Source organism: Caballeronia sp. LZ043 (assembly GCF_031451075.1).
In the GTDB taxonomy this organism is placed as follows: Bacteria; Pseudomonadota; Gammaproteobacteria; order Burkholderiales; family Burkholderiaceae; genus Caballeronia.
Genome location: NZ_JARUXT010000001.1, coordinates 1,800,878 through 1,857,456 on the forward strand (window position 1 = coordinate 1,800,878; position 56,579 = coordinate 1,857,456).

At 64.3% G+C, this 56,579-nt stretch carries 53 protein-coding genes and 5 tRNA genes (2 of these 58 running past the window's edge); 19 read left to right on the forward strand and 39 right to left on the reverse strand.

Going from position 1 to position 56,579, the window contains the following annotated elements; translation table 11 throughout:
- The 4 genes from QCE64_RS08095 to QCE64_RS08110 all read left to right on the forward strand — a co-directional run.
- A protein-coding gene (locus QCE64_RS08095) for a DUF1571 domain-containing protein (RefSeq protein WP_310003371.1) crosses the window boundary here: on the forward strand, positions 1–188 show its 3' portion. The gene continues 724 nt to the left of window position 1, outside the view; 188 of the gene's 912 nt are visible here — the last part of the coding sequence; the start codon falls outside the window, past its left edge; its stop codon occupies positions 186–188.
- A 208-nt stretch (positions 189–396) separates the two neighbouring features.
- On the forward strand, positions 397–639 hold the full coding sequence (locus QCE64_RS08100) for a hypothetical protein (RefSeq protein WP_309916724.1): 243 nt from the start codon (positions 397–399) through the stop codon (positions 637–639).
- 90 nt (positions 640–729) lie between these two features.
- The gene (surE, locus tag QCE64_RS08105) at positions 730–1,518 is read left to right on the forward strand and encodes a 5'/3'-nucleotidase SurE (protein ID WP_309916727.1); all 789 of its coding nucleotides are present in this window, start codon (positions 730–732) and stop codon (positions 1,516–1,518) included.
- A 178-nt stretch (positions 1,519–1,696) separates the two neighbouring features.
- Positions 1,697–2,116, forward strand: a complete 420-nt coding sequence (locus tag QCE64_RS08110) for a DUF2147 domain-containing protein (protein ID WP_309919746.1) — start codon at positions 1,697–1,699, stop codon at positions 2,114–2,116.
- A gap of 18 nt (positions 2,117–2,134) precedes the next feature.
- Here QCE64_RS08110 and QCE64_RS08115 read toward each other — a convergent pair whose 3' ends face one another.
- The 5 genes from QCE64_RS08115 to QCE64_RS08135 form a co-directional block, all read right to left on the reverse strand.
- Positions 2,135–2,524 (reverse strand): transposase, encoded by a 390-nt coding sequence (locus QCE64_RS08115; protein ID WP_309916730.1) that lies wholly within the window; start codon positions 2,522–2,524, stop codon positions 2,135–2,137.
- Between the two features lie 141 nt (positions 2,525–2,665).
- A complete protein-coding gene (gene zapE / locus QCE64_RS08120; protein ID WP_309916733.1) occupies positions 2,666–3,763 on the reverse strand; it encodes a cell division protein ZapE in 1,098 nt (365 codons plus the stop codon).
- 104 nt (positions 3,764–3,867) lie between these two features.
- Positions 3,868–5,298 carry a dihydrolipoyl dehydrogenase gene (gene lpdA / locus QCE64_RS08125; RefSeq protein WP_310003373.1) on the reverse strand — a complete coding sequence of 477 codons (1,431 nt, stop codon included), beginning with the start codon at positions 5,296–5,298 and terminating at the stop codon, positions 3,868–3,870.
- Between the two features lie 90 nt (positions 5,299–5,388).
- Positions 5,389–6,690 (reverse strand): 2-oxoglutarate dehydrogenase complex dihydrolipoyllysine-residue succinyltransferase, encoded by a 1,302-nt coding sequence (gene odhB, locus QCE64_RS08130; RefSeq protein WP_309916739.1) that lies wholly within the window; start codon positions 6,688–6,690, stop codon positions 5,389–5,391.
- A gap of 84 nt (positions 6,691–6,774) precedes the next feature.
- Entirely contained in the window at positions 6,775–9,639 is a 2,865-nt protein-coding gene (locus QCE64_RS08135) for a 2-oxoglutarate dehydrogenase E1 component (RefSeq protein ID WP_309916743.1), read from the reverse strand.
- A 428-nt stretch (positions 9,640–10,067) separates the two neighbouring features.
- Between QCE64_RS08135 and QCE64_RS08140 the strand changes: the two genes are divergently transcribed.
- On the forward strand, positions 10,068–10,592 hold the full coding sequence (locus QCE64_RS08140; protein WP_310003375.1) for a hypothetical protein: 525 nt from the start codon (positions 10,068–10,070) through the stop codon (positions 10,590–10,592).
- A gap of 134 nt (positions 10,593–10,726) precedes the next feature.
- Here the strand turns inward: QCE64_RS08140 and typA are convergent, their stop codons facing one another.
- Positions 10,727–12,553: a translational GTPase TypA gene (typA, locus tag QCE64_RS08145; RefSeq protein ID WP_309808573.1), complete on the reverse strand. Its 1,827-nt coding sequence runs from the start codon at positions 12,551–12,553 to the stop codon at positions 10,727–10,729.
- 359 nt (positions 12,554–12,912) lie between these two features.
- On the opposite strand from typA, the gene QCE64_RS08150 reads away from it, so the two are divergent.
- From QCE64_RS08150 to QCE64_RS08165, 4 genes are all read left to right on the forward strand, one after another.
- A complete protein-coding gene (locus QCE64_RS08150) occupies positions 12,913–13,428 on the forward strand; it encodes a MarR family transcriptional regulator (RefSeq protein WP_309808575.1) in 516 nt (171 codons plus the stop codon).
- A 75-nt stretch (positions 13,429–13,503) separates the two neighbouring features.
- A complete protein-coding gene (locus QCE64_RS08155; protein ID WP_309916748.1) occupies positions 13,504–15,033 on the forward strand; it encodes an efflux transporter outer membrane subunit in 1,530 nt (509 codons plus the stop codon).
- A 54-nt stretch (positions 15,034–15,087) separates the two neighbouring features.
- Complete coding sequence (locus tag QCE64_RS08160; protein WP_309916751.1) at positions 15,088–16,350, forward strand: EmrA/EmrK family multidrug efflux transporter periplasmic adaptor subunit; 1,263 nt, start codon at positions 15,088–15,090, stop codon at positions 16,348–16,350.
- Positions 16,351–16,363: 13 nt separating this feature from the next.
- A complete protein-coding gene (locus QCE64_RS08165) occupies positions 16,364–17,923 on the forward strand; it encodes a DHA2 family efflux MFS transporter permease subunit (protein ID WP_309916754.1) in 1,560 nt (519 codons plus the stop codon).
- A gap of 65 nt (positions 17,924–17,988) precedes the next feature.
- Here QCE64_RS08165 and truB read toward each other — a convergent pair whose 3' ends face one another.
- From truB to QCE64_RS08210, 9 genes are all read right to left on the reverse strand, one after another.
- Complete coding sequence (gene truB / locus QCE64_RS08170) at positions 17,989–18,927, reverse strand: tRNA pseudouridine(55) synthase TruB (protein ID WP_309916757.1); 939 nt, start codon at positions 18,925–18,927, stop codon at positions 17,989–17,991.
- Between the two features lie 3 nt (positions 18,928–18,930).
- Complete coding sequence (rbfA, locus tag QCE64_RS08175; protein ID WP_310003377.1) at positions 18,931–19,317, reverse strand: 30S ribosome-binding factor RbfA; 387 nt, start codon at positions 19,315–19,317, stop codon at positions 18,931–18,933.
- 95 nt (positions 19,318–19,412) lie between these two features.
- Positions 19,413–22,412: a translation initiation factor IF-2 gene (infB, locus tag QCE64_RS08180; RefSeq protein ID WP_310003380.1), complete on the reverse strand. Its 3,000-nt coding sequence runs from the start codon at positions 22,410–22,412 to the stop codon at positions 19,413–19,415.
- A gap of 93 nt (positions 22,413–22,505) precedes the next feature.
- Entirely contained in the window at positions 22,506–23,981 is a 1,476-nt protein-coding gene (nusA, locus tag QCE64_RS08185) for a transcription termination factor NusA (protein WP_310003383.1), read from the reverse strand.
- The gene (rimP, locus tag QCE64_RS08190; RefSeq protein ID WP_309808592.1) at positions 23,978–24,436 is read right to left on the reverse strand and encodes a ribosome maturation factor RimP; all 459 of its coding nucleotides are present in this window, start codon (positions 24,434–24,436) and stop codon (positions 23,978–23,980) included. The genes nusA and rimP overlap by 4 nt, the downstream gene beginning before the upstream one ends.
- 358 nt (positions 24,437–24,794) lie before the next feature.
- The gene (gene rluB, locus QCE64_RS08195) at positions 24,795–26,702 is read right to left on the reverse strand and encodes a 23S rRNA pseudouridine(2605) synthase RluB (RefSeq protein WP_310003385.1); all 1,908 of its coding nucleotides are present in this window, start codon (positions 26,700–26,702) and stop codon (positions 24,795–24,797) included.
- 131 nt (positions 26,703–26,833) lie between these two features.
- The gene (gene scpB / locus QCE64_RS08200; RefSeq protein ID WP_310003387.1) at positions 26,834–27,802 is read right to left on the reverse strand and encodes an SMC-Scp complex subunit ScpB; all 969 of its coding nucleotides are present in this window, start codon (positions 27,800–27,802) and stop codon (positions 26,834–26,836) included.
- Positions 27,803–28,137: 335 nt separating this feature from the next.
- Positions 28,138–29,373 (reverse strand): pyridoxal phosphate-dependent aminotransferase, encoded by a 1,236-nt coding sequence (locus tag QCE64_RS08205; protein ID WP_309930285.1) that lies wholly within the window; start codon positions 29,371–29,373, stop codon positions 28,138–28,140.
- Positions 29,374–29,458: 85 nt separating this feature from the next.
- Positions 29,459–30,361 (reverse strand): LysR substrate-binding domain-containing protein, encoded by a 903-nt coding sequence (locus QCE64_RS08210; protein WP_309919749.1) that lies wholly within the window; start codon positions 30,359–30,361, stop codon positions 29,459–29,461.
- A gap of 428 nt (positions 30,362–30,789) precedes the next feature.
- Between QCE64_RS08210 and QCE64_RS08215 the strand changes: the two genes are divergently transcribed.
- Positions 30,790–31,191, forward strand: coding sequence for a transposase (locus QCE64_RS08215; protein ID WP_309808600.1), 402 nt, complete (start codon positions 30,790–30,792; stop codon positions 31,189–31,191).
- 248 nt (positions 31,192–31,439) lie between these two features.
- Complete coding sequence (locus tag QCE64_RS08220) at positions 31,440–31,697, forward strand: hypothetical protein (RefSeq protein WP_309916774.1); 258 nt, start codon at positions 31,440–31,442, stop codon at positions 31,695–31,697.
- A 299-nt stretch (positions 31,698–31,996) separates the two neighbouring features.
- Here QCE64_RS08220 and QCE64_RS08225 read toward each other — a convergent pair whose 3' ends face one another.
- On the reverse strand, positions 31,997–32,308 hold the full coding sequence (locus QCE64_RS08225; RefSeq protein WP_309916776.1) for a hypothetical protein: 312 nt from the start codon (positions 32,306–32,308) through the stop codon (positions 31,997–31,999).
- Between the two features lie 337 nt (positions 32,309–32,645).
- On the opposite strand from QCE64_RS08225, the gene QCE64_RS08230 reads away from it, so the two are divergent.
- A complete protein-coding gene (locus QCE64_RS08230) occupies positions 32,646–33,299 on the forward strand; it encodes a YdcF family protein (RefSeq protein ID WP_310003390.1) in 654 nt (217 codons plus the stop codon).
- 317 nt (positions 33,300–33,616) lie between these two features.
- Positions 33,617–33,862: a hypothetical protein gene (locus QCE64_RS08235; RefSeq protein ID WP_309916781.1), complete on the forward strand. Its 246-nt coding sequence runs from the start codon at positions 33,617–33,619 to the stop codon at positions 33,860–33,862.
- A 110-nt stretch (positions 33,863–33,972) separates the two neighbouring features.
- On the opposite strand, the gene QCE64_RS08240 is transcribed toward QCE64_RS08235, so the two are convergent.
- Positions 33,973–34,392 carry a gamma-glutamylcyclotransferase family protein gene (locus tag QCE64_RS08240; protein ID WP_310003392.1) on the reverse strand — a complete coding sequence of 140 codons (420 nt, stop codon included), beginning with the start codon at positions 34,390–34,392 and terminating at the stop codon, positions 33,973–33,975.
- Positions 34,393–34,553: 161 nt separating this feature from the next.
- Between QCE64_RS08240 and QCE64_RS08245 the strand changes: the two genes are divergently transcribed.
- On the forward strand, positions 34,554–35,405 hold the full coding sequence (locus QCE64_RS08245; protein WP_309916787.1) for a helix-turn-helix transcriptional regulator: 852 nt from the start codon (positions 34,554–34,556) through the stop codon (positions 35,403–35,405).
- Between the two features lie 7 nt (positions 35,406–35,412).
- On the opposite strand, the gene QCE64_RS08250 is transcribed toward QCE64_RS08245, so the two are convergent.
- The 7 genes from QCE64_RS08250 to gltX all read right to left on the reverse strand — a co-directional run bounded on the left by QCE64_RS08250 (position 35,413) and on the right by gltX (position 38,388).
- Positions 35,413–35,877 (reverse strand): GNAT family N-acetyltransferase, encoded by a 465-nt coding sequence (locus QCE64_RS08250; protein WP_309808616.1) that lies wholly within the window; start codon positions 35,875–35,877, stop codon positions 35,413–35,415.
- 175 nt (positions 35,878–36,052) lie between these two features.
- Positions 36,053–36,129: transfer RNA gene (locus tag QCE64_RS08255), tRNA-Asp, on the reverse strand.
- A gap of 77 nt (positions 36,130–36,206) precedes the next feature.
- Positions 36,207–36,282, reverse strand: a tRNA-Glu gene (locus tag QCE64_RS08260).
- A gap of 83 nt (positions 36,283–36,365) precedes the next feature.
- Positions 36,366–36,442, reverse strand: a tRNA-Asp gene (locus tag QCE64_RS08265).
- Between the two features lie 69 nt (positions 36,443–36,511).
- Positions 36,512–36,587, reverse strand: a tRNA-Glu gene (locus QCE64_RS08270).
- A 164-nt stretch (positions 36,588–36,751) separates the two neighbouring features.
- Positions 36,752–36,827, reverse strand: a tRNA-Ala gene (locus QCE64_RS08275).
- A gap of 151 nt (positions 36,828–36,978) precedes the next feature.
- A complete protein-coding gene (gene gltX, locus QCE64_RS08280; RefSeq protein WP_310003394.1) occupies positions 36,979–38,388 on the reverse strand; it encodes a glutamate--tRNA ligase in 1,410 nt (469 codons plus the stop codon).
- A 311-nt stretch (positions 38,389–38,699) separates the two neighbouring features.
- Here gltX and QCE64_RS08285 point away from each other — a divergent pair, with 311 nt between their 5' ends.
- Entirely contained in the window at positions 38,700–39,632 is a 933-nt protein-coding gene (locus tag QCE64_RS08285; protein WP_309916793.1) for a patatin-like phospholipase family protein, read from the forward strand.
- A 93-nt stretch (positions 39,633–39,725) separates the two neighbouring features.
- Here QCE64_RS08285 and iscX read toward each other — a convergent pair whose 3' ends face one another.
- The 10 genes from iscX to QCE64_RS08335 all read right to left on the reverse strand — a co-directional run bounded on the left by iscX (position 39,726) and on the right by QCE64_RS08335 (position 47,494).
- Complete coding sequence (gene iscX / locus QCE64_RS08290) at positions 39,726–39,923, reverse strand: Fe-S cluster assembly protein IscX (protein ID WP_309808622.1); 198 nt, start codon at positions 39,921–39,923, stop codon at positions 39,726–39,728.
- Positions 39,924–39,937: 14 nt separating this feature from the next.
- A complete protein-coding gene (gene fdx / locus QCE64_RS08295) occupies positions 39,938–40,279 on the reverse strand; it encodes an ISC system 2Fe-2S type ferredoxin (protein WP_061138726.1) in 342 nt (113 codons plus the stop codon).
- 27 nt (positions 40,280–40,306) lie between these two features.
- The gene (hscA, locus tag QCE64_RS08300) at positions 40,307–42,172 is read right to left on the reverse strand and encodes a Fe-S protein assembly chaperone HscA (protein ID WP_309916795.1); all 1,866 of its coding nucleotides are present in this window, start codon (positions 42,170–42,172) and stop codon (positions 40,307–40,309) included.
- 36 nt (positions 42,173–42,208) lie between these two features.
- Positions 42,209–42,739 carry a Fe-S protein assembly co-chaperone HscB gene (gene hscB, locus QCE64_RS08305; RefSeq protein WP_310003397.1) on the reverse strand — a complete coding sequence of 177 codons (531 nt, stop codon included), beginning with the start codon at positions 42,737–42,739 and terminating at the stop codon, positions 42,209–42,211.
- Between the two features lie 83 nt (positions 42,740–42,822).
- A complete protein-coding gene (gene iscA / locus QCE64_RS08310) occupies positions 42,823–43,146 on the reverse strand; it encodes an iron-sulfur cluster assembly protein IscA (RefSeq protein ID WP_309808632.1) in 324 nt (107 codons plus the stop codon).
- Between the two features lie 81 nt (positions 43,147–43,227).
- Positions 43,228–43,656: a Fe-S cluster assembly scaffold IscU gene (gene iscU / locus QCE64_RS08315; RefSeq protein ID WP_309901630.1), complete on the reverse strand. Its 429-nt coding sequence runs from the start codon at positions 43,654–43,656 to the stop codon at positions 43,228–43,230.
- 45 nt (positions 43,657–43,701) lie between these two features.
- A complete protein-coding gene (locus tag QCE64_RS08320) occupies positions 43,702–44,925 on the reverse strand; it encodes an IscS subfamily cysteine desulfurase (protein ID WP_309916802.1) in 1,224 nt (407 codons plus the stop codon).
- 88 nt (positions 44,926–45,013) lie between these two features.
- A complete protein-coding gene (iscR, locus tag QCE64_RS08325; RefSeq protein WP_309916804.1) occupies positions 45,014–45,541 on the reverse strand; it encodes a Fe-S cluster assembly transcriptional regulator IscR in 528 nt (175 codons plus the stop codon).
- A 129-nt stretch (positions 45,542–45,670) separates the two neighbouring features.
- The gene (locus tag QCE64_RS08330; RefSeq protein ID WP_309930294.1) at positions 45,671–46,153 is read right to left on the reverse strand and encodes a low molecular weight protein-tyrosine-phosphatase; all 483 of its coding nucleotides are present in this window, start codon (positions 46,151–46,153) and stop codon (positions 45,671–45,673) included.
- A gap of 120 nt (positions 46,154–46,273) precedes the next feature.
- On the reverse strand, positions 46,274–47,494 hold the full coding sequence (locus QCE64_RS08335) for a patatin-like phospholipase family protein (protein WP_309916809.1): 1,221 nt from the start codon (positions 47,492–47,494) through the stop codon (positions 46,274–46,276).
- 325 nt (positions 47,495–47,819) lie between these two features.
- On the opposite strand from QCE64_RS08335, the gene QCE64_RS08340 reads away from it, so the two are divergent.
- Entirely contained in the window at positions 47,820–48,665 is an 846-nt protein-coding gene (locus QCE64_RS08340) for a 23S rRNA (adenine(2030)-N(6))-methyltransferase RlmJ (RefSeq protein ID WP_310003399.1), read from the forward strand.
- A 20-nt stretch (positions 48,666–48,685) separates the two neighbouring features.
- Here QCE64_RS08340 and QCE64_RS08345 read toward each other — a convergent pair whose 3' ends face one another.
- Positions 48,686–49,069, reverse strand: coding sequence for a hypothetical protein (locus QCE64_RS08345; RefSeq protein ID WP_310003401.1), 384 nt, complete (start codon positions 49,067–49,069; stop codon positions 48,686–48,688).
- 110 nt (positions 49,070–49,179) lie between these two features.
- Between QCE64_RS08345 and QCE64_RS08350 the strand changes: the two genes are divergently transcribed.
- The gene (locus tag QCE64_RS08350; RefSeq protein ID WP_310003403.1) at positions 49,180–49,578 is read left to right on the forward strand and encodes a DUF305 domain-containing protein; all 399 of its coding nucleotides are present in this window, start codon (positions 49,180–49,182) and stop codon (positions 49,576–49,578) included.
- A 101-nt stretch (positions 49,579–49,679) separates the two neighbouring features.
- On the opposite strand, the gene QCE64_RS08355 is transcribed toward QCE64_RS08350, so the two are convergent.
- Positions 49,680–49,826 carry a DUF3563 family protein gene (locus tag QCE64_RS08355; protein WP_309808650.1) on the reverse strand — a complete coding sequence of 49 codons (147 nt, stop codon included), beginning with the start codon at positions 49,824–49,826 and terminating at the stop codon, positions 49,680–49,682.
- A 230-nt stretch (positions 49,827–50,056) separates the two neighbouring features.
- Positions 50,057–50,443, reverse strand: a complete 387-nt coding sequence (gene cueR, locus QCE64_RS08360) for a Cu(I)-responsive transcriptional regulator (protein WP_309916818.1) — start codon at positions 50,441–50,443, stop codon at positions 50,057–50,059.
- Between the two features lie 98 nt (positions 50,444–50,541).
- Here cueR and QCE64_RS08365 point away from each other — a divergent pair, with 98 nt between their 5' ends.
- The gene (locus QCE64_RS08365) at positions 50,542–50,748 is read left to right on the forward strand and encodes a heavy-metal-associated domain-containing protein (RefSeq protein WP_310003405.1); all 207 of its coding nucleotides are present in this window, start codon (positions 50,542–50,544) and stop codon (positions 50,746–50,748) included.
- Entirely contained in the window at positions 50,745–51,683 is a 939-nt protein-coding gene (locus tag QCE64_RS08370) for an SDR family oxidoreductase (RefSeq protein WP_310003407.1), read from the forward strand. Before QCE64_RS08365 ends, QCE64_RS08370 begins: the two co-directional genes overlap by 4 nt.
- Here the strand turns inward: QCE64_RS08370 and QCE64_RS08375 are convergent.
- Together QCE64_RS08375 and QCE64_RS08380 are read right to left on the reverse strand one after the other, a co-directional pair.
- Positions 51,677–55,081 (reverse strand): error-prone DNA polymerase, encoded by a 3,405-nt coding sequence (locus tag QCE64_RS08375; RefSeq protein WP_310004190.1) that lies wholly within the window; start codon positions 55,079–55,081, stop codon positions 51,677–51,679. The genes QCE64_RS08370 and QCE64_RS08375 overlap by 7 nt on opposite strands.
- A 106-nt stretch (positions 55,082–55,187) precedes the next feature.
- Positions 55,188–56,579 carry the 3' portion of a DNA polymerase Y family protein gene (locus QCE64_RS08380; RefSeq protein ID WP_310003409.1) on the reverse strand. The gene runs 183 nt beyond the window's last position, so 1,392 of the gene's 1,575 nt are visible here — the last part of the coding sequence; the start codon falls outside the window, past its right edge — the gene reads right to left on this strand; its stop codon occupies positions 55,188–55,190.

Consider the following 56,579-nt stretch of genomic DNA (forward strand, 5'->3'; position numbering starts at 1 on the left):
CCGGTCAGCCGGCGTTCTATGCGAAAAAGGAAGTGCTCGGCCTCGATCTCGAGCGCCCGTTCTTCCGCTCGCTCGAATCCTTCGACAACGACGGCGAAATTTTTGAAAGCGTGGTGTTCGAGCGCGTCGAGCCCATGACGTTCGACGACCTCACGTTCGACCCGAAAAACCCCGACTATCGCTTCTGAGCGCGACGCTTGCGAGGCGGCGCAATGTTCGCGCGAGACGTGACATTCACTGTAACAACTGCGGCGGTCATGGAGCGCGATTTTTAAGTCTCGCCTAAGTGTCGGCCGATAACCTGCGCGCATTCCATCGACATCAAAGCACGCGCTACACCCCGGTATCGCCAGGGCCAAGGCGCCGCACATCGTCATGCACACTTGAGGAAATACAATGAACTTCGTCCGTCCGGCTTCGGCTCCCGTGCGAGCCATCAAGCGGCTCCTCAGCCATCACGAAATCGCCACGCTGCTCCTGCTGCTGCACGCGCCCATCGATGTCATGGCGGCCACGCCCGATGTCGCCTCGCTGCAGGAATACGGCTATGTCGAGATCGTGTCGCCGGACGCGAGCGGTCCCAAGGTGCGCCTGACCGAAAACGGCAACGCTGTCCTGCGCGGCCTGGGCGTCAAGTAAGCCCGTTGTATCAGGGACGCGAAGGCCCCGTCATGCGAACTCTGCAATAATCGGTCGATCTCTTTCACCATCGACCAGGAGTGATTCGCGATGTCCGCCTCTTCGCCCATCTTGCAACGCGTGCTCATCACCAACGACGACGGCATCGACGCCCCCGGACTGGCCGTCCTCGAGGCCGTGGCGTCCGAACTCGGGCACGAGGTCTGGGTGGTCGCGCCGGAGCACGACCAGAGCGGCACCTCGCATTCCATCAGCCTGCATTCGCCGCTGCGCGTGTCGCGCCGGAGCGAGCGGCGCTTCGGCGTGCAGGGCACGCCCGGCGACTGTGTCGTAATGGCCGCGCGCCACCTCATGAAGGACGCGCCGCCCACGCTCGTGCTGTCCGGCATCAATCGCGGCGCGAACCTCGGTGTGGAGACGATGTTCTCGGGCACCGTGGGCGCCGCGATGACGGGCTTGCTGCTCGGCTTGCCTTCCATTGCGCTCAGCCAGACCTTTCGCGATCGCGACAACGTCCGCTGGGACACGGCGCGCATGCTCGCGCCCGGCGTGATCCGGCAGTTGCTGGCGATCTCGCACGACGCGCCCACCTGCCTGAACGTCAACTTCCCCGACTGCGATGCCTCCGCCGCCGGACCGCTCACGGTCACGCGCCAGGGCGTGGGTCTGGTCGAGGGCATCGACGTGGTCGCCGAGGTGGATCCGCGTGGCATCGACTATCACTGGCTGCGCTTCCAGCGCGGCCCGCGTCCGAATTCGCCCGACAGCGAGACCGCGGTAGTGGGTTCCGGGCGTGTCGCGGTGACGCCGCTGCACTTCGATCGCACTGACGAGCGCACCTTCGCCACGCTTCAGGCGGGACTGGCGTGCAAGGGCTAAGGCGCACCCGCGCGAGGGCGACTAGAAGCTTCCCTCTCGAATCCACGAGTCGCTTTCCCGTATGCTGAGCCGGTCCGGCGGCGGCATGCGCGTGCCCGGCCGGCCACAATCAAAATCAGAACAAGGAGGCAACATGAGCCGTTTCATCAGTCCGCGCGGCGTGCGTCCCCTGCTCGGCATGCTGTGCGCGATGCTGGCCGCCAGCGCGTTTGCGCAGAACGCCACGCCGGTCGGCACCTGGCAAACCATCGACGATCAAAGCGGCAAGCCGAAGGCGATCATCCAGATTGTCGACGAAGGCAACGGCCAGCTGTCCGGCAAGGTAGTGCGCGGCATCGGCGAATTCGATCAACCGGACAAGCGCTGCACCGCCTGCACCGACGAGCGCCGCGATCAACTGATCAAGGGCATGACGATCATCACGGGCATGCGTCAGGACGGCGACACGTGGGACGGCGGCCATATCCTCGATCCCGAGAACGGCAAGCTGTACAAGTGCAAGATGAAGCTCGACGACAACGGCCAGAAACTGGTGGTGCGCGGGTTCATCGGCGTGTCGCTGCTGGGTCGTTCACAGACCTGGCTGCGGCAGCAGTAAAGCCGACGGGCGGCGGGCTCAAGCCGCCTGCCGTTCCGCCACTTCGGCCTGCACCTCTTCGAGCACACACGAAGCCGTGTGTTCGAATTCCGCGGGCACGCGCATGCGCGACATCATCAGCGTGTACAGCGACTCACCCGATGGCCCGAACAACTGCGTCATCACGCGCAACAGCACACCTGATTCATACCAGGCCTTGAAACGCCGATGACACGTCTGATACGACGGGTACTTGCGCGGCAACGTGGACCACGACGCGCCGCTGTACATCACCCACAACACGCCATTGAGCACCGCGCGCGTATTGGCGAGCGGCCGGCCACGCAACTCCGAGCGCGGCCGTAGTTCGGGGAGCAGCGGCGCCACCATCTGCCATTCATCGTCGGACATATCGCGGTAGGGCTTCACGTTCATCTCTCCAATCGCTGACTGATAACCGGGATCGACAATACCGAGTCCCTGCCAGCCCGCACATCAGAGTGATCCGAATCTTGAAAATGCCCTCTAGCCTTACGCCGTTTGGACGGTCGTCCTTCGCCTGTTCTCTTATTAATTGAATGTAATATCCGCGACCCGGCGTGGCGCTTCGAGGTATTCCTTCGACTGCATTTCGACGATCCGCGAAACAGTGCGCGTGAATTCGTTCGCCATCGGCCCTTCGACGTAAAGCTCCTCCGCAGGCACCGCGGCGGACATCAGCAGCTTGACCTTGTGGTCATAGAACACGTCGATGAGCCAGGTGAAGCGGCGCGCTTCCGAGGCCATGCGCGGACTCATTTGCGGAACGTCGGACAGGATCACCGCGTGGAACCGGTTCGCCAGTTCGAGGTAGTCGTTCTGCGAGCGCGGACCGCCGCACAGCGTCGCGAAGTCGAACCAGACGACACCATCCGCGCGACGCAGCGCCTTGATCTCGCGCTTCTCGATGTGCAGGATCGGACTTTCGTCGGGCACCGCCGCGAGCTTCGCGAAGTCGGCGCGCAGCGCCTCGCTCGCCGCCGCGCCGAGCGGCGTGTGATACGCCTTCACCTGCGACAGCGTGCGCTTGCGGTAGTCGGTGCCGGCATCGACGTTGAGCACGTCGAGATGCTCCTTGAGCAACTCGATGGCCGGCAGCAGGCGGTCGCGATGCAGCCCTTCCGGGTACAGCGTGTCCGGCTCGTAGTTGGACGTCATCACGAACTGCACGCCCGCCTTGAAGAGGCGGTCCAGCAGGCGATAAAGGATCATCGCGTCGGCGATGTCGGACACGTGGAACTCGTCGAAGCAGATCAGCCGATAGCGCTTCGCAATGCGTTTCGCGACTTCGTCGAGCGGATCGGCCTGGCCTTTCAGCTCTTCCAGCTGGCGATGCACCTCGCGCATGAACTCGTGAAAATGCAGGCGCGTCTTGCGCTGCACCGGCACGACCGCATAGAAGCTGTCCATCAGGAAGCTCTTGCCGCGCCCGACGCCACCCCACAGATACGCGCCGCGCGGCAACTCCGGGCGCACCAGGAACTTCTTCAGCGCGTTCGAGCGGCGCGCCTTGTAGGCGACCCATTCGTCATAGCAGCGTTGCAGGCGCGCGACCGCCGCGAGCTGGGCCTCGTCCGATTGATAACCCCGCGTGCGCAGTTCGTTTTCGTAGTATTCGGTGACGTTCATGATGCCGCGTCTGTGCGTCGATGACGTTGAAAATGACGAAGGCGAGCGGTTTGATCCGCTCGCCTTCGTTGCGATGCCTTGCGTATTGCCCGAAGCCGAGCTGCTTACATGTTCAGCGCGCGCTTGTCGACGGCGAGCGCCGCTTCACGCATCACTTCCGACAGCGACGGATGCGGATGGCAGATCCGGCCGATGTCTTCCGAGGCTGCCTTGAACTCCATCGCCACGACCGCTTCCGCGATCAGGTCCGACGCGTCCGCCGCAATCACGTGCACGCCGAGGATCTCGTCGGTCTTCGCGTCCGCGATCATCTTGACGAAGCCTTCCGCACGGCCAATACCCAGCGCGCGGCCGTTGGCCATCATCGGGAACTGGCCGGTCTTGATCTCGCGGCCTTCGGCCTTGAGCTGCTGTTCCGTCTTGCCGACCCACGCAATTTCCGGTTCCGTGTAGATGACCCACGGCACGCAGTTGTAGTCGATATGCGGCTTCTGACCGTCGATGATCTCCGCCACCGCCACGCCTTCGTCTTCCGCCTTGTGCGCGAGCATCGGGCCGCGCACCACGTCGCCGATCGCGTAGACGCCCGGCACGCTGGTCGCGCAGTGATCGTCCACGTCGATGAAGCCGCGCTCGTTGGCCTTCAGGCCGATGGCTTCCAGACCGAGGTTGTCGGTATTCGGCACGCGGCCGATCGACACGATCAGGCGATCCGCTTCCAGCTCTTTCGCATTGCCCGCGTTGTCCGTGTAGGCGATCGACACGCCCGCGTCCGACGTCTTCACTTCGCCGATCTTCACGCCGAGGTGAATGTCGAGACCCTGCTTCTTGAACTGCTTGGCGGCTTCCTTCGCCAGCGCTTCGTCTGCTGCGCCAAGGAATTGCGGCAGTGCTTCGAGCACCGTCACGTCCGCGCCCAGGCGGCGCCACACCGAACCGAGTTCCAGACCGATCACGCCCGCGCCGATCACGGCGAGCTTCTTCGGCACGGCGTCGAACGACAGCGCGCCTTCGTTGTCGGCGACGATCTTGTTGTCGACCGGAATGTTCGGCAGATGACGCGCCTTCGAACCCGTCGCGATGATCACGTTCTTTGCCGTGACGACTTCCGTCTCGCCTTCGCCCGACACTTCGATCTGCACGCCGGCGTCGTTCTTGCCGGTGAACTTGCCATGGCCCTTGAGCCAGGTGATCTTGTTCTTGCGGAACAGGAATTCGATGCCCTTGGTCATCTTGTCGACGATGCCGTCCTTGCGGGCGAGCATCTTCGAAACATCGAGCTTCACGTCCGACACGGTGATGCCGTGATCGGCCAGATGCTTCGACGTGTTTTCGAACTCCTCCGACGACGCCAGCAGCGCCTTCGACGGAATGCAGCCCACGTTGAGGCAGGTGCCACCGAGCTTCAATGCGCCCGCCGGGTTCTTCCACTTCTCGATACACGCAACCGTCTTGCCGAGTTGCGCTGCGCGAATCGCCGCGATATAGCCGCCCGGGCCCGCGCCGATCACGACGACATCAAATTCCTTGGACATGACTTTCCTTGATCGTGACTCCGCTCTTGCGGAGACGCCTTTCCGAAGGCGCGCGCGAGCCTATCGCGCGCGCCCGAAGGCACTGGGTTCTTACAGGTCCAGCAGCAGACGGGCCGGATCTTCCAGCGCGTCCTTCATCGCGACCAGCGACAGCACGGCTTCGCGGCCGTCGATGATGCGGTGGTCGTACGACATGGCGAGATAGTTCATCGGACGGATGACGATCTGGCCGTTCTCCACGACCGCGCGTTCCTTCGTCGCGTGCACGCCGAGAATGGCCGACTGCGGCGGGTTGATGATCGGTGTCGAGAGCATGGAGCCGAACACGCCGCCGTTCGAGATGGAGAACGTGCCGCCCGTCATTTCCTCGATGGACAGCTTGCCGTCCTTGGCCTTCTGGCCGAATTCGGCGATCTTCTTCTCGATGTCGGCGAGGCTCATCTGGTCTGCATTGCGCAGGATCGGCACCACCAGGCCGCGCGGCGAACCGACCGCGATACCGATGTCGAAGTAGCCGTGATAGACGATGTCGTTACCGTCGATCGACGCGTTCACGAGCGGGAACTTCTTCAGCGCGTGCACGGCAGCCTTCACGAAGAACGACATGAAGCCGAGCTTCACGCCGTGTTCCTTTTCGAAGCGGTCCTTGTATTTGTTGCGCAGCTCCATGACCGGCGCCATGTTGACTTCGTTGAACGTCGTCAGGATGGCGTTGGTCTGCTGCGACTCGAGCAGACGCTCGGCGATACGCGCGCGCAGACGCGACATCGGCACGCGTTGTTCCGGACGGTCCTTGAGCCACTGGTCGGCCGAACCGGGTGCGCTGACTTGCGGCAGAGCCGGCTTCGCGGCCTTTGCAGGCGCCGCAGCGGGAGCCGGAGCGGCAGCCTTCGCTGCGGGTGCGCCCGCTTGTGCGGCGAGTGCGTCGCCCTTCGTGATGCGGCCGTCGCGGCCCGAGCCCGACACCTGATCCGCCGACACGCCCTTCTCGGCCAGGATCTTGGTCGCAGCCGGCGATGCGGCGCCGCCCGTCGATGCGCCGGCGGCAGCAGCCGGAGCCGATGCCGTGGCGGCAGCCGGTTCGGCTTGCGGCGCGGGCTTCACTTCGGCGTCGCCGGCAGCGGCGGCGGCGGGTGCTTCGCCGGCCTTCGCTTCGGTGTCGATCTTCGCGATGATTTCGTCGGCGGTGACGATGTCGCCGTCATGCTTGATCACTTGCGCGAGCACGCCGGCCGACGGCGCGGGCACTTCGAGCACGACCTTGTCGGTCTCGATTTCGATGAGGATTTCGTCCTGGGCGACAGCCTCGCCCGGCTTCTTCTTCCACTGCAGCATGGTGGCTTCCGAGACCGACTCGGAAAGCTGGGGAACCTTGACTTCTACGATAGCCATTTCTGTATTGTCCTGATGCGTGTTCGTGTGTGTTCGAGCGAAGAACCGGCGAGCGTGCGCTCAGCCGGTTCCTTCAAGCGATGCTTACTTCGCGATGACCTGCGCGCCCTTCAGGCGGCCGAACGCGCCTTCCACGAGCGCTTTCTGCTGCTCGTAGTGCTTCGCGTAGTAGCCGACCGCGGGCGAGGCCGAAGCCGGACGGCCGCTGTAGGCGAGCTTCATGCCTTCGCGCATGCCTTCGCGCAGATGGTGCTCGATGTAGAACCAGGCGCCCTGGTTCTGCGGCTCGTCCTGCACCCACACGACTTCCGTCGCGTTCTCGTACTTCTTGAGTTCCGCGTCGAACTGCTTGTGCGCGAACGGATACAGCTGTTCGATCCGGACGATCGCGACGTCGTTCGCCTTCGCTTCACGGCGATGCGCGACGATGTCGTAATACACGCGGCCCGAGCAGCAGACCACGCGCTTGACCTTCTTCGGCTCGATGCTCTCGTCCACTTCGCCGATGACCGGCTGGAACGAACCCTTCGCCAGTTCCGACAGGTCCGACACCGCTTCCTTGTGACGCAGCAGCGACTTCGGCGTGGCGATGATCAGCGGCTTGCGGAACAGGCGGATCATCTGACGGCGCAGCAAGTGGAAGATCTGTGCCGGCGTCGTGGGCTGGACCACTTGCATGTTGTGGTCCGCGCACAGTTGCAGGAAGCGCTCGATACGCGCCGACGAATGCTCCGGACCCTGGCCTTCATAGCCGTGCGGCAGCAGCATCGTGAGGCCCGAGACACGGCCCCACTTCACTTCGCCCGACGAGATGAACTGGTCGATCACGACCTGCGCGCCGTTCACGAAGTCGCCGAACTGCGCTTCCCACGCGACGAACGTGTTCGGCTCGGCGGTCGAATAGCCATACTCGAAGCCGAGCACGGCTTCTTCGGACAGCACGGAGTCGATCACCGTGAACTTGGCCTGGCCTTCCGCGATGTTCTGCAGCGGAATGTACGTGCCGTCGTTCCAGCGCTCGCGGTTCTGGTCGTGCAGCACCGCGTGACGGTGCGTGAAGGTGCCGCGGCCCGAGTCCTGGCCCGTCAGACGCACGGCGTAACCCGATGCCACCAGCGATGCGAACGCGAGATGCTCGCCCATGCCCCAGTCGAGCTTGGCTTCGCCGAGCCCCATGGCGCGGCGGTCGTTGATGACACGCTCGACCAGCGGGTGAACCTTGAAGTTTTCCGGAATCGTCGTGATGCGCTCGGCCAGACGCTTGAGTTCAGCGAGCGGCACGGCGGTGTCGGCCGCGTCGGTCCATTTGCGGTTCAGGAACGGCACCCAGTCCACCGCGTACTTGCTCTTGTAGTTCGAGAGCACCGGATCCACCGTGTGATGGCCTTCGTCCATCGCCTGGCGGTATTCCTTGACGAAGTTGTCCGCGTCCGCTGCCGTGATGACGCCTTGCTGCACCAGCTTCTCGGCGTAGACCGCGCGCGTGCCCGGATGCTTCGCGATGGTCTTGTACATCAGCGGCTGCGTGACCGCCGGCGTGTCCTGCTCGTTGTGACCCAGCTTGCGGAAGCAGATGATGTCGACGACCACGTCCTTGTGGAACTTCATGCGGAAGTCGATGGCCAGCTGCGTAGCCAGCACGACCGCTTCCGGGTCGTCGCCGTTCACGTGCAGCACCGGCGCTTCGATCATCTTGACCACGTCCGAGCAATACAGCGTGGAGCGCGCATCGCGCGGGTCCGACGTCGTGAAGCCGATCTGGTTGTTGATGACGATATGCAGCGTGCCGTGCGTGCCATAGCCGCGCGTCTGCGCGAGGTTCAGCGTTTCCATCACGACGCCCTGGCCGGCGAATGCGGCGTCGCCGTGCACTTGCACCGGCAGCACCTGCAGGCCTTCGTCGTCGCCGCGGCGGTCCATACGGGCCTTCGCCGAACCTTCGACCACCGGGTTCACGATTTCCAGGTGCGACGGGTTGAATGCGAGCGACAGGTGGACCGGGCCGCCTTCGGTGGAGACGTCCGACGAGAAGCCCTTATGGTACTTCACGTCGCCGGCCGGCAGGTCATCGACGTGCTTGCCTTCGAATTCGGCGAACAGGTCCGCCGGCATCTTGCCGAGCGTGTTGACCAGCACGTTCAGACGGCCGCGGTGAGCCATGGCGATGACGATTTCCTGCACGCCGCTCTTGCCGCCGTGACGCACGACTTCGTCCATCGACGCGATGAAGCTCTCGCCGCCTTCCAGCGAGAAGCGCTTCTGGCCAACGTACTTGGTGTGCAGGAAGCGCTCGAGGCCTTCGGCGGCCGTCAGGCGGTTCAGGATGTGCTTCTTCTTGTCGTTCGAGAAGTTGGGCGTGGAGCGGATGGACTCCAGCTTTTCCTTCCACCAGCGCTTTTGTTCCGGGTCGCTGATGTACATGTACTCGGCGCCGATCGTGCCGCAGTACGTGTCGCGCAACGCCTTGACGATGTCGCGCAGCGAAGCCTGCTCGAAACCGAAGTACAGGTTGGTCGCGTTGAACACCTGGTCCATGTCGGCTTCGGTGAAGTCGTAGAAACCGGGTTCGAGTTCGGGAATGGCGGGACGCTCGCGGCGCTTGAGCGGGTCGAGATTGGCCCACTGCGAACCGAGGAAGCGATAGGCGCCGATCAGCGACTGGACGTAGACCTGCTTGCGCGCAGTGGTGAGGTCGCCGGTGCTGGCGCTTTCGCGCGGCAGGAAGGCATTGGCCTTCGCGCGCTGGGCGAAGGATTCGACGATGGGGCCGTGAGCCACGTCGTTGTGCGCCGTGCCGTCGGAGGCGGGCACGTTCTGCAACGCGTCGAAATAGGCGCGCCAGGTCTCGGGCACTGACGCAGGATTATCGAGATATTGCTCGTACAACTCTTCGACGTACGGAGCATTACCGCCGAACAGATAAGAGTTCGACTGGAATTGCTTCATCATTTTACGCTCACCTTTCTTCGAGTTTCTCGAGGAAGTGCGGGTTACAAAACCTTCCGCGCCACGGCCTGACCGTTTAGCGGATTGCGCGAATCAAGTCTGCTTGGAAGGACCTAATAGCACTAGCTAATCTGAGAAGCATAGCACAGAACACCATTGCTCTGAAGTTCAGGAAGCCCGCAAACGCTTGTCCCATGCCGACGACCGGGATTGCAAGCGGCACTTTGCCGTCGCGCGCCGCGGGTTTCGACGCGCGCTGAAGCGCGCGGCGCGGTATCCGATTGACACCGCGACCGACCTCACGCTTTGCACACTGCATTACCCGAGCGAACTACGTCGCGACGGGTCGGAACGCGGCAAGGATCGGACATTCCGAACCGTGGCGCTTTCGGATCGCAACCCAACGCACGCAATGTGCTTCAGGAGTGAATATGCTATCCAGCTTCAATTTTTCAAACGCTTCGTCCCAGTCTTATCAGGGCATGTCGGGCGCGCCTCTCGCGCCGCGGGTCGTCACTACCCGATCGAGTACCACGCAGTCGTCTTCCGACACCGGCAGCAACTACTCGACCTCGTCCTCCTCGTCGGTCAGCGCGCCGCCGACTCCTTATCCATTGACGCCGACCGCTTTCTACGGCTCGGACTCAAACACGGACGAGTTCTCGTCGATGATGAACGACCCGAATGTGGTGGCCCAGATGCGGGACGCAGCGGTGGACCGGGCGGGGCAGATTCTCGCGGCACAGGGCGCGCAGCAGGTCGCACCGCAGATCGTGCAGCCGCAGATCGTTCAACCGCAGATCGTCCAGCCGCAGGACACGCAGGCTCAGGCTCCCGCCGAGCAGCAAACCCAGGGACCGTTGACGGCAGCGCTCCATGATGTGGCGAACTTCGGACAACACGTCCTGCAAACTGTTCTTCAGCCCCTTGCCGGTCTTGCTGATCTGGTGAAATAACCCGCCGTGCGATAGCTCAGGCGAGAAGCGATTGCCCAGGCTTCGCGCCTGAGACAAAAAAACCCGGCGGTGCACGACGCACCGCCGGGTTTTTCATGACTCGCCACACGCCGCAAACCGCGACGCGCGTCCTGTTACTCAGCGTTGGCTTCGCGGCTGGCGCGGCGACGCTCGTGTTCCTTCAAGTGACGCTTGCGCAGACGGATGTTCTGCGGCGTGACTTCGACCAGCTCGTCATCGTCGATGAATTCGACCGCGTACTCCAGCGACATCGAGATGGGCGGCACGAGGCGCACGGCTTCGTCGGTGCCCGAGGCGCGCACGTTGGTCAGCTGCTTGCCCTTGATCGGGTTCACGACGAGGTCGTTGTCGCGGCTGTGGATGCCGATGATCATGCCTTCATACAGCGCATCGCCCGGCGACACGAACATGCGGCCGCGATCCTGCAGCTTCCACAGTGCATAGGCGACAGCCGCGCCGTCGTCCTGCGAGATCAGCACGCCGTTGCGGCGCTCGCCCACCGAGCCTTCCTTTACGGGCGCATACGAATCGAACGTGTGGCTCATCAGGCCCGTGCCGCGCGTGAGCGTCAGGAACTCGCTCTGGAAGCCGATCAGGCCGCGCGCCGAGATCTTGTACTCGAGACGCGTGCGGCCGCGGCCGTCCGACGTCATGTCGAGCATTTCGCCCTTGCGACGGCCCAGCTCTTCCATCACGCCGCCCTGATGCTGGTCTTCGATATCCACCGTCAGGTTTTCATACGGCTCGCACTTCACGCCGTCGATCTCCTGCAGCACCACGCGCGGACGCGACACCGCGAGCTCATAGCCTTCACGGCGCATGTTCTCGACCAGAATGGTCAGGTGCAGTTCGCCGCGGCCCGACACTTCGAACGTGGTTTCGTCGCCGGTGTCCTTCACGCGCAGCGCGACGTTGTGATTCAGTTCCTTCGTCAGACGGTCGCGAATCTGGCGGCTCGTCACGAACTTGCCTTCCTTGCCCGCGAGCGGCGACGAGTTCACGAGGAAGTTCATCGTCAGCGTGGGTTCGTCGACGGTGATCATCGGCAGCGCGTCGGGCTGTTCCGGCGAGCAGATGGTCACGCCAATGCCGATTTCCTCGATGCCGTTGATCAGCACGATGTCGCCGGCCTGCGCTTCCTCGACCTGCACGCGCTCGAGGCCGTGGAACGACAGCACCTGGTTGATCTTGCGGTTGAGGATCGCGCCGTCCGGACCCGAACGCACTGCTACCTGCATGCCGGGGCGGATGCGGCCGCGCGCCACGCGGCCCACGCCGATACGGCCCACATACGAGTTGTAGTCGAGCGAGGTGATCTGGAGTTGCAGCGGGCCGTCCGGATCGGCCGGACGGACGGGAACGTGCTGAAGAATGGCTTCGAACAGCGGGCGCATCGTGCCTTCGCGCACTTCCGGATCCAGGCCGGCGTAGCCGTTCAGGCCCGACGCGTAGACGACCGGGAAGTCGAGCTGTTCTTCGGTGGCGCCGAGCTTGTCGAACAGGTCGAAGGTCTGGTTGATCACCCAGTCGATACGCGCGCCCGGACGGTCCACCTTGTTGATCACGACGATCGGCTTCAGGCCGAGCGCGAGCGCCTTCTTCGTGACGAAACGCGTCTGGGGCATCGGGCCTTCGACGGCGTCGACCAGCAGCAGCACGGAATCGACCATCGACAGCACGCGCTCCACTTCACCGCCGAAGTCCGCGTGTCCCGGCGTGTCGACGATATTGATGTGCGTGCCTTCGTATTCGACGGCGCAATTCTTGGCCAGAATCGTGATGCCGCGTTCCTTTTCGATGTCGTTCGAGTCCATGACCCGCTCGGCGACCTGCTGGTTTTCCCGGAACGTGCCCGACTGGCGGAGCAACTGGTCGACGAGCGTGGTCTTGCCGTGGTCGACGTGGGCAATGATGGCAATATTGCGGAGGGCGCGAGTCATATAGAGGTATCTTGGTTGTGCGCCGTCGAGCGAATCCCGAATCCCGTTCAAGGGATAGGCGAGACTTCTGTGCCCGGCAGCCCCTCAAGAACCGTCATGCAAGCATGACTTCGCGGGCTCGGCGCGGTGAGAACCGTAAATTATAGCACGCACAAATGTCGTTTCCTCGCAATAGGACGCAACCTGGGACGCAACCCGGGACGCAACCCGGGCCCGTTTGCCTGCCGCGCCCGCATGGCTGCCCCGCCACCTGAAGTCCCCACGACTGTTAAGCCTTTTCCGAAAACATTCTTGCAGCCCGGGAGACGCTTACTTATAATCCTGCCTAGTCAACTATTGCAAGCGCACCAAGTTTTCTCATGAGCGACGCCCCGAAATCCACCGCGATCAGCGAATACGTGCTCAACGAGAGCGTCGGGTATCTGATCGGCCGCGTGCGCTCGACCATGTGGAACATGGTCACGCAGCACACCACTTCCGAACTCAACATCACCGGCACGCAGGCCAGCATTCTCTTCATGCTGGCGGTCGGCAAGTGCGTGACGGCCGCCGATATCGCCCGCGAGTACGGCATCGACGCCAGCGCGGTCACGCGTCTGATCGACCGGCTGGAGAAGCGCGGACTGCTGTCGCGGGTACGCAGCGAGGAGGACCGGCGCGTCGTGCGGCTCGCGCTGACCGACGAAGGCCACGCCACCGCCGAGCGGGTGCCGGCCATCTTTACACGCGTGCTCGATCACCTGCTTACCGGCTTCACACCCGAGGAAGCGGGCTTCCTGAAAAGCATGCTCCGGCGCATCCTCGCGAACTCGTGCGACCCGTCGGTGGCCGGCCTGGCCTGCGCCACCGACCGCGCTGCCAGTTCCTTGCGATGACAAGCAAATTGCCGATCGCCAGCTTGCAAAATGATTGCAATGTCCATTATTGATGTTCATCTCGAGAGACGGGAAATGAAACACCTCTCCTTGTCCGCGCTTCGCTCCGGAGCCCGGCCGCTCAGCCGCGCCAGAAGCGCCGCCGTGGCTGCGGCGGCCGCCTTCATGGTGGCGGGTTGCGCGAACTACGCCGGCATTTCCAGCGACAAGACCATCGCCACGCCCGACCATTTCGCGGCCACCGAAAGCGTGCCCGGCCAGGGCGGCCAGTGGCCGACGCTCGACTGGGCCCGACAGTTCGGCGATCCGCAACTGCCGCAGCTGATCGACGAAGCGCTCGCCGACAGCCCGACCATCGCGCAGGCGCAGTCGCGTATTGCCAAAGCGTCTTCGTACATCGAAACCTCGCGCTCGGCGCTGTATCCGAAGGTCAACGGCTCCTATTCGTGGACCCGCGAACTCTATTCGGGCAATGCACTCTTCCCGCCGCCCTACGGCGGCACCTGGTTCAGCGAAAACAACGTGCTGGCGAGCGCGTCGTGGGACCTCGACCTGTGGGGCAAGAACCGCGCACGGCTGAATCAGGCGGTCTCGCAGCAGAAGGCCGCCGAAGCCGACATGCAGCAGGCGCGCGTGACGCTCGCGGCATCGGTGGCGCGGACCTATAACCAGCTCGCGCTGCTCTACGCGCTGCGCGATGTCGCCGCGCGCGAGATCGCCAACCGCCAGGATGTCGGCCGCATTACCGACGGACGCGTTGCGGCCGGCATCGATACGAACGTCGAACGGCGCACCGCGGAAGGCAATGTCGCGACCAGCCAGACGAATCTCTCGGAACTGGACGGCCAGATCGAGACGGTGCGCTATCAGATCGCCGCGCTGCTCGGCAAGGGTCCGGACCGCGGCCTGCAGATCGCGAAACCCGCGCTCGATCAGAAAGTGGACGTGACCCTGCCCGACAACGTGCCCGCCGATCTCGTCGCGCGCCGCCCGGATATCGTCGCCGCGCGCTGGCAGGTGGAAGCCGCGACGCACAACATCAAGGAAGCGAAAGCCGAGTTCTTCCCGGACATCAATCTTGCGGCCGGCTTCGGCTTCGATGCGTTCGGCTGGGGCCGCTTCCTGCAATCGAGCAGCCGCCAGATCCAGGCGGGGCCGGCGGTGCATCTGCCGATCTTCGACGCCGGCGCCCTGCGCGCCCAATTGAAGGGCCGGTACGCCGACTTCGAGGGCGATGTCGCGAACTACAACCAGACGCTGATCAACGCGATGAACGATGTCGCCACCAACATCTCGGCCATCCGCTCGCTCAACAAGCAGACCGCCGATGCCCAGCGCGCGCTCGCAGCCGCGGAGAGCGCCTATCAGCTCGCCGTGATCCGCTACAAGGCGGGACTCTCGCCGCAGTTGCAGGTGCTGAACGCTGATTCGAACCGGCTCGCCAACGAGCAGACGTTGACCAACCTGCGCCTGAAGCGCACCGACTTGCAGATCGCGCTGATCAAGGCGCTCGGCGGCGGCTTCGACGCCACCAGCAGCAATCTCGCGATCGACGGCAGCGGGCAGCAGCAGGCAGCGAATCAGGCCACGGCGCCGGCGCAATAACGCGCACAAACAGAATACGCATCAGGACATAACAGGAATACTCGGAGTCATTTCATGAGCGACCCTCAACAAAACGCCGCGGCCGCGCCCGCGCAGAAAGCGGGCAACGGCAAACGCCGCCGGCTGATGACGCTGATCGTGCTCGTCATCATCCTCGCGGCCGTCGCGTACGGGCTGTACTACTTCCTCGTCGCGCGCTTCCACGAGAGCACCGACGACGCCTACGTGAACGGCAACGTCGTGCAGATCACGCCGCAGGTCGTGGGCACGGTCATCTCCGTGAACGCCGACGACACGCAGACCGTGAAGGTCGGCGATCCGCTGGTCACGCTCGATCCGGCGGATTCGAAGGTCGCGCTCGATCAGGCCGAAGCGAACCTCGCGCAGACCGTGCGCCAGGTCCGCACCTTCTTCGTCAACAACAACCAGTACGAAGCGCAGATCGCGCTGCGCCGCTCGGACCTCCAGCGCGCACAGGACGACCTGAAGCGCCGCATGATGGTCGCGCAGACCGGCGCCGTGTCGCAGGAAGAGATCTCCCATGCGCGCGACGCCGTGCGCGGCGCGCAGGCATCGCTCGATGCGGCCCAGCAGGAACTGGCGTCGAACCGCTCGCTGACCGCGAACACGACCATCGCCGATCATCCGAACGTGCTGGCGTCCGCCGCCAAGGTGCGCGACGCGTACATCAACTTCGCGCGCAACACGCTGCCGGCGCCGGTGACGGGCTATGTGGCGAAGCGTTCGGTGCAGGTCGGCCAGCGCGTCTCGCCGGGCAATCCGCTGATGGCCATCGTGCCGCTGAACGCCGTGTGGGTCGATGCGAACTTCAAGGAAGTGCAGTTGAAGCACATGCGCATCGGCCAGCCGGTCGAGCTCACGGCCGACCTGTACGGCTCGGGCGTCGTGTTCCATGGCAAGGTGGTCGGCTTCTCAGCGGGCACGGGTTCGGCGTTCTCGCTGCTGCCCGCGCAGAACGCGACGGGTAACTGGATCAAGGTCGTGCAGCGCCTGCCGGTGCGGATCGAACTCGATCCGAAGGAACTGGAGCAGCATCCGCTGCGCATCGGCCTGTCGATGGACGTTGACGTGACCATCAAGAACGACCAGGGCGGCCAGCTCGGCAATGCGCAGAACACGGTCTATCAGACCAACGTGTTCGACAAGTACGGCGCGGAAGCGGACCAGGAAATCGCGCGCATCATCCAGCAGAACGCGGGCACCGGCACGGGTTCGCAAGGGGCGGCAGCGTCGACCTCGTCGAGCAAGCCGCGCGGCAAGGCGACCCAGTCCGCCTCGGCCACCAAGCTGATGTAAGCGGGCGCGCGTCATGTCTACGCAAAACGTCGTCCATCCGCCGCTGTCGGGCGCGAAGCTCGTCATCGGCACGATCGCCGTGTCGCTCGCGGTCTTCATGAACGTGCTCGACACGTCGATCGCGAACGTCTCGATTCCGTCGATCTCGGGCGACCTCGGCGTGTCGTCGGACCAGGGCACGTGGGTCATCACGTCGTTCGCCGTCGCCAACGCGATCTCGGTGCCGCTCACCGGCTGGCTCACGCAGCGCATCGGCCAGGTGCGGCTGTTCCTCGGCTCGATCATCCTGTTCGTGATCGCGTCCTGGCTGTGCGGCCTCGCGCCGACGCTGCCCTTCCTGCTCGCCGCACGCGTGCTGCAGGGCGCCGTGGCCGGACCGATGATCCCGCTGTCGCAGACGCTCCTGCTCGCGAGCTATCCACGCGAGAAAGCGCCGGTCGCGCTGTCGATGTGGTCGATGACCACGCTCATCGCGCCGGTCGCCGGGCCGATTCTCGGCGGCTGGATCTCCGACAACATCTCCTGGCCGTGGATCTTCTACGTGAACATCCCGGTGGGGATCATCGCGGCGGGCGCGACCTTCGCGATCTTCCGCGACCGCGACTCGGCGATCCGCAAGGCGCCGATCGATTCGGTCGGCCTGGCGCTGCTCGTGATCTGGGTGGGCTCGCTGCAGGTCATGCTCGACAAGGGCAAGGACCTCGACTGGTTCAACTCCACGACGATCGTCGTGCTCGCGCTGGTCGCGGTGATCGCGTTTGCGTTCTTCATCGTGTGGGAGCTGACGGCCGAGCATCCGGTGGTCGACCTGTCGCTGTTCGCGCTGCGCAACTTCTCGGGCGGGACAATCGCGCTGTCGGTGGGCTACGGGCTGTACTTCGGCAATCTGGTGCTCTTGCCGCTCTGGTTGCAGACGGTCATCGGCTACACCGCGACCGACGCGGGGCTCGTGATGGCGCCGGTCGGAGTGTTCGCGGTGCTGCTCTCGCCGATCACCGGCAAGTTCCTTCCGCGCACAGATCCGCGGCGCATCGCGACGGCCGCGTTCATCGTGTTCGCGCTGTGTTTCTGGATGCGTTCGCGCTACACCACGGGCGTCGATACCTGGTCGCTGACCTTGCCCACGCTGATCCAGGGCATCGCGATGGCGGGCTTCTTCATTCCGCTCGTGTCCATCACATTGTCGGGGCTGCCGGGGCATCGCATTCCGGCGGCGTCGGGTCTGTCGAACTTCGTGCGAATCATGTGCGGCGGCATCGGCACGTCGATTTTCTCGACGGCGTGGGAGCACCGGACCATCGTCCATCACGTGCAACTGACGGAACAGGCCAACGCCTACAATCCGAACTTCGCGAATTCCATGCAGCAGCTGCACGGCATGGGGCTCTCGCAGGAACAGACCTACGGCCTGTTCAACAGCATGGCGACCCAGCAGGCCGCGCAGCTCGGGGTGAACGACATGTTCTACATCTCGGCGGGGATCTTCATCGCGCTGATCGTGCTGATCTGGATCACGCGGCCCGAACGCTCGGGCGGCGGGGATTCGGCGGCGGCGGCATCGGCTGCGCATTGAGCGCGTTGCGGATGCTTTGGGTGCTGCAATGAAAAAAGCCTGGATGAAAATCCAGGCTTTTGTCTTTATTGGGCCGTGACGATCAACCGTTCCGGCGCCAGCACGCCCTCGCCCGCGCGCGCCACGCCCAATAGCCGGCCGTCTTCCTGCGTGTAGACCCGCACGCGTCCGTCCTCGAACGGCATCGAGACAAGGTCCGCAAGCCGCAAACGCTGGCCGTGCAGGAAGCGCTTCGCCGCGTCGCTGTCGAGGCGAATCTCGGGGAAGGTGGACAGCAGCGCGTCCACCGGCTGCAGCCGTTCGTCGCGTTGCGCTTCGCTCAGGCTGGCGAGCGCATCGAGCGTGACCGCATGTTCGAGCGTCAGCGCGCCGACGCCCGTGCGCCGCAACGCCGTCAGATGCGCGCCGCACTCCAGCGTCTCGCCGATGTCCTCGGCAAGCGTGCGCACGTACGTTCCCTTGCTGCACGTCACGCGAAACGTCACGAGCGGCAACGCGCACGCCAGCATCTGCAACGCGTGGATCGTCACCGGACGTCCCTCGCGCTCCACGGTCTGACCCGCGCGCGCGTATTCATAGAGTGGCTTGCCGTCGCGCTTCAGTGCCGAGTACATCGGCGGAATCTGCACGATGTCGCCGAGAAACCGTTGCATCGCGTCGACCACGGCCGCTGCGTCGCAAGTCACGTCGCGCGTCTGCACCGCCTCGCCTTCGGCGTCGCCGGTGGTCGTGCGCACGCCCAGACGCATGGTCGCCTCGTAGGTCTTGTCGGCTTCCAGCAGATCCTGCGAAAACTTCGTCGCCTCGCCGAAACACAAGGGCAGCAAACCCGTTGCGAGCGGATCAAGCGTGCCCGTATGGCCGGCCTTCTTCGCGAGGTAGATGCGCTTCGCCTTGATCAGCGCGTCGTTGCTCGAGAGCCCGAGCGGCTTGTCCAGCAGCAGCACGCCATCCAGCGCGCGGCGCGGAAGCTTCGGCCGCGACTGTTTCTCCGAACCGCTCATGACTTACGCGCCTTCCTGACCGTCGTCGGAGTCTTTCGCGCGCGTCGCGTTCGCTTCGTCGATCAGGCGCGACATCTCCACCGCCTTCTCGATCGTCTTGTCGTAATGGAAATGCAGCGTCGGCACCGTGTGGATGTGCAGGCGCTTGAACAGCAGGTTATGCAGATGCCCGGCCGCGTGATTCAGCCCTTCCTGGGTCTGTTGCGGATCGCCGGTGAGCGTCGTGAAATAGACTTTCGCATGCGCGTAGTCGGGCGTGAGCTCGACGCTCTGGATCGTCACGAGCCCGATGCGCGGATCCTTCACTTCGCGCATCAGCTCCGACAGGTCGCGTTGAATCTGGTCCGCAATCTGCACATTGCGGTTCGCGGAGGTCTTTCGTTTAGCCATGATGTTGTTTCCGTATCTCTTTCGCGCCGCTGCAAATGAAAAAGGCGGAGCGAGCCTTCAGGCCCACCCCGCCCTCTATCCAGCGGCTCAGCGCATTACAGCGTACGTGCCACTTCGGTCACTTCGAAGACTTCGAACTGATCGCCTTCGACGATATCGCTGAAGTTCTTGATCGACATACCGCACTCGAAGCCCTGACGCACTTCCTTGACGTCGTCCTTGAAGCGCTTGAGCGAATCCAGCTCGCCGGTATGGATCACGACGTTGTTGCGGATCACGCGCACCGACGAGGAACGCTTGACCACGCCGTCCGTGACCATACAACCCGCGATCAGGCCGACCTTCGGCACGCGGATCACCTGGCGCACCTCGACCATGCCCGTCACCGTCTCGCGCTTCTCCGGCGCGAGCATGCCGGACATTGCCGCCTTCACCTCATCCACTGCGTCATAGATGATGTTGTAGTAGCGGATGTCGATGCCGTTCGCCTCGGCCACCTTGCGCGCCTGAGCATCTGCACGCGTGTTGAAGCCGATGATGACCGCCTTCGAAGCCGTGGCCAGGTTGACGTCCGACTCGCTGATCGCGCCGACGGCGCTGTGCACGATCTGCACGCGCACTTCGCTGGTCGAGAGCTTGAGCAGCGACTGCACCAGCGCTTCCTGCGAGCCCTGCACGTCCGCCTTGACGATGAGCGGCAGGTTCTGCACTTCGCCTTCGCCCATTTGCTCGAGCATGTTCTCGAGCTTGGCGGCCTGCTGCTTGGCCAGCTTGACGTCGCGGAACTTGCCTTGACGGAACAGCGCGATTTCGCGCGCCTTGCGCTCGTCCGGCAACACGATGACTTCCTCGCCCGCCGCCGGCACTTCCGACAGACCCTGGATTTCCACCGGGATCGACGGACCCGCCGACTTCGTGGGCTTGCCGGTTTCGTCCAGCATGGCGCGCACGCGGCCGTATGCACTGCCGGCCAGCACCACGTCGCCGCGGTTCAGCGTGCCCGACTGCACGAGGATGGTCGCGACCGCGCCCTTGCCCTTGTCCAGCTTCGCTTCGATGACGAGACCCTTGGCGGCGGCTTCCACCGGCGCGGTGAGTTCCATCACTTCGGCTTGCAGCGAGACGTTTTCCAGCAGATCGTCGATGCCCTTGCCGGTCTTCGCCGACACTTCGAGGAACGGCGAATCGCCACCGTACTCTTCCGGCACCACGCCTTCCGCGACGAGTTCCTGCTTCACGCGGTCCGGGTTGGCATCCGGCTTGTCGATCTTGTTGATTGCGACGACGATCGGCACGCCGCCCGCCTTCGCGTGAGCGATGGCTTCCTTCGTCTGCGGCATCACGCCGTCATCGGCGGCAACCACCAGGATGACGATGTCGGTTGCCTTCGCACCGCGCGCACGCATGGCCGTGAAGGCCTCGTGACCCGGCGTGTCGAGGAAGGTGATGACGCCACGCGGCGTGTCGACGTGATAGGCGCCGATATGCTGCGTGATGCCGCCCGCTTCGCCCGCCGCCACTTTCGCGCGACGAATGTAGTCCAGCAGCGAGGTCTTGCCGTGATCGACGTGACCCATGACCGTGACGACCGGCGGACGCGGCAGCTTCTCGGCCGTGTCTTCCGTGGCTTCGCCTTCGATCAGCAGCGCTTCCGGGTCGTCCAGCTTCGCCGCGACCGCGCGATGGCCCAGTTCCTCGACGACGATCATCGCCGTTTCCTGGTCCAGCACCTGGTTGATCGTGACCATCTGGCCGAGCTTCATCATCACCTTGATGACTTCCGAAGCCTTCACCGACATCTTGTGCGCGAGATCCGCCACCGAGATGGTTTCCGGCACGTGCACTTCACGCACGATGGGCTCGGTCGGCGCCTGGAACGACGTGTTCTGGTCCTGATGCTTGCCGCGACCCTTCGGACCGCCGCGCCAGCCGCGATCGACACCGCCGCTGCTGTCGCCGCGCGTCTTGATGCCGCGGCGCTTCGATGCGTCGTCCTGCCAGCCGCCCTTGCCGCCGGCCTTCTTCTTGTCGCCGGCGCCTGCGGGCGCCGTGGATGCGGGCGCCGCCGTGGCGCCGGGCGCCGGGCGCTTCGCCACTGCCGGACGGGCCGCTTGCGCACCTTCCGGCTTGGCCGGCTTGTGCAGCGTGCCCTTGGCCTCGGCGGCCTTCGCCGCTTCGGCCGGCTTCGCGGCGGGCGCCGGTTCCGGTGCCTTCACCTGCGCCTTGCGCGGCGTGTTCATCATTTCGCGGATGGCGCGCGCTTCGGCTTCGGCCGCCGCACGACGCTTCGCGATGGCTTCCTGCTCGAGACGCGCCTTTTCCGACGCAGCGCGTGCGTCTTCTTCCGCCTTCTTGGCGGCTTCGCGTTGCGCGGCGCGTTCGCTGGCGGCCTTTTCTTCGGCAGCCTTTTCCGCGGCTTCGCGCTGCGCGTCTTCGTTCTGCTTGGCCTCGGCCGTTGCCTGGGCGCGCGCTTCTTCACGCGCTTCCTCGCGGGCTTCCTGACGCGCGGTCTGCGCTGCACGGGAGATTTCCGCCGCCTGGGCCGCAGCCGCCGCACGGCGCTCCGCTTCCTCTTCCTGCTTGCGACGTTCGGCTTCCGCCGCTTCCTCGCGGGCACGGCGCTCGGACTCTTCCTGCTCGAGCTTCGCCTGACGCTCCTTCAGCTCGCGCTCTTCGCGCTCGAGCTGCTCGGCGGCATGGCGCGCTTCTTCCTCGCGCCGCTGCAGTTCGGCTTCGTCGACCTCGGGTTCCTCGACGTGATTCGACGCCGCTTCACCCTGCTCCATGCCGGGCTCGTCGCGCTTCACGAACACACGCTTCTTGCGCACCTCGACCTGAATGGTGCGAGCCTTACCCGTTGCGTCGGATTGCTTGATCTCCGACGTATGCCGGCGGGTCAGAGTGATCTTGCGTTTGTCGGCATCGGCGGAACCGTGCGACTTGCGCAAATGATCGAGCAGGCGCGCCTTGTCCGTCTCGGAGAGATCGTCGTTCGCGCTCGCTTTCTGTACGCCAGCCGCCTGCAGTTGTTCCAGCAGTACGCCTGCAGGCATTTTTAGTTCCGCGGCAAATTGGGCTACGTTGTTACTCGCCATTCATTCCTCTTGATGCAAGGACAGATCCTTGCGGTTAGATCGGGGTCACGCGGCCAGACAGGCCGCCAAATATCAGTGCGCCATGGTCATTTCTCACTGGAACCAGTGTTCACGTGCTTTCATGATCAACGCCTTAGCGGCATCCTCTTCCATACCGGTCATTTCAACCAGTTCGTCGACTGCCAGTTCCGCGAGGTCGTCGCGGCTCTGAACCTGATGCTCGGCGAGTTTCGCGAGCAGCTCGTTGTCCATGCCTTCGAGACTCTTCAGGTCGAGCGCGACGCCTTCCACCTTCTCTTCATTGGCGATGGCCATGGTCAGCAGCGCATCGCGCGAGCGGTTGCGCAGCTCGTGCACGGTGTCTTCGTCGAAGGCTTCGATTTCGAGCATTTCGTTGAGCGGCACGTACGCGATTTCTTCAAGGCTCGTGAAGCCTTCGTCGATCAGGATGTCGGCGACTTCCTCGTCCACATCCAGACGCGCCATGAACAGGTCGCGCAACTTGCCACGCTCTTCGTTCTGCTTCAACGCCGATTCGTCCGGCGTCATGATGTTGATCTGCCAGCCGGTGAGTTCGCTTGCGAGTCTCACGTTCTGGCCTGCGCGGCCGATGGCGACGGCGAGCTCGTTCTCGTCCACGACGACGTCCATAGAGTGCTTTTCTTCATCGACGACGATGGACTGGACGGCTGCCGGCGCGAGAGCGCCGATCACGAACTGCGCGGGATCTTCCGACCATAGCACGATGTCGACGTTCTCGCCACCGAGCTCATTGCGCACGGCCTGCACGCGCGAGCCGCGGATGCCGACGCAGGTACCGATGGGATCGATGCGCTTGTCGTAGGCGATCACGCCGATTTTCGCACGCACGCCGGGATCGCGCGCAGCCGCCTTGATTTCCAGCAGGCCTTGTTCGATTTCCGGCACTTCGAGTTCGAACAGCTTCATCAGGAACTCGGGCGCGGTGCGCGAGAGTTCGATCTGCGGGCCGCGCGCGGTGCGGTCGACCTTCGCGATGTAGGCGCGCACGCGGTCGCCCACGCGCAGGTTTTCCTTCGGGATGAGCTGGTCGCGGCGCAGCAGCGCCTCGACACGGCCCGATTCGACGATGAAGTTGCCCTTGTCCAGGCGCTTCACCGAGCCGGTCATGATCTTTTCGCCGCGCTCGAGGAAGTCGTTCAGGATCTGCTCGCGTTCGGCGTCGCGCACCTTCTGCAGGATGACCTGCTTGGCGGCCTGCGCACCGATGCGGCCGAATTCGATGGAGGGAATCGGCTCTTCGATGAAGTCGTCGACTTCCGCGTCGGCCTTCTGTTCCTTCGCTTCGAACAGCAGGATTTCCTGATCCGGCTCCTGCAGACCGGCTTCGTCCGGCACCACGCGCCAGCGGCGGAAGGTTTCGTGCTCGCCGCTTTCGCGGTCGATCGCGACGCGGATGTCCACGTCTTCTTCGAAGAGCTTTTTCGTAGCAGAAGCAAGCGCAGCTTCCAGCGCTGCGTACACGACGTCCTTGTTGACGTTCTTTTCGCGTGCCAGCGCATCCGCCAGCATCAATACTTCGCGACTCATTGTTTGCGGCTCCTAAAGTCAACCTTGGGGACGAGACGTGCGCGATCGAGGTCCGCGAGCGTGAAATCCAGCATCGCGGCGCCGTCCTTCCCTTCAAATTCCAATCCGATCGTTTCGCCTTCGGGGGCGTGCAAGATGCCACGGAACGACTTGCGCCCGTCCAGCGGTTTTTTCAACGTGATGGCGACTTCGCTTCCCGCGAAGCGCTCGAAATCGGCCAGCTTCTTGAGCGGCCGATCGAGGCCCGGCGACGAGACTTCGAGCCGGCCGTAGTCGATGTTCTCGACTTCGAACAAATATTGGAGCTGGCGCGTGACCTTCTCACAGTCTTCGATGGCGATACCGGCCGGCTGGTCGATATACACACACAGCAACCCGCCTCCCGACCGCTCGAGATCGACAAGCTCGTAGCCGAGGCCCGAGACCGTGGTTTCTATCAATTCCGTCAGTTGCACAGTAACTCCAAGGTGTTCGCGCGCTCCACGCCGAAACACCCGCGGGCAGCGCCTACATGCGGGCGCGCACCCCTGCTCCCGAGATGCCGAACCGAAAAGCCAAAAAAAAATGGGCCAATGCCCATCTTTTTCAACCAGGTCGCACCCGGGCAGCAGAAAAACTACGTGCCCAGCGACTTCGTAATTTTAGCCGTTTTTCGCGACGAACGCAAACGTACAGCACGCTTTCAGGCCCGTTGAAGCCCTGTTGATGCCGCTTTCAACGCGTCTGATCCCGGTGCTGCAAGGCCGTTTGCCGTCGCTGCGCGCGAGAACGAAGGCGGGCTGGCGCTTGCTCGCTCCCCCCTCGCTCCGCGTCTTAACGCCCGCGCGAGCGATTGCGCGCACCGCGATTCGCGCCACCTGGCTTGCCCTGCCCGCCGGCCGGCTGACCGCCGCCACCCGAGCGATTGCCGCGCGGTGCGTTGTTGCCCGGACGCTTGCCGGCGCCGGCCACACCCTGCGTATTGCCTTGCGGACGCGCGCCGCGCTGCCCCGGCCGGCCGCCGCCATTGGTGCGATTGCCGTTCGGCTCCTGGCCGATGCGGTTGCCGTTCGGCTCCCGGCCGCCACGACGGCCCGCGCCGCCGCCATTTCCCATGTTGCCCGCGTTGCCCGTATTGCCGCCGAGTCCGCCCATGCCGCCGAGGCCGAAGCTGCTGGCCATGCCGCCCGGCTGTCCGCGGCGGCCGCCACGACCCGGCGTGGTCTGCTGCGTCATCCGCGAATGCGAGCTCAGCACCGGTTCGCGCGTGATGAAGCCCATCGACGTCTGCATCGGGTCGGGCTGCACGCGCGGCGCGGACTGGCGTCCGCCCTTGTCCTCCGTCGGCAGCTTCAGTCCGACCGACGCCATCAGGGTGCGCACCTGATTGTCCTCGAGCTCTTCCCAGCGGCCGCGCTTGAGACCGCGCGGCAGTGCGATCGGGCCGTGACGCGTGCGGATCAGGCGGCTGACCATCAGGCCTGCGGCCTCGAACATGCGGCGCACTTCGCGATTGCGACCTTCCGCCAGCGCAACGTGGTACCAGTGATTCGTGCCCTCGCCGCCGCCGTCCTGGATGCGCAGGAAGTTGGCGGGGCCATCGTCGAGTTCGACGCCCTTGAGGAGCCTCTGCTTCATCCCTTCCGACAGCTGCCCGACCACCCGCACCGCGTATTCGCGTTCGACGCTATAGCGCGGATGCATGAAGCGGTTCGCCAGATCGCCGGAGGTCGTGAGCAGCAGCAGGCCCTCGGTATTGAAGTCGAGACGGCCGACAGCGAGCCACTTGGCCGTCTTCATCGACGGCAGCTTGTCGAAGACGGACGGACGGCCTTCCGGGTCCGCATGGCTGACGATCTCGCCGGTCGGCTTGTGGTACAGCAGGATGCGCGGCGGCTTGCTGGCGAGCTTGCGGCGGACCGGCTTGCCGTTGATGCGCACCTGATCGGTCGGCATGATGCGCTGGCCGATGTGCGCCGGCTCGCCGTTCACCGACACGCGCCCCGCGATGATCAGCTCTTCCATGTCGCGACGCGAACCCATGCCCGCGTCGGCGAGCACCTTGTGCAGCTTCGGCGCGTCGTCGTCCGGCTCCAGCACGCGCTTCTGCTGCTGGACCGCGCGGCCGCGACGCAGCATCGGTGCGCGGACGCCGCCGGTGTTGTCGGCGTCGAAGGCCGGCGAGGTCACGTAGGCGAAGACATCGTCGACCGCTGCGGCCGCGGCGCTTTCCACCGTCGCGGGGCCGCCGTCATTGCGCTTGCCGCGCTTCTGCTGCGGCTGGGCCTGCTTGCGGCGCGCGCCTTCGCGGGCGGGCTGGGCCGGCGCGGCGGCCTGGCCGGCGGTGTTCGCGGCCTCGACCGGCGCTTCGCCGCTGGCCTCGCCCGCTTCTGCACGCGGGTTCTTGCGACCGCGCGGCTTTGCGCCTTCCTTGCGCGGGCCCTTGGCGTTCGGATCCTTGCGCGGCGTACGCACCTGGGCTGCCACGACGCCGTCCGGCGGCGTCTCGGTCACGGCGGCCGGCGCGTCCGGCGACGCTTCGCCGCCCTTCGTCTTGGCGACAGCGCGACGCCGCGCGATCAGGCTGCGCGGCCCGCGGCGCAGACCGCGGCGCGGACGATCGTCGCCCTCGCCATTCTCGTCGCTGCGCGTGCGTTCGCCGGCATCGGCCGACTCGGGTGCATCCGCGTCATGCACGCGGCGTGCGGATTCAGGCGAATCGCTGTCGTGGGAGTGTGTCAAAACAACCTCAAATGTCGAATTGCGCGCCCATCGCGGGCGCGACAAAAAATCCGCTGATCGGTCCGGCTGGTCGTCTCGAAATGTTCTTTATGGAGAGCCGGGTTCCGGAACAGGGGCCATGCGTCTTTGCGTCAGGCGCGGCGCGCCTTCGGTTCTTCGGAGTCGTCGTCCAGTTCGTCTTCGAACACTGGACCCGTGTCTTGCGCGTCGTCGCGCGGCGCCGGAGTCAGAGCCGGCGCGGTGTGCGCGTCCTGCGCGGTATTCAATTGCTGCGGGTGAAGCTCGGCGGGGACCGCCCGAATGGGGTCGATGTCCTCCGCTGCGGCCGACGCAGGTTCGGTACCCTGCCCGACGGGTTCGTCGTGTGCCGCGTGTCCTTCGTCTTGCTCGCCCTGTCGTCCATCGACGACCGCGCCGGGCCCCTGCGATTCCTCTTCCGGCGCGGCGGACGCGCTTGCCGCGTCGAGCGGCTTATCGGCGTTGACCGGCGCCTCAGGTTGATGTTCCCCGGCAGCGGGCGCATCCACGGCCACGCTTTCGGGGAATTCGATCGAATGCTGCGCGAGCAGCGACGCTTCGAATTGCGCCGATGGATTATCCAGTGCCGGCAGTTCGTCGAGCGCGCTCAGGCCGAGGTCGTCGAGAAACTGCTTGGTCGTGGCATACAGCGCCGGACGTCCCGGCACATCCCGATGACCAATGACTTCGATCCAGCTGCGATCTTCCAGTTGCTTCACGACCTGCGTGTTCACCGTCACGCCCCGAATCTCTTCGATATCGCCCCGCGTCACCGGCTGCCGATAGGCAATGATCGCGAGCGTTTCGAGAACCGCGCGGGAATACTTGGGCGGCTTTTCAGGATGCAGACGGTCGAGATAACTCCGCATCGCCGGCTTGCTCTGAAAACGCCAGCCCGAAGCAAGCGCCACGAGTTCCACGCCACGGCCCGACCAGTCGGCCTGAAGCGCTTCGAGCAAGGTGCGCACGGTGTCCGCCGAGATGTCGTCGGCGAACAGCTTGCGCAAATCATGCAGCCTCAGCGGTTCCTGCGCGCAAATCAGGGCAGTCTCGAGGACGATCTTCGCCTCTTGGGTATTCATGCAGCTTGGGTCAACCCTGTATGGTCAATGATTCGATTCAAAGCGAGCTTGAGCAGATTCGAACGCCACCGGAGCGGTGCGAACGATAAAGCTGTACGCGGAATTTCAAGACGCGCTCGCCCGATTTCTCGCCCGATCGGAACCGGTCATATTGATTGGGAGCACGCACCGGGGAGAGGCAGCATTGGGCGTTCGGTGAGCGAGCGCCGGGCCAGTCCAGCCGGTCGAGGTGGCGCTTTCCAAGACGAAAGCGCGTGACTGAGCGCCATATTACGCAAAAAGAACCGGGGCGTAAAGGTGAAGCAGCATCGCGGCCGAAACTCACTCGACGGCGCCTACGCCGCGCCGCGCGCCGCCAGGAAGCGCCGCAGACGCTCGACGCCCGCATCGAGGCGCGCCGGATCGCAGGCGTAGCACCAGCGCACGAAACCTTCGCCCTCTGCGCCGAACGCACTGCCCGGCGCGAGACCGAGTCCGGCGTCGCGCACCAGCGACTTGCACAGGTCGAGGCTGTGCGCCGCGCCCGGGAGCGAGAAGAACAGGTACATCGCACCGTCGGGCGCGCGCACGTCGACGCCTTCGATGCCCTGCAACGCGCTCACAAGGTGATCACGGCTCGCGCGCAGATCGGCGACGAGCGACTGCGTGAAGCGCTCGCCCTCCGCGACGGCGACCACGCCCGCTCTCTGCACGAACGACGGCGCGCACGACGTGTTGTATTCCACCAGCTTGCCGAGATCGTCCATCAGTTGAGTGGGCGCGACGAGCCAGCCCAGGCGCCAGCCGGTCATGAGCCACGCCTTCGAAAAGGAATTCACCGCGATCACGCGCTCGTCGCGCGCAGCGAGATCGAGGAAGGAAGGCGCGGCGCCGCCGTCATCGCCGTAATAGAGACGCTCGTAGACCTCGTCCGCGACGATCCAGATGCCATGGCGCCGGCAATGTGCCAGGACGGCGCGCTGGTCGTCGCGGCTCATGGTCCAGCCGGTGGGGTTGTTGGGCGAGTTGATCATCAGCATGCGCGTGTCCGGCGTGAGCGCAGCCAGCAAGCGGTCGAGATCGAGCGTCCAGCCATGTGCGCCGTAGCTCAGCGACACCGTTTCGACGCTCGCGCCCAGAATTTTCGGAATCTCGACGAGATTCGGCCACAGCGGCGTCACCGCAACCACGCGATCGCCCGCGCCGACCACCAGCTGGGCCGCGAGCATCAGCGCGTTCACGCCGGCGCTCGTCACGGCGACGTGATCCGCCGAGGTTGCGCCGTGCAGTCCGCTCACGTAAGCAGCGAGCGCCTCGCGCAGCGGCGCGATGCCGAGATTGTGCGTATAGAAGGTGTCGCCGTCGGCGAGCGCGCGGCTGGCGGCGTCGCGAATGAAGGGCGGCGTCACGCGGTCGGATTCGCCAAACCAGAACGGCAGCACGTTCGCGACGCCGAATCCCGCGTTCGCCACTTCACGGATCTGCGACGGGCGCAGCGCCCGCACGGCATCTCGGGCATTCGGCGCACCGAATCCGTGCGCGCCGCCGAGTTGGCTCAGTTCACTGATCACTGCTCCTTCCGATTCACTCATTACCCGCCCCGTTGCGTTGTCAATTCAGGAAATCAAGTCTAACGCGCGCCTGCCGGTTTAGCGGCGCGTACCGGTTCAAGCCCGTTCAAATCAGATCTTCCGCGCGCCGCGGCAGCGAAGCGATCAGCGACCAGACCGATTCAGCCGCCGGCGACAGCGAACGATCGCGCCTGCGCACCAGTTCCACTGTGCGCTCCGCGCGCGGTTCGAGCGGCAACGCCACCAGCGACGACTCCGCCGGCAACGGCAGCGCGAGCCACGGCAGCACGCTCACGCCGACGCCCGCCTCGACGAGCCCGAACACCGTCGCCGAATGCCCCAGCTCCTGCACGACCTGCGCGTCGACGCCGTGCTCGCGCATGACGGCATCGATGAGCGGCCGGCTGCCGGAGGCGTAATCGAGCATCACGAGGCGCTCGCCGGCGAGCTTTTCCCATGGCACGGCGTCCTGGCGGCCGAGCGGATGATCGCGCCGCGCCACAAGACAGAACGAATCGGTCATGACGGGTTCGCCGTACAGGTCATCCGACGCAAACGGGCCGATCACGACGCCGAAATCCACCTCGCCCGATTTGACCTTGCGCAGGACGTCGGACTGGACGTCGTCGCGCAGGCCGAGCGAGATCAGCGGGAACTGCGTCAGGCACGAGGCGACGACGCGCGGCATCAGCCGGCACGCGATCGTCGGACTCGCCGCGACGATCACCCGCCCGCGGCGCTGTTGCCCCAGGTCGCGGACTTCGCGCAGCGCCTCGTCCAGATCCGCGAGCAGCCGCGACACTGTACCGACGAGGTTCAGGCCGACATCGGTCAACTGCACTTCGCGGGTCGTGCGGTCGATCAGCTTGAAACCGATCTCGCCTTCCAGTTCCCGCACACAGCGGCTGACGGCCGACTGCGTGAGGCCGATTTCATCGCCCGCGCGACTGAAGCTGCGCAGCCGCGAGACCTCGATGAAGACACGCAGCTGTCGCAGCGTCACGTTCAAGGGCGCGTTCATTCCGATCGCTCATCAATATTGTCGTTTAAGTCGGAATTATAGGTCTGAGCAGGCTGAATGCTTGCGCGAACGTACGTTTCGCTGCGGTGCAGCATATTCCGGAAACGCACGCCGGATGGGCCTATTGCACTGGATTGGTGATTGTCCCGATTTCTTAATTGGTTCATTTCGGGTCTGATACGGGCCATGCTGACATCGCGTCAGCCTACTGCCATGCGGGTTTCCCGGATTTCGCGACACGCATGGCACGGTTCTCGCATTTCATTGCGCACAGAGGTCGGAGTCGTTACACGGAAGCACGAAATGATTGTTCACCGTCATCCGCTCCGGCCTTTCCTGGGTATTCGTTCATCGGATTCCGACCAGAGTGCGCGGCGCGGGGCAGCGCACCGGGGTTAGCTTCGCTGAGGTGAGATATGGTGCTGTTCGACGATTTGAGAGATAACGAGTGGGCGCTGGTTGAGGCGTTGTTCTGTGCCGAACCGGCGCGTAGCGAGCGGCGCGGCCGTCCGCGCGTCGAAGCGCGTGCGGTGGTCAATGCCGTGTTGTGGGTGCTTTCGACAGGCGAAGGCTGGTCGAAACTGCCCGGCCGCTACCCTTCCCCGCCGACCTGCCGTCGACGCTTCGACGAGTGGCAAGCAGACGGCACGCTGGCCGAGATCGTCAAGCGCCTTGCGGGCAATGGTCGCGAAGTGTCGCTGCGTGGCCGCATCGGTTCGAGCGCCGCCAAGCCGCCTACGCCGCCGAGCCGCGACCGCCTGCGCGGCGCGTTCTGGACCAACCCGGAATCGTGGCGCGCGCCAGCAAAGATGGCCTGACCATCGCGCCTTGCCGAGGCCGTCGTCAGACGGCCTCGATGCATCATCGTCCTGCTGCGCAAGCTTGCCTTGCGCCCTGTCTGTTCTCTCCATCGGTTTACCCGTGCGGCTCTGTACGCTAGCAGACGTCGTCGGCGCGCACGTGGAGCGAAACAACTCTTTACTATTCCTTACAGCGCGGAAGCGGTCCGACGCTTAACTTGGTGAATGATCGAACCAGCTCCACGCGGGCTTGGAGGGATTTCGCCATGAAAGCATCGACTCTGCTCGTCCACGGCGCGCTGGTTGCGTTGATGAGCACGACGGCGATGAGCCAGGCTCAGCCGCCGCCTGCCGCGTCCGATTTTCATGTCAGCACCAAGGCAGCCATGGAAGCACCGCAGGGCGGTCCGCGCACACGCGGCGTAACGCCTCCGGCGCCCCGTGGCGACCTGCGCGGCGATATCGCCAGCAACGTGCGCGCACGCCCCGATGCCGAGCGCGACGGACGGCCGCAGCATCACTGAGCTCCAGACTTCATCAGGTGCGCGCGCGACGCGGCTGCGTTCGCGCGGAGAGACGACGAGAAGGAATCCCGCTCGTCAGCGACAGTCACAGGTTTTGCCGTGCACGTAGCGTGGCAACAGTGAGATCCGGAATGCCCGTATCCTCGTGATACGGGTTTTTTTTGGCTGCGGCTCCGGCGGAAGCGCCGCGCTCCAGCGGGTTCATCCGGCCCGTACAGGCGAACAGGCGAAGCCTCTCCCTCGGCCTTCGCCGATCGCTTGCCGCCCGAAGCAGGACGACGAAAGCGCTGTCCTGCGGACTAGACCTTCGCCTCCGCCAGCGTTTCCTGCCCGCCGAACGTGTAGCGTTCCGTGCGGCGCAGGTCCCAGTCGGTGGAGCGCTCATTGCGCGAAAGTCTCGAGAATTCGTTTTTTCCCCGCTCGGTCACGACAGCGATGTCGACCGGGGCATGAAAGCCTGGCGCGGGCGCGACGGTGCGCTGACGGGTCAATTCCAGCAGGCCGAGCGCGCGCAGGAGATCGAAGACATTGGGGCGTTTCGCCCAGGGAACCTGACGATACTGCGCTCGGCGAAGTGCTTCGAGTACGGCTTCGTTGGAATACGTGGTCATCTCGTTCTTTCTTCCTATGCAGCCATGACGACGCTCGTGACGGTCGCAAGACGGTCCGCGACGTCGACTAAACGCGGCGCGCCGAATCTCGTTTGCGAGCAAGTCGACTCGCAGCCGAATGTTTGGCCGCCGCTTGCGTTAGGTGCTGCTTTCTATTACAAGCCCCCGATGAGAGCGCGCTGATCACACGCTTTGCTGCCAACCCGCCGATGCGCCCGGTTGTGCGCGATGACGAAACGATTTGTCTTAAAACCAATACGTTACCCCAATCAAATTGGTTCTATTCACTTTATTCCTGCTTTTTTTTGCATCATTCGCGCTATGGCGACGCCGTCGCGTGCAGATCGCAATCGTCACGGCGGCGCTGGCGTGGGGCATCGGAGCGGGCTGGTTCGCCGCGCCGCTGCTCGCGGTGGCGCAGCGCGGCTACACCCGCACGGCCGCGCCTGACTTTGCTCCGGACACGATCATCGTGCTGATGGGCGGCGGAACCGATCGCAGCGACACGGGGCTCGTGCCCAAGCCCGACTCGATGCAGCGCATTGCGGCGACAGCCGCGCTGTACCGTGAATGCCGGGAAGCGGCGCGATCGTGCAAGGTGATTGTGAGCGGCGGGGATCCCGAACATCACGGCCAGGCCGAAGCCGACAACTACACGCCCTATGTGCTCGCCCAAGGCGTCCAGCCCGATGATCTGGTGCGTGAGAACCAAAGTCTCAATACCTGGCAGAACGCCCGCAATGTCGCCGCCATTGTGGGCCGCGCACATGACAATCGTTTGATCATCGTAACCTCCGCCTATCACATGCGGCGTTCGCTCCGCGCGTATCAGGCATTCGGCTTCGATCCCCAGCCCTACGTGTCCAGTGGCCGGCACGGCCACGTCACGCTCCTGCCGCGTCTCGGAAGCTTCGAGACGAGCGAGATCGCGCTGCACGAACTCGTCGGGCTGGCGCGCTTCGGGGTGTATCGGTGGCTGCACCTGTATTGAACCGACGTCGCGAAATCGGACGAATCGTCTGAAAAGCGCGGATGATCGGCCGTATCGATTGATCAGTACTAGCAACTGAAACAATCCGCCGATATGATTTTCAACGGTCAAAATCGGGAAGGCGATGGATTGGCGCCGAACATTGCCCGACACGTCTGTCCTGTTCCGCGCCTATCATAGGAAGGTCCGGATCGTGGACACTCGGCTTCAAGAAGGTCGGTTGCCGGCTGCGGGAGCGTTTATTGCTCACACCCAAAGCGTTTTTCCACCGGATCGGACAGGCGATTCCCGGGTTCAACACCTACTAGGAGGTAACAATGAAGAAAGTGTCCCTGGCTGTTCTGTTGTCCCTCAGTGCAATCGCGACAGGCGCTTATGCGCAGAGCGATCAAGGCGTGACCATGAGCACCGATCCCGCCAAGATTTCCGACATCGAAACGCGTGCGCAAAACCTGCAGTCGCAGCAGGACAACATGCAAAACATGCATTCGCAATCGTCGTCACACAAGTCGATGCATCACAAGAAGTCACACAGCAAGCCGATGAGCGGCTCGAGCCAGTAACGATCGAACCGCCCTTTCGCTTCGGGGCCATTCACGCCGCCGTTGATGCGATGTCGCGTCAAAGGCGGCGCGGACTCATGCAGCAGCGCTTCCTGCATTTGGCATAGCGCTTACTTGACCCGGCTGGCGCGATGGGTGACCCAGTCGCCGCTCTCGATGCGCGACAGACCCGCTACCGCCTGCGCCGTGACGGGATAGATCATGCAGTCGAGCCGGTCTCGGCGACCATCCAGTTCCACCTCTACATGCAGCCGGTGCGCCCGGAACAGTCCTTCCACGCCCGGATAGACTTCCTCGATCTCATCCAGCACCGGCACGAGCGCATCTTCGATGCGATACACATCGCCGTGAACCGGTTGTCCCTCGTCATCGATCACGAGGCCCGGGTAGGCGCCAAAATCGAAAAGCTCCCCATGAACGTGCGCCCGGCCCAGACATTGGGGAGCCGCAATGCCGTGCCGTTCGGCCGCCTGGTTGATATCGTTCGCCTCGCCCGCGCGCAGCGTGCCGTACACGAAAACGTATTGCATCGGGAATGCCGCTCCTGTCGTTGAATTCATCGATGGCGAATTATGCGCCCGCCACGTGCGCCTGCGAGCCGGGCCAAACAAGGCTGCTTTCGGCTAACATCGTCGGCTGATGGCTGCGTGTCGGCGCGCGGCCAACCTGCATCTCCATTCATCGGGCACACATGATCAACCTGGTCGAAGCGGCATCGTCGGACGAGGAAGTCGAGCATCTCGACATCCCGCCCGAGCATGCGCCCACGCTCGCCCATCCGATTCGCGTACGCTCCAGACCCGTGCCCTATGGCGTACGTATCGCCCTGCACACGCATCCGTGGGCGCAGGTCGCCTACACGTCGCGTGGCGTGTTGCGCGTCGCGACCGTCGATTCGACCTGGATGGTGCCGCCTTCCCGCGCCATCTGGGTGCCGCCGAATGTCACGCACGAAGTGGTGATCGTCGAGGATGCCTATCTGCGCACCCTGTATGTCGATGCGAGCGTGGTGCCGGCAGGCCTCGGTGCGTGCCGCGTGGTAGAGGTGTCGGCGCTGCTTCGCGAGGTGATCGCCGCCCTCGATGACGCTTCCATCTCCCCGGAGCGAGAACGGCTGCTCGGCACGCTCGCGCTGGACGAGATCATCCGCTCGGAACCCCTGCCCCTCTCGGTGCCGATGCCCAACGAAAAGCGCCTGCGCGCGCTGTGCAACGCCGTGCTCGCCGAACCGTCTCATTCCGATCTGGAGCGCTGGTCGTCCGAGGCGGGCGCAAGTCCGCGCACCATCGCGCGGCTGTTCAGGCGGGAGCTCGGCGTCAGCTTTTCGCAGTGGCGCCAGCAGGCCGTGCTTGCACGCGCCATTCCGTTGCTGAGCCAGGGGCGTCCGCTCGCGCAGGTGGCGCGCGAACTCGGCTATCAGAGCCAGAGTGCCTTCTCGGCGATGTTCCGTCGCGCATTCGGCGAAAGTCCGCGTGCGTTCTTCGCGCGCGACAACGGTGACAGCCCTGAAGATCGCAGCACGCGCGATCCGGACGGCGCGTGAAGTCTGGTCAGACGCGTCGCACCATATGACGGATCGCGCCGAGTTGCGCGAGACGCGGCCCCGCCAGCCGATAGCCCATGCGCAGGTAAAGCCGTGCTGCGGGGTTGTCGACGAACACGCGCAACTGGCATTCGGCCAGCCCACGCGCCCGCGCCCAGCGATGCGCCGTGTTGAGCAGGAACGTACCCGCGCCGCGCCCGCGATACCCTTGTGCGATCTGCACGTCACGAATATGCAGCGAGTCACCTTCTTCGGTCACGCGCATGACGCCGATGGGCGTGCCATCTGCCTGCAGGATGAAATTTTCGGATTCGCGCCAGCTGGAAAGAAAGAGATCGCCACGCCAGACGAGATTGTGGCGTCGATAGTAGCCGGCCATGTTGTCGTGCATGAGCGCTTCGGCGAATGCGAAGTCTGCCATGGTCGCCTGGCGTAATTGATACAGCGAGAGGTCTTCGGTGGGATCCAGCATCGCGGGTGCGGGCACGAGAACAAGTGCCTCAACACTAAGTCAGCGCGGGCAGGCTGGCAATGGCCATTACTACGGGCGATCGTCCATTCGGCCGAGTACGAAACGGAAGGCGGCCATGAACAGAATCCAGCAGGCAAAAAAAATCCAGCCCGGAGGCTGGATTTCTCTTTACTGCTGGCGGAGCGGACGGGACTCGAACCCGCGACCCCCGGCGTGACAGGCCGGTATTCTAACCAACTGAACTACCGCTCCACTTTCTTGTAATCGGCGCACCGATCCGCCGCGTCATCGACGAACCTTGCAGCGCTTCTGGCAGCCGCCGATCAATCTGGCGTCCCCTAGGGGATTCGAACCCCTGTACTCACCGTGAAAGGGTGATGTCCTAGGCCTCTAGACGAAGGGGACTTCAACTTCTTGCAAACTGCGGCGAAAAAAAACCGGCTCTCAATAGCCGGAGTGTTTTTGCTCGCAGTATTCAAACCAGGTGTTGGCGGAGCGGACGGGGCTCGAACCCGCGACCCCCGGCGTGACAGGCCGGTATTCTAACCAACTGAACTACCGCTCCACTTTCTTGCTATCGATCCGCCGTGTCACCGACGAACGCTGCAGCGCTTTCTAGCAGCCGCCGATAATCTGGCGTCCCCTAGGGGATTCGAACCCCTGTACTCACCGTGAAAGGGTGATGTCCTAGGCCTCTAGACGAAGGGGACAGAAACTTGTTGACTCTGTCTTACTACTGTCTCGCCAACTTACTTTCTGCCGGTCAGCGAAGACCGAAATTCTATACAACTTCGTGCTGTTTGTGAAGTATTTTTTGCGACTTCCAAGTTTCTGGAGAACAACTTCGCCCTACTTCACCTTGCTTGACTGTTCTTGGTGGAGGTAAGCGGGATCGAACCGCTGACCTCTTGCATGCCATGCAAGCGCTCTCCCAGCTGAGCTATACCCCCTTGCAGAACAGAAACGAGATTGTATAGGGCGTTTTCGTAGTTGTAAATACCCTCTGACGAACAAATCGCAAATTATTTGGCTCATCTCGTGCAGTTGCACGCAATCGATGGAGCCCGGCGCTTTCCCACACGCGCCGGGCCCGCGGAAACATCAACTCGCCGCCTTTCCCAAGCGATTCACGACAGCATCGCGACCGAACAGCATCAGCACGGCATCGATGGACGGCGTGTGCGTCGTGCCTGCCACCAGCAGTCGCACCGGCATTGCGAGCTGCGGCATCTTGAGCTTGTGTGCGCCGAGCGTGGCCTTGAGCGCCGCCGCAATCGCTTCCTTGTTCCATTCCACTTCGGCGAGCGCCGTGCACAGATCGGCGATGGCCGGACGCACCGCATCCGTCACGTGTTGCGCATACGCGTCCGGTTCGATCACCGGCTCGCGATAGAACATCGCGGCGTTATCGGCGATCTCCTTCACCGTCGATGCACGGTCCTTCAGCAGCCCGATCACCTGATCGAGCGGCGCGCCGGCAGCGAGCGCGGCGGCATCGATGCCGCCGGCGAGCAGGAACGGCCGGGTCAACTCCGCCAGGCGCGCGTTGTCGGCTTCCTTGATGTAATGAGCATTGAGCCAGTTGAGCTTGTCGTGGTCGTACTGCGCGGGCGACTTGCCGAGATGCTCGAGATCGAACCACTCGACGAACTGCTCACGCGAGAAAATCTCTGCGTCGCCATGCGACCAGCCGAGGCGCGCGAGATAGTTCACCACCGCTTCCGGCAGATAGCCGTTGTCGCGATAGCCCGTCACGCTCATCGCGCCGTGACGCTTGCTCATCTTCTCGCCCTGCTCGTTCAGCACGGTCGGCAGATGCGCGTACACCGGCGTGTCGCCGCCGAGCGCGCGCAGGATGTTGATCTGGCGCGGCGTGTTGTTGACGTGATCGTCGCCGCGGATGACGTGCGTGATCTTCATGTCGAGATCGTCGACGACCACGCAGAAGTTATAGGTCGGCGTGCCGTCGGGACGCGCGATCACGAGGTCGTCGAGTTCCTCGTTCGAGATCTCGATGTGGCCTTTCACCGCGTCGTCCCACGCGACGGCGCCCGTCAGCGGATTGCGGAAGCGCACCACCGGCTCCACGCCTTCGGGCACCGGCGGCAGCACCTTGCCCGGCTCGGGACGCCAGGTGCCGTCATAACGCGGCTTTTCGCCGGCGGCGCGCTGGCGCTCGCGCAGGGCGTCGAGCTCTTCCGTGGACATGTAGCAGTGGTACGCCAGCCCCTTCTCGAGCATCTGCGCGACGACCTCGCGATAACGGTCCATGCGCTGCATCTGATAGAACGGGCCTTCGTCGAAATCGAGTCCGAGCCAGTCCATGCCTTCGAGAATTGCGTCGACCGAGGCGTCGGTGGAACGCTCGAGATCGGTGTCCTCGATGCGCAGCACGAAGGTGCCCTTCATCTTGCGCGCGAACGCCCACGGATACAGCGCGGAACGGATGTTGCCGAGATGGATGAAGCCGGTCGGGCTCGGAGCGAAGCGTGTGCGGACTGGGGTGGTCATTGCTGTGTACTCGATGAGGGCGCCGCCGCCGCGCGGCCAACCCGGAGCGGGCGGCGCACGGCCGAGGCCGGAATGCGATCTGGCGGGCCGCGTGCGCGACGGCCGTCGGAGACGGCCAGCGCACGGCGTGGCGCACGAAACACCCGCACGCGAAGCCCGCCCAAAATGAGCCGAAATTATACTCGCCGGCCGCATCGTGTCGGCCCGCGAGCCTTTGCTTTATGATGTGCGCGCCTGATCGTCACCTGTCCACGAAACCTCCCCGACGCCTCGCGCCATTCGTCCGGGACCCGCTGCATCCGGAGCACGCCTTGAGTTCATCGTCACCCCGTCTTTCACGCCGCGCGTTCTCGCTCGCGGCCGCCTCGTCCGTTCTTGCCGCCTGCACCACGACCAGCAGCGGCGTGTCGGGCGAGACCGCATCCGCGCCGCCACCCCGGCAGGAACCGCAGCGGCCGGTGCGCATCGGCCTGGCGCTGGGCGGCGGCGCGGCGCGCGGCTTCGCGCATATCGGCGTGATCAAGGCGCTCGAAGCGCGCAACCTGCACGTGGATCTCGTCGCCGGCACGAGCGCGGGTTCGGTGATCGCGGCGCTGTATGCATCGGGCATGAACGGCATCGCCATCAACAAGCTCGCGCTGACCATGGACGAAGCCTCGATCAGCGACTGGGCCATGCCCTTCCGCACGCGCGGCATCCTGCAGGGCGTCGCGCTGCAGAACTACCTCAACAAGACCCTCGACAACCGGCCGATCGAGAAGATGGCGCGGCCGCTCGGCATCGTCGCCACGGATCTCAGGAACGGCCAGCCGATCCTCTTCCAGCGCGGCAATACGGGCATTGCGGTGCGTGCGTCGTGCAGCGTGCCGTCGATCTTCGAGCCGGTGAAGATCGGCGATCGCGAGTATGTGGACGGCGGCCTCGTGAGCCCGGTGCCGGCCGCGTTCGCGCACAAGATGGGCGCGGACTTCGTGATCGCCGTCGACATCTCGGCGCGCCCCGAAAGCGGTCTCACGACGAGTTCGTTCGACGTGCTCATGCAGACTTTCACGATCATGGGCCAGACCATCAAGGCCTACGAGCTCGACAAGTACGCCAACGCGGTGATCCGCCCGAATCTCAACGCGATGAGCAGCAGCGACTTCAGCCAGCGCAACGTGTCGATTCTCGCGGGTGAAGAAGCGGTGGCGAAGATGTGGCCGACGCTGCAACGCCAGTTGCAGGACAAGGGCGTGCGCGTCTGAACATCGGAACATCTAAACGCAACGGGCGCAAAAAAACGGCGGCTTCCTGTGCGAAGCCGCCGTTCTTATTTCAAGCCGGATCAGCGTGAGGGATCAGTAATCCGCGTCCTCGATCCACGCTGCCTGGATCGATTCCAGGATCTTCTCGTTGGACTTGTCGGGATCGTCGTCGAAGCCATCGAGCTCGGTAATCCAGCGGTGCAGGTCAGTGAAACGCACATATTGAGGATCGATATCCTGATGCGCGTCGGTGAGAGCCATCGCGATCTCCTGAGTATCTGTCCACTTCATGGGCGAGCCTCCTGTCAGTGATTTTCCTTGGCGTGATTGATGGTGTAGCGCGGGATCTCGACCACCAGATCCTCGTCGGCCGGCACCATTGCCTGACATGATAACCGCGATGTAGGTTCCAGCCCCCACGCTTTATCGAGCAGATCGTCCTCGAGTTCCTCGGACGGTTCGAGCGCGTTGAAGCCTTCCCGGATGATGACGTGACAGGTCGTGCACGCGCACGACTTCTCGCACGCATGCTCGATCTCGATGCCGTGATCCAGCAGGTTGTCGCAGATGCTCTTGGCCGTATCGGCGTCGATCACCGCGCCGTCCGGACACAGCTCCACGTGAGGCAGTACAACGATTTGAGGCATTTTTCGTAAGTTCTCGAATGGGGATGATCAGACGTCGTCAAGCTTGCGGCCCGCGAGCGCGCGACGAATGCTCTTGTTCATGCGGCGCGCGGCGAATTCGTCGGTGGCCGTGGCGAGCGTCTTCGTCGCCTCCTCGATCACTTCCGGCGACTCGCCCTGCGCAACCTGTTCCAGCGCCGCGGTAAGCGTGTCGATCTCCGCGCGCTCCTGCTCATCGAGCAGTTCGCCGTCGGATGCGAGCGCCGCGTGCGTCGCTTCGATCATGCGCTGCGCTTCCACCTGCGCCTCGCGCAGCGCACGCGCGCGCATGTCGATGTCGGCGGTCTTGAAGCTTTCTTCGAGCATGCGCGCAACGTCGTCGTCGGCGAGGCCATACGAAGGCTTCACGATCACCGATGCCTCCACGCCCGAGGTCTGCTCACGCGCGAACACGGACAGGAGACCGTCGGCGTCGACCTGATAGGTCACGCGGATGCGCGCCGCGCCGGCGGCCATCGGCGGGATGCCGCGCAGCTCGAAACGCGCGAGCGAGCGGCAGTCGGACACCAGTTCGCGCTCGCCCTGCACGATGTGAATCGCCATCGCGGTCTGGCCGTCCTTGAAGGTCGTGAAGTCCTGCGCGCGCGCGGTCGGGATGGTGGAATTGCGCGGGATGATCTTCTCGGTGAGGCCGCCCATCGTCTCGACGCCGAGCGAGAGCGGGATCACGTCGAGCAGCAGCCAGTCGTCGCCTTCGCCGCGCCGATTGCCGGCGAGCAGATCGGCCTGGATCGCGGCGCCGAGCGCGACGACCTGATCCGGATCGAGATTGATGAGCGGCGGCTGGCCGAAGAAGGTCTCGACCGCGCGCCGGATCACCGGCATGCGCGTCGCGCCGCCAACCAGCACCACGCCCTTGATGTCCTGCGCCGTCACCTTGGCGTCGCGCAGCGCTTTCTTCGTCGGCGTGAGCGTGCGCGCAACGAGCGCCTGCGTCAGCTCGGCGAACTGCGCCTCGCTCACGGCGACATCGATTTTGCCGCCAGTCGAAAGCGTGGCCTGCACACGCGTCTCGGCGACATCCGACAGCGCTTCCTTCGCCGCGCGCACGCGGTCGAGCAGCAAGCGCACGTCTTCAGGCGCGTCCAGCGACACGCCCGCCTGCGCCAGCACGTGGCGATACAGCACGTGATCGAAGTCGTCGCCGCCGAGCGCGGAATCGCCGCCTGCCGCGAGCACTTCGAAGACGCCCTTCGTCAGCTTCAGGATGGACAGATCGAAGGTGCCGCCGCCCAGGTCATAGACCGCGTAAAGCCCTTCGGCGCCGTTGTCGAGACCGTAGGCGATCGCCGCCGCCGTCGGTTCGTTGAGCAGCCGCAGCACGTTCAGGCCCGCGAGCTTCGCGGCGTCCTTGGTGGCCTGGCGCTGCGCTTCGTCGAAATAGGCGGGCACCGTGATGACCGCGCCGACGAGATCCTCGCCGAGCGAATCTTCCGCGCGGTAACGCAGCGTGGCGAGAATTTCCGCCGACACTTCCACCGGGCTCTTCACGCCGTCGATGGTGCGGATCTGCACCATGCCCGGCGCGTCGATGAAGTCGTACGGCGCGTTCTCCGCGCCTTCCACCTCGCTCTTGCCGCGCCCCATGAAGCGCTTGACCGAGACGATCGTGTTGCGCGGATCGAGAACGGCTTCTTCCTTCGCGATACGGCCGATGCGCCGTCCGCCCTTCTCCAGATAACGCACGACCGACGGCAGCAGCACATGGCCGTCCTCGTCGGGAAGCGCTTCGGGGACACTGTTGCGCACGGCCGCGACGAGCGAATTCGTCGTGCCGAGATCGATGCCGACCGCCACGCGCCGCTGATGCGGCGCCGGCGCCATGCCGGGTTCTGAGATTTGCAGTAAAGCCATCGTTGGTCTTATGGGGTGGTGACGGCGAGCGCGTTCTTACGCGTGCTCCAGCCGTTCGATTTGCGTGCCGATTTCCTGCGCCACGCGCTCGATGAACATCAGTTGCCGCACAGCCTCGCTCGCGGCCTGGTCCGACTGGCTGTCGAGCAGCACGGCGAGCTTCGTGAAGCGCACGCGTTCCTCGTCGCGCAGTTCGTCGAGCAGCGCTTCGAGCGCGCCGACGTTCTTCGCGCCGGCCGCATCCTCGATATTTTCGCGCCATTCCATCTGCTGCATCAGGAACGCGGGCTCCATGGCCGTGTTGTTCTCCGCGCCGACGTCGATGCCGCGCAGCGACAGCATGTAGCGCGCGCGCTTCAGCGGATCGCGCAGCGTCTGGTACGCCTCGTTCGCGCGCGTGGCCCATTGCATCGCGAGGCGTCGCTGGGCGTCGCCGGCCGCGGCGAAGCGGTCGGGATGCACCTGCGCCTGGACGGTGCGATAGGCGTCGTCGAGGGTCTGCTGCTCGATGGCGAAGGTCTGCGGCAGGTCGAAAAGCGCGAAGTGGGTGTCGTTGAGCGAAGCCATGACGATGATGAGGTTTCAGGTTGCGCGAATGAAAAAGGCGGCCCGCGCCGCCTCTTTTGCCGTTGCTGCCGGCGCCCTGCGTGTCACACGCGGAACGATTCGCCGCAGCCGCACTCGTCCTTCGCGTTCGGGTTGTTGAAGCGGAAGCCTTCGTTCAGCCCTTCGCGCGCAAAGTCCAGTTCGGTGCCGTCGAGATACGGCAGGCTCTTCGGGTCGATCACGATCTTGACGCCCGCCGTTTCGAACACGGTGTCTTCCGGCGCGAGTTCATCGACGTATTCGAGCTTGTACGCCAGACCGGAACAGCCCGTGGTGCGCACGCCCAGACGCAGGCCGACGCCCTTGCCGCGCCGCGTCAGGTACTTCTGCACGTGTTGTACCGCCTTGTCCGTCAACGTGATTGCCATGATCTTTCGCTTCTCGTCGCTTTAACCGACCTTCGTCGTTCAAACGGACGTCATGCTCATGCATGGCGCCCGCATCGAACCTTACGCCGCGTGCTGCTTCGCCTCGCCAGCTTCCGCTGCCGGAGCCGCGCTGCCGTGACGCTGCTTGTAATCCGCCACGGCCGCCTTGATCGCGTCTTCAGCGAGAATCGAGCAGTGGATCTTCACCGGCGGCAGCGCCAGTTCTTCGGCGATCTGCGTGTTCTTGATGCTCATCGCTTCGTCGAGCGTCTTGCCCTTCACCCATTCGGTGACGAGCGAGCTCGATGCAATCGCCGAGCCGCAGCCGTAGGTCTTGAACTTCGCGTCCTCGATCACGCCGTCCGCGCCGACGCGGATCTGCAGCTTCATCACGTCGCCGCAGGCCGGCGCGCCGACCATGCCGGTGCCGACCGTGTCGTCGTCCTTCGAGAACGAACCGACGTTGCGCGGATTTTCGTAGTGGTCAAGGACCTTGTCGCTATAAGCCATTTTCAATCTCTCCTGTATTCGGTGTCGCGTGCGCTCAGTGCATGCTCAATGAGCGGCCCACTGGATGCTCGAGATGTCGATGCCGTCCTTGTGCATTTCCCAGAGCGGCGACAGGTCGCGCAGTTTGGCAATCTTGTTCTTCAGCAGGTTGATGACGTAGTCGACGTCCTGCTCGGTGGTGAAACGGCCCACCGTGAAACGGATGGAGCTGTGTGCGAGTTCGTCGTTGCGGCCGAGCGCGCGCAGCACATACGAAGGCTCCAGCGACGCCGACGTGCACGCCGAACCCGACGACACCGCGACGTCCTTCACTGCCATGATCAGCGACTCGCCTTCGACGAAGTTGAAGCTGATGTTGAGGTTGTGCGGCACACGCTGTTCCATGTCGCCGTTCACATACACTTCTTCCATGTCCTGCAGGCCTTTCAGCAGACGGTCGCGCAGCATGCGGATGCGCTCGTTTTCCGTGGCCATCTCTTCACGCGCGATGCGGAACGCCTCGCCCATGCCGACGATCTGATGCGTCGCGAGCGTGCCCGAGCGCATGCCGCGCTCGTGACCGCCGCCGTGCATCTGCGCTTCGATGCGCACGCGCGGCTTGCGACGCACATACAGGGCGCCGATGCCCTTCGGACCATAGGTCTTGTGCGCCGAGAACGACATCAGGTCGACCTTCAGCTTCTGCAGGTCGATTTCGATCTTGCCGGTGGCCTGCGCCGCGTCGACGTGAAAAATGATGCCCTTCTCGCGCGTGATCTCGCCGATCGCCGCGATATCCTGGATCACGCCGATCTCGTTGTTCACGTTCATCACGGAAACGAGGATCGTGTCCGGGCGAATGGCCGCCTTGAACTTTTCGAGGTCGATGAGACCGTCGTCCTTCACGTCCAGGTACGTGACTTCGTAGCCTTCGCGCTCCAGCTCACGCGTGGTGTCCAGCACGGCCTTGTGCTCGGTCTTCACGGTGATGAGGTGCTTGCCCTTGCTCTTGTAGAAATGCGCCGCGCCCTTGATGGCGAGGTTGTCCGATTCCGTCGCACCCGAGGTCCAGATGATCTCGCGCGGATCGCAGTTGACGAGCGCCGCGACATTCTCGCGCGCTTCCTCGACTGCACGCTCCGCATCCCAGCCGTACTGGTGGCTGCGCGAGGCCGGATTGCCGAACTGCTCGCGAAGATACGGGATCATCTTGTCCACCACGCGCGGGTCGACGGGGGTCGTCGCGCTGTAATCCATGTAGATGGGCAGGTGGGGAATATCGTTGTTCATCAGTCGCTCCGGGAAAATCGGTCAAAGCTCCGGCTGGGACGCGCCTTGCATCATCACGCGCACGGCTCGTGCCGCGCGGCGGCGCAGGTCATCCGGCCAGATTGAAAATGGAATTCGGACCCTTGGGCACCACCCGCGTGGCCTCGACACCGGACGAATCCGTGCGGCGATCGCGCAGCACCGACGCCGAACCCTCACGCGCACGCTGCTGGTCGACCAGATCCTTCAACGAAACGGAATCCAGATACTCGACCATCTTCTGATTCAGCGTGGCCCACAGCTCGTGCGTCATGCAATGGCCATCGTGCTGCTTGGTGCCTTCGCACGCGCCCTTGCCGCCGCATTGAGTGGCGTCGATGGGCTCGTCGACGGCGATGATGATGTCCGCCACCGTGACGTTTTCCGCGCGGCGCGCAAGGTTGTAGCCGCCGCCCGGCCCGCGGACCGATTCGACGATCTCATGGCGCCGCAGCTTGCCGAAGAGCTGCTCGAGATAGGAAAGCGAGATGCGCTGGCGCTGACTGATGCCTGCCAGCGTCACCGGGCCCTGCTCCTGGCGCAACGCCAGGTCGATCATCGCCGTAACGGCGAAACGGCCTTTCGTGGTGAGTCTCATAATGGGGAGCTAACGCTAATACTCGATGATTTTCGTCAAGTATAAATATCCCACAGTTTTAGTCAAGTATCCCGGGCGAGATAAGTAGTTTTTTAATTCCCGTTCCGGTTGATGGATTGCTGCCGAAAGTTACGCGGAAAGTTGGGCCTGCAGTGCTCTCAGCAAGCCCTCGCAGGCGTCCTCGCATTGATCGAGCACGGTCTCGAAACCCGCCTCGCCGCCGAAATAAGGATCGACCACGACGCGACTGTCCTTGCGCGTGGCGAAGTCCATCAGCAGGCGAATCTTGTCGCGATGCTCGGGCGGACAGATGGCCATGAGTGCGGCGACGTTGGCGTCGTCCATGGCGACGAGCAGGTCGAAGCGCGCGAAATCCGCGGCGCCAATCTGCCGCCCGCGCAGCATCGAGAGGTCGTAGCCGCGCTTCTTCGCGGCCTTCTGGGCGCGCGAATCCGGGGCGTCGCCGATCTGCCAGTCACCGGTGCCGGCCGAATCGATCACGATATGGCCGGCCAGGTTCGCGCGCTCGACGAGATGCCGCATCACCCCTTCCGCACTGGGCGAGCGGCAGATATTGCCGAGACAGACGAAGCAGACCGAGATCGGAGTCATTCGGAGTCGAGGAAACGTGATGGCGGTGGTGTCAGCAGGACGCCGCCCGAAGCGCTCCGGATTATACAAAGAGGGAGAATTTTCCGCTCAGGACGGCCTCCCGGGCTGCGCGTGACCCGTTCAAGGCTCGTCGCGATGGATATCGTGGGTGGCGAAACGCGCTTCTCCGTTCGGCATCTCGAGCCAGTCGCGGTGGGCGAGCGTGCGGCGGATGTCGGACAGGCCGCTTTCCCAATGTTCCTGCATCGTCGACAGCCCGAACTGATAATCCTTGAAGTGGCCCTCGTACTCCTTCTGGCGGTAGATGAGGTGGATGATGTTGTAGCGCTTCGAGCACGCGAGTTCCTCCGCGCGCCGGCACCATTCGTCGTTCTTGCGAATCTCCTCGGGCACCAGGTCGAGCACGTGCTGCAACACGTTGCGGGCGCGCTGGGAGCGCTGCATCTGGTCGGTCACGAGACGCGTGCGGCTGGAATACTGCACGTCCTTCACGCGCCCCATCACGTCGACGATACTGTCCGGCACCGGACCGCGCGCGCTCCATAGATCGACCTGGAAAGCGAGCGTGTCACGGCGCGGTGTGGCCATGGCCACTTCGTAGAGCGGCGTGTTCGACATGAGTCCGCCGTCCCAGTAAAACTGCCCGTCGATCTCGACGGCAGCGAAGCCCGGCGGCAAGGCCCCGGACGCGATGAAATGCTCGGCGCGCAGGCGGATCTGCGTGTTGTCGAAATAGGCGAAGTTGCCGGTCGCGACGTTCACCGCGCCGACCGACACGCGCGTCTCGCCTGAATTGATGCGGTCGAAGTCGCACAGGCGCTCCAGGGTGGCCTTGAGCGGTGTGGTGTCGTAATAGCTGGCGGTTTGCGGCGAACCGGAGGCAATGGGCGACGGCGGCGGAAAGCGTGGAATGAAGAAGCCCTTCTGCCCTTCGACGAGCGCGCCGAACGCCTGCCAGGCGGTAAACGCCTTGCGGATTTCGTCGGCGGAGTCGAACAGCGCCCTTTCGACGAGACCCGGCAGCGGGAAGCCGAACGCCGGCTGGCAGATGGTTTCCCAGAACTCGAGCAGCCGAGTCACGCGCTGTTCCGGCGCGTTTCCGGCGATGATCGCCGTGTTCAGCGCACCGATTGAAATGCCGGCGATCCAGTTCGGATGAATCCCTGTTTCGTGCAGGCCCTGGTAGACGCCGGCCTGATAGGCGCCGAGCGCGCCTCCGCCCTGCAGCATCAGCGCGACCGTCTCGTAGGGCGGCAAGGCGATGGCCGGCGCCGCGCTTTCCGCAGCCTGCTGCCTGACATTTCCCCGTGACACTGCATTCTGATTTTCGATTTCCGACATTCCGCGTACGCCTCCTCGTTGCATGGAACCGTCATGACGCACGCTGGTTGTACGGCGCGCGTGAGTGAACGACATCGAAGCAATGACACCATTCATCGGCGCCGCCATCAAGCTGGCCGATCGGCCTAGGACAATTCGTGCAGGTTCGCGACCCTGCCCATTCGGCCGACTGTCACGACGCGGCACGCCGGGTTATTGTGCATGAAGGCCGTGACGCACTGACGCAACCCGGGCTCCGGCGCGGCCGGTGGTCTCGGCTAGAATGAACGCCCTTTTTCGGGCTCCGTTTCATTGTTGCCTTTCATGCCTTCGCGGGCCTTTCGTCATGCTCAGTTACCGTCACGCCTTCCACGCGGGCAATCACGCCGATGTCCTGAAACACGCCATCGTCATCCAGATGCTTCAGTACCTTGGGCAGAAGGACAAATCGTACTGGTACATCGACACGCATGCAGGCGCCGGCGTCTACGCCCTCACCGAGGGCTTCGCCGCGAAGAACGCCGAGTTCGAGACGGGTATCGGCAAGCTGTGGGAGCGGGATGATCTGCCGCCGTTGCTGGCCGACTATGTCGCCGAGGTCAAGGCGCTGAATCCCGACGGCGCGATGCGTTTCTATCCCGGCTCGCCCTATCTCGCCTGGCGCACCATGCGCGAGCAGGACCGCATGCGTCTGTTCGAGCTGCACAGCACGGAGATCGACGTGCTGCGCCACAATTTCCGCGACGCAGGCCGGCGCGCAATGATCTATGCCGGCGACGGCTTCGACGGCATCAAGGCGCTCCTTCCGCCACCGCCGCGGCGTGCACTCGTGCTGATCGATCCGTCGTACGAGGACAAGCGCGACTACGCACGTGCGCTGGAATGTCTTCAGGAAGGTCTGAAACGGTTCGCAACGGGAACCTATGCAGTCTGGTATCCGCTCGTGACGCGCGTGGAATCACAACGGTTCGCGGACCAGCTGAAGGCCATTCGGCCGAATGGCTGGCTGCACGCCAGCCTCACCGTCAGAAAGCCGCCTGCGGACGGGCTGGGCCTGTTCGGCAGCGGCATGTTCGTGTTGAACCCGCCGTACACGCTCGCACGCGACCTGAAGGAAGCATTGCCTCGCCTGGTCGAGCTGCTTGGCGAAGACAGTGGCGCTTCGTTCAAGCTTGAACATCGCGGCGATTGACGCCGTCTGCGTGCAAGTCCTTATGGATGAGGCGCAACTGGCGCGCGGCTGCGTCCTCCGCGTCCTGGTTGAGTGGGCACGCTGCTCTGGCCGGCGCCCGGATACTCGACATAAGGCGAAACGACGATCGGCGGCTGGGCCTCCTGCGGCGGCCCCTGCAAGGTCTGCATCGGCACCATGCCGGGACCGCCGAGCGCCCCGCTTTGCAGCACCGTGCCGCTCGCGCCGCTGTGAATCCCGGTTTGCGTATCGAGCACTAGCGGTTCGCCTCCGGCCTTTGCTTGCACCGGGCTGAACCAGCACAAGCCCGCAGCGAACGCGGCGGGGGCGGCCAGTGCGGCACAAGCGCGCACCGTGCGCATCAGAAGGAATGCCGGACGCGGGGTCGTCATGGAATGGCGCATCGCTCGCTCTTTATGTAGACGAAATCGCTTTACATTACCGCGGTGGCAAGCTTTAGGCTAGGCGCCGTTGCCCGAAACAGCACCCGAATGGCCCTTCTCCAGGAGAAACGATGAAATCAACAAAAATCGCGCTTGCCGTTCTTAGCGCCTGCCTGAGCGCAGGCGCAATGGCTCAGGATGCGCCGGCCGCGAGCGACGCCATGTCCGGCATGAACATGGAGCAGCACACGCCGAATCCGACCGACGTCTCGTCCACCGCCGCCTATCAGGCCGCGGACCAGAAGATGATGTCGGGGATGTCGGGCATCGAGTACACGGGCGATCCGGACCGCGATTTCGTCGCGCACATGATTCCGCATCACTTGGGCGCGGTGGAGATGGCGAAGGTGGAGCTGAAATACGGCAAGGACGCGAAGCTGCGCAAGCTGGCGAAGGACATCATTGCCGCGCAGGACAAGGAGATTGCGTTCATGAAGCAATGGCTGGAGCAGCATCCGCGCAAGCAGTAACGCGCGTACGGCCTGGACTTGCGTCACCCGGCGACTTGCGTTCGCGCCGGCCAAAAACAAAAGCCCCGCAATGCGGGGCTTTTTGCTTTCACGACTGACGCTTACGCGTTGTAGCCGTTGGATTCCAGCGAGCGGATACGCTGTTCGAGCTGGACGATATCCGTCGATTCCGACAGATACGCTTCGCGACGACGCTGCTCAGCGGCTTCAAACCAGATGCTCAATTTTTCGATGATGTACGCAACCATGATGTGCTCCAAGGTATCTAGACGATCCCTGGCGGCTGAGTCAGGGATTACCCGTTAGGGAATACCCGGATTATAAGGAAGTTTTGTGGCGCTGTGTTAGGAAATGCTTGAATACTGTGCATTCTGTTTCGGAATGGTGCGGAATTGGATGGCCTTCAAACTGCTGTTTTTTATGAGGATTCCAGCTTTCAGCCATCCATCGGCCGTTATGAAGGCACAATTATGGTGCATTACTGCGCCAGCTTGTCCAAAATCGGGCAATCCGGCCGTTCATCGCCGTGACAGTGGTTGGCAAGGTGAGCCAGCGTTTCGCGCATCTCGGTCAGCTCGGCAATGCGCCGGTCGAGTTCCGCGACATGCTCCATCGCGATCGATTTCACTTCCGCGCTCGCGCGCGTCCGGTCGTGCCACAAGGCCAGCAGCCTGCGAATGTCCTCGACCAGAAATCCCAGCCGGCGCGCCTGCCGCACGAAGCGCAACGCATGCACTTCCTGCGCGCCGTAGACGCGATACCCCGACGACGTCCGCCCTACCGGATTGAGCAATCCGACGCTCTCGTAGTAGCGGATCATCTTGGCTGTCACGCCTGAGGCGCGGGCCGCTTCGCCGATGTTCATCGAGTGCTCCTGGAAAAAAGTCACTTTGACTCTACACCTTCCCACGATGGCAAGGTATACGATGTACTTCATCGAGCTTTTTGACGAGGAAAACCGCAATGACCGAATTCGAAGTTAAAGGCATGAGCTGCCAGCACTGCGTGGGCGCTGTGACGCGCTCCATCAAGGAAATCGATCCGCAAGCACAAGTGCGCGTGGATCTGGAACGTGGCCGCGTCGCGGTCGAATCGGAGCAATCGGCCGATGCGCTGAAAGACGCCATCGATGAGGCCGGCTATACGGTGGTCAGCGTCGCTTCGGCATGAGCGGCGACCAGGCTTTCACCGTCGCGCTGATCGGCGCGTCAGGCTTGCTCGGACGAGCGGTCGCCGCCGAACTGGCGCGCGCGGACAGTGCCAGAACATGGCGCGTCGTCCCCACTGCGCGCAGCCGCGCCGGTGTGCACGATGTCCGGCTCGATCTGCTCGACCACGACGCCGTCCGCACCTTTCTGAGAGACCTGAAGCCGGATGCGATCGTCGTCGCGGCAGCCGAGCGGCGGCCGGACGTGTGCGAAAACGATCCCGCGCTGGCCCGCGCCCTGAACGTGGACGCATTGCGCGAGATCGCCCGCGAGGCGCGCGCGACCGGCGCATGGGTACTGTCGATCTCGACCGATTACGTGTTCGACGGCACCTCGCCGCCCTATCGTCCCGACGACGCTCCCGCGCCACTCAACGCCTACGGGCACAGCAAGCTGGATGGCGAGCGCGCGCTGCTCGAATGCGATCCGGCGTCCTGCGTGCTGCGCCTGCCGCTGCTTTACGGGCCCTGCACTGACTGGAACGAATCCGCGGTGACGAGCCTGACGCCCACTATCGTCGCATCGGCCGATGCCGCGCACCCCGGCGCGCCGATGGACGCCTGGGCGACGCGCTATCCGACCTTCACGCCCGACGTCGCCGTGGTGATCCGCGGCATGCTCGAACATCATGCGCGCGGCGCGACGATTTCCGGCATCACGCACTGGTCCGGCGACGAGCCCATGACGAAGTTCGACATCGCCGGACGCATTGCGCGGACCTTGAAGCTGGACGCGCGGCTCATCGCGCAGCACGCCCCGACCGACACGACGCCGCGTCCGCGCGACTGCCATCTCGATTCCGCCCGGCTGGAAGAGCTGGGTATCGGCAGGCGCACGCCGTTCAATCATGCGATCGCCGGCCTGCTTGCCAACTATCCGGACCTTCCAGATCAGTGAAAATCGCGGCTCGGCGCGGCAAGGCGGCCGAGCAGCGCGCTATGGTCTTCGAGCCGCTGCGCCACCAGGTGCCGCACGTCGCCGTCCTTTTGCCAGACGCCGTGCACGCCAAGCAAGGACGCGCCCAGCAGCACCTTGCGCTGCTTCTCGACGAGCCCCGGCCACACGATCACGTTGATCGAGCCGCTTTCATCCTCGATCGACACGAAGATCGTGCCGTTCGCCGTGCCCGGCCGTTGCCGCACGGTCACGATGCCGCACGCCCGCACGAAGCGCCCGTTGGCGGTCTTCTCCAGCTCGGCTGCGCTCTTGAAGCGCATGCGCGCGAGCCTGTCGCGCAGCAGCGCCAGCGGATGACGATTGAGCGTCAGCCCGAGACTCGCGTAATCGTCGACGATCTCGCGCCCCTCCGACGCTTCCGGCAACGCGAGCGGCATTTCGCTCATCGGCGCGTCGCGCAGCAGTTCCGGCGCGCGCTGCTGCGCGGTGACAGCCCACCACGCCTGACGCCGATGCCCCGCGATGCTCGCCAGCGCATTGCCGGCCGCCAGCGCTTCGAGCTCGCGGCGGGAGAGCGCCGCGCGGCGCGTGAGGTCGTCGACATCGGCGAACGGCGCCTGCGCCCGCGCGGCCATGATCCGTTCGGCCGCCGCCTGCGACATGCCCTTGATCTGCTGCAAGCCGATCCGCACGCCCGGCCCCGTCGCGCCGTACTGCCGTGACGGCAGCTTGACGCGCGCGGCCAGCCGGCGCGCTCCGCGCCGCATCGTCTTGCGAAAGATCTGATCCGACGATGCCGCTCCATAGAACTGCTGGCGGCGCTGCTCCCTGCCGGCATCGAAGACGAGACGCTCGCCGTTGCCCGAACGCGCCTCCAGCACCGACTCCCAGTCACTCAGCGAGACATCGGGCGGGAACACGTTCACGCCGTGACGCTGCGCATCCTGCACGAGCTGCGACGGCGAATAGAAACCAAGCGGCTGACTGTTCAGCAAACCCGCCAGGAACGCCGCGGGCTCGTAACGCTTGATCCATGCGCTCAGGTAGACGAGCAGCGCGAAACTCGCCGAATGGCTTTCCGGAAAGCCATATTCGCCAAAGCCCTCGATCTGCTTGCACACGCGCGCAGCGAAATCGTGCTCATAGCCGCGCGCCAGCATCTTCGTCATCAGATCAGCCTGATATTTCTCGAGATGACTGCCGCGCCGCCAGGCTGCCATGGCGCGCCGCAACTGATCGGCTTGTTCGGCGGTGTAGCCGGCAGCGACCATCGCGAGCTTCATCACCTGCTCCTGGAAAATCGGCACGCCGAGCGTGCGTCCAAGAACCGGCCGCAACTCCTCTTTCGGATATTCCTCTTCTTCGAGTCCCTGCTTGCGACGCAGATACGGATGCACCATGCCGCCCTGGATGGGTCCGGGCCGCACGATCGCCACCTCGATCACGAGGTCGTAGTATTTGTTCGGCCGCAGGCGCGGCAACATGCTCTGCTGGGCGCGCGATTCGATCTGGAACACGCCGACGGTATCCGCCCGGCAGCACATCTCGTAGACCGCCTTGTCCTCGCGGCGAATGTGGTGGACGCCAAAATCCGGAATGCCCCGGCGCAATGCGACGAATTCCAGCGCGCGACGGATCGCCGACAGCATGCCGAGCGCGAGCACGTCGACTTTCAGGAGTTTCAGCTGGTCGATGTCGTCCTTGTCCCACTGGATCACGCAACGGTCCTTCATCGCGGCGTTTTCGATCGGCACGAGCCGCGACAAGCGTTCCCGCGCAATCACGAAGCCGCCGACGTGCTGCGACAAATGCCGCGGAAAGCCGCGCAACTCGCGCGTGAGCCGGATCAGATGCTTGGTCACATGGGAGTCGTCGCTGAAGCCGGCTTCGCGCAGATAGCCCGCCACCGCCGACGGTCCGTCCCACCACTGCTGCGACTTGCCGATCCGCTCGATCAGCGACGCATCCAGCCCGAGCGCCCGGCCGACGTCCTTGAGCGCGCTGCGCGTGTGATACGTGATGACCGACGCTGCCAGCGACGCGCGATGCCGCCCGTACTTCCGGTAGATGTACTGGATCACTTCCTCGCGGCGCTGATGCTCGAAATCGACGTCGATGTCCGGCGGCTCGTTGCGCGCCTGCGAAATGAAGCGTTCGATCAGCAGCCCCATGCGGACCGGATCGAGCTCGGTGATGAACAGGCAAAAACAGATGATCGAATTCGCCGCCGAGCCGCGTCCCTGGCACAGGATCTTCTGGCTGCGCGCGAACGAGACGATGTCATAGACCGTCAGGAAATACTTTTCGTACTTCAGCGCCGCGACAAGCGCGAGTTCCTTGTCGATCAGTCCGATGGTGTCGGCATCCAGTCCGTCTGGCCAGCGCACGCGCGCGCCTTCCATCACGCGCTTGCGCAGATAGCTGGCGGGCGTTTCGTCGCGCGGCACGAGTTCTTCGGGATATTCGTATTGCAGTTCGTCGAGACTGAAAGTACAGCGCGCGGCCAGCCTGAGCGTTTCCCGGATCGCCGCCGCCGGATACAGCGCCCCGATGCGCAGCCGCGTGCGCAGGTGCCGTTCCGCGTTCGCTTCGAGCGCATAGCCGCATTGCGCGAGCGGACGGCCGAGGCGGATGGCGGTCAGCGTGTCCTGCAAGGGCTTGCGCGAGCGCGCGTGCATCAGCGCGCCGCTGGCCGCGACGAGCGGCAAGCCGCTCGCTTCGGCAATCACGCGCGACGCGGCGAGACGTTCGTCATCGCTGCCGTCCTGCCAGAGCTCCAGGGCAAGCCACGCGCGCCCGGCGGCGAAACCGGCCAGCCAGTGCGCGCGATCGAGCGTTTCGGCGAGCGTCGCCGAACGCTGCGGCACCAAGATCAGCAGGCAGTCGTGCAGGTGCTTCAGATGGGCGATGTCGCCGCGCAAGTCGGTGGCGTCGAGCGCACTCGACGATGCCGCCGGATTCGTGAAATCCTCCGGGCCGAGTTGATAGCGCCCCTTCGGCGATCGCGAGCGCGCCAGCGCTATCAGTTCGGACAGGTTGCCGTAACCGGCCCGATTCGTCGCCAGTGCAATCAGGGTGCAGAAAGGACTGCCATCGGCATCCGTCAGATGCAGTTCACTGCCGATGATCAGCTTCAGGTGCTGCCTTTTCGGCGGCGGCTCGCCGGCCTCGCTGGCGGCTTTCGCGGCCGCCTCCGCTTGCGTTTCGATGTCCTTGATCGCCGCATGCGCGCGCACGACGCCCGCGAGCGAGCATTCGTCGGTGATCGCGAGCGCGGTGTAGCCATGTTCGAGCGCGGCGGCAGCCAGTTCCTGCGGATGCGATGCGCCGCGCAGAAACGAAAAGTTGCTCAGGCAATGCAGCTCCGCATAGTCGGGCAACAACGCGGAAGCGGACATCGAACCGAGGAAGGTGCGCTTTTCGTTGCCTGCGCCCTCGCCTTCGTCGCCCTTGTCGCCTTCCTCCAGGCCGATGATGTCGTTCAGATCGTCGTCCATCCCGGCATCATCCGAAAAAACCGTGCAGGAACCAGAAGCCCGTCAGGCGCTCGCGATACACCCAGAACATGCGGCCTTGATCGTCCCCGGCGACGTAGTAATCGCGCTGCACACCGTTGCCGTCCCACCAGCCCGCCTCGATACGCTCCGTTCGGCTGATCAGCTTCAGCGGCCGCCGGTAAAACGGCCGCTCGTTGCGCAACATCAGCTTTTGCGGGGTGTCGAGGATCCACGCCGGACGCGGCTGCGACGGCACCGCGCGATCCGGCAGTTCGAGAGCGGCGTCGATGGGGGTTTCGGCTTCTGTGTCGGCTTCTGTCTCGACCGGCGCGGTCTTTTCAGTTTGCTTCTTCTTGCGCTTCGGCTTCGCTTCACTCGCCGGCTTGTACGCCTCGACCGTCATCGCCGCCTCCGGACGATGATCGTCATGTTCGACCAGCTGCACCACGTTCTCCGCGCCCAGCCGCGCGCTCAGACGCTCGAGCAGCTGCGCCAGCGAATCGCTCTCGGAACCGGGCAGCGGGAACAGCGTGTCGGGCGGCGGCGCATGCTCGCTGACCTTGTCGGCCAGCAGCTTCATTTCGATCACCGGCGCGGCCAGCGTCGTCTGATTGAGCTTTTCGCGCAGCAACCAGAGGATGTGTTCGGCATCGCGTGTCGGCACGGCCCACGCCACCTTGAAGGTGGATGTCTTCGGCGCATGACGCGCGGCCAGTTCATGTTCGAGCAGCAACGAAAACTCGCTGACCGCCGCGTGATGCGCGCTCAGCCAGCCGGCCAGTTGCAGCACGAGACGACGCGCCGCGAACAGCAAGGCATCGGCGCTTTCCACGCGCGCCTGCAACTCGAGCCGCGCCTCGAACGATGCCGGCGCGCAGAACGCCTCGCGTGGATCGGGCGCCTGCCCGTATGCCTGCGCGAGCCATTGCAGGATGCCCGGCCCGAAGCGGCGCGCGACGCCCTTGCGCGGCAACTGGCGCAAATCGGCGAGTGTCGCGCAGCCGATCTGCTCGAACACGTCGCCATGTGAATGCGCCGACGGCACCAGCGATACGGGCAAGGTGTCGAGCACCTGCACGAGCGTCGTTTCCTTCACGATGCGCACGCGCCGCGCCACCCGCCGCGTGCGGGCGTGCGCGAGCAGCCACGCGCCCCAGGCAGTCGGCGCGCAGCCCATGCGCGAGGTGAAGCCGCAGCCCTTGATCGTCGCCGCGGCCTTCGAAAGCAAGGCGCGCAATCCGCCGAAGAGACGCATGCTCGCGCCGACTTCCAGCAAGACGGTGTTCGCGTGCGCCAGCACGACCTTGGGCGTGAACGCGAGCAGCGCCAGCGCCACGGCTTCGAGGGCGCGCTGCTCGGCGTTGAGATCGACGGCGAGCAGCGTCAGGCGCGGCGCGAG

Coding starts and splice junctions, on each gene's coding strand:
- QCE64_RS08320 (WP_309916802.1), bottom strand. CDS start 44,925: ATGAACAACGATATTCCCCACCTGCCCATCTACATGGATTACAGCGCG.
- QCE64_RS08225 (WP_309916776.1), bottom strand. CDS start 32,308: ATGACCACGTATTCCAACGAAGCCGTACTCGAAGCACTTCGCCGAGCG.
- QCE64_RS08250 (WP_309808616.1), bottom strand. CDS start 35,877: ATGCTGGATCCCACCGAAGACCTCTCGCTGTATCAATTACGCCAGGCG.
- QCE64_RS08365 (WP_310003405.1), top strand. CDS start 50,542: ATGACCGAATTCGAAGTTAAAGGCATGAGCTGCCAGCACTGCGTGGGC.
- QCE64_RS08240 (WP_310003392.1), bottom strand. CDS start 34,392: ATGCAATACGTTTTCGTGTACGGCACGCTGCGCGCGGGCGAGGCGAAC.
- iscR (WP_309916804.1), bottom strand. CDS start 45,541: ATGAGACTCACCACGAAAGGCCGTTTCGCCGTTACGGCGATGATCGAC.
- QCE64_RS08140 (WP_310003375.1), top strand. CDS start 10,068: ATGCTATCCAGCTTCAATTTTTCAAACGCTTCGTCCCAGTCTTATCAG.
- gltX (WP_310003394.1), bottom strand. CDS start 38,388: ATGACCACCCCAGTCCGCACACGCTTCGCTCCGAGCCCGACCGGCTTC.
- QCE64_RS08235 (WP_309916781.1), top strand. CDS start 33,617: ATGAAGAAAGTGTCCCTGGCTGTTCTGTTGTCCCTCAGTGCAATCGCG.
- QCE64_RS08355 (WP_309808650.1), bottom strand. CDS start 49,826: ATGGTTGCGTACATCATCGAAAAATTGAGCATCTGGTTTGAAGCCGCT.
- QCE64_RS08335 (WP_309916809.1), bottom strand. CDS start 47,494: ATGTCGGAAATCGAAAATCAGAATGCAGTGTCACGGGGAAATGTCAGG.
- odhB (WP_309916739.1), bottom strand. CDS start 6,690: ATGGCTATCGTAGAAGTCAAGGTTCCCCAGCTTTCCGAGTCGGTCTCG.
- fdx (WP_061138726.1), bottom strand. CDS start 40,279: ATGCCTCAAATCGTTGTACTGCCTCACGTGGAGCTGTGTCCGGACGGC.
- QCE64_RS08330 (WP_309930294.1), bottom strand. CDS start 46,153: ATGACTCCGATCTCGGTCTGCTTCGTCTGTCTCGGCAATATCTGCCGC.
- typA (WP_309808573.1), bottom strand. CDS start 12,553: ATGACTCGCGCCCTCCGCAATATTGCCATCATTGCCCACGTCGACCAC.
- QCE64_RS08155 (WP_309916748.1), top strand. CDS start 13,504: ATGAAACACCTCTCCTTGTCCGCGCTTCGCTCCGGAGCCCGGCCGCTC.
- QCE64_RS08100 (WP_309916724.1), top strand. CDS start 397: ATGAACTTCGTCCGTCCGGCTTCGGCTCCCGTGCGAGCCATCAAGCGG.
- hscA (WP_309916795.1), bottom strand. CDS start 42,172: ATGGCTTTACTGCAAATCTCAGAACCCGGCATGGCGCCGGCGCCGCAT.
- nusA (WP_310003383.1), bottom strand. CDS start 23,981: ATGAGTCGCGAAGTATTGATGCTGGCGGATGCGCTGGCACGCGAAAAG.
- truB (WP_309916757.1), bottom strand. CDS start 18,927: ATGAGCGGTTCGGAGAAACAGTCGCGGCCGAAGCTTCCGCGCCGCGCG.
- QCE64_RS08220 (WP_309916774.1), top strand. CDS start 31,440: ATGAAAGCATCGACTCTGCTCGTCCACGGCGCGCTGGTTGCGTTGATG.
- infB (WP_310003380.1), bottom strand. CDS start 22,412: ATGGCGAGTAACAACGTAGCCCAATTTGCCGCGGAACTAAAAATGCCT.
- QCE64_RS08135 (WP_309916743.1), bottom strand. CDS start 9,639: ATGATGAAGCAATTCCAGTCGAACTCTTATCTGTTCGGCGGTAATGCT.
- QCE64_RS08350 (WP_310003403.1), top strand. CDS start 49,180: ATGAAATCAACAAAAATCGCGCTTGCCGTTCTTAGCGCCTGCCTGAGC.
- QCE64_RS08375 (WP_310004190.1), bottom strand. CDS start 55,081: ATGTCCGCTTCCGCGTTGTTGCCCGACTATGCGGAGCTGCATTGCCTG.
- surE (WP_309916727.1), top strand. CDS start 730: ATGTCCGCCTCTTCGCCCATCTTGCAACGCGTGCTCATCACCAACGAC.
- lpdA (WP_310003373.1), bottom strand. CDS start 5,298: ATGTCCAAGGAATTTGATGTCGTCGTGATCGGCGCGGGCCCGGGCGGC.
- QCE64_RS08370 (WP_310003407.1), top strand. CDS start 50,745: ATGAGCGGCGACCAGGCTTTCACCGTCGCGCTGATCGGCGCGTCAGGC.
- QCE64_RS08150 (WP_309808575.1), top strand. CDS start 12,913: ATGAGCGACGCCCCGAAATCCACCGCGATCAGCGAATACGTGCTCAAC.
- iscX (WP_309808622.1), bottom strand. CDS start 39,923: ATGAAGTGGACAGATACTCAGGAGATCGCGATGGCTCTCACCGACGCG.
- QCE64_RS08245 (WP_309916787.1), top strand. CDS start 34,554: ATGATCAACCTGGTCGAAGCGGCATCGTCGGACGAGGAAGTCGAGCAT.
- hscB (WP_310003397.1), bottom strand. CDS start 42,739: ATGGCTTCGCTCAACGACACCCACTTCGCGCTTTTCGACCTGCCGCAG.
- rbfA (WP_310003377.1), bottom strand. CDS start 19,317: ATGGCTAAACGAAAGACCTCCGCGAACCGCAATGTGCAGATTGCGGAC.
- QCE64_RS08340 (WP_310003399.1), top strand. CDS start 47,820: ATGCTCAGTTACCGTCACGCCTTCCACGCGGGCAATCACGCCGATGTC.
- QCE64_RS08215 (WP_309808600.1), top strand. CDS start 30,790: ATGGTGCTGTTCGACGATTTGAGAGATAACGAGTGGGCGCTGGTTGAG.
- QCE64_RS08345 (WP_310003401.1), bottom strand. CDS start 49,069: ATGCGCCATTCCATGACGACCCCGCGTCCGGCATTCCTTCTGATGCGC.
- QCE64_RS08205 (WP_309930285.1), bottom strand. CDS start 29,373: ATGAGTGAATCGGAAGGAGCAGTGATCAGTGAACTGAGCCAACTCGGC.
- QCE64_RS08160 (WP_309916751.1), top strand. CDS start 15,088: ATGAGCGACCCTCAACAAAACGCCGCGGCCGCGCCCGCGCAGAAAGCG.
- iscU (WP_309901630.1), bottom strand. CDS start 43,656: ATGGCTTATAGCGACAAGGTCCTTGACCACTACGAAAATCCGCGCAAC.
- cueR (WP_309916818.1), bottom strand. CDS start 50,443: ATGAACATCGGCGAAGCGGCCCGCGCCTCAGGCGTGACAGCCAAGATG.
- iscA (WP_309808632.1), bottom strand. CDS start 43,146: ATGGCAATCACGTTGACGGACAAGGCGGTACAACACGTGCAGAAGTAC.
- scpB (WP_310003387.1), bottom strand. CDS start 27,802: ATGAATACCCAAGAGGCGAAGATCGTCCTCGAGACTGCCCTGATTTGC.
- QCE64_RS08165 (WP_309916754.1), top strand. CDS start 16,364: ATGTCTACGCAAAACGTCGTCCATCCGCCGCTGTCGGGCGCGAAGCTC.
- QCE64_RS08110 (WP_309919746.1), top strand. CDS start 1,697: ATGCTGTGCGCGATGCTGGCCGCCAGCGCGTTTGCGCAGAACGCCACG.
- zapE (WP_309916733.1), bottom strand. CDS start 3,763: ATGAACGTCACCGAATACTACGAAAACGAACTGCGCACGCGGGGTTAT.